This window comes from Corynebacterium lowii, assembly GCF_001412085.1.
GTDB classification, from domain to species: domain Bacteria; phylum Actinomycetota; class Actinomycetes; order Mycobacteriales; family Mycobacteriaceae; genus Corynebacterium; species Corynebacterium lowii.
This window is the reverse complement of sequence record NZ_LKEV01000007.1, coordinates 1-56,967: the sequence shown is the minus strand read 5'-3', so window position 1 is coordinate 56,967 and position 56,967 is coordinate 1. Positions and strand designations below refer to the sequence as shown.

Genomic DNA, 56,967 nt, shown 5'->3' with positions numbered 1-56,967 from the left:
AACTATGGCTGGTGGTCAAATCTTTCTCTGAATGTAGGAACTGCAGTAGCCCTTATTGCGCCAATTAATTTTTTCTCATCCCGAATTTCAGCCAGGATTAATATTATAGAAAGTGATGTTAGGGGCATTGGGGCGAAGGTTGATAAAATGATTGATGGTCTTGAAAGCGGGGTTGATAAGTTGGCGCAAGAATATATGGATGCAAATGAAGTGCTGGAGAGGATTGCCTCAATGGGGGAGGATGAATTGCCGGGAATCTCTGAGGCCATAGCGCTATTGAAAGGGGTCGCTAGGGGTGGTGGAATATCTGACGAGGGGGTGATGTTTAGAATTTCTGGCGATAGATATTTGTATGCCCGTTTGGTATATGCTGGTAATAGATGGAATGTTAATGTGATGAATTTCTCTGAAGAAGATAACGGTTTCCAAGATATAATTTTTATACCGTGGGGATGGGATGATACTTTTGAGGGATTTGCTGCCCGCCTTTCTAGGGATTTGGTGGAGGCTGGAGTTATTGCTGAAAGTTCAGAACTTGGATATGAAACAATTGAAGAGTACTTTATAATTGCATCTAGAGATATTTGTAGATTTTTTATGCTCTACCATGATAGTATTATAGGCGGAATTAGAGCCATTCCGTGGCCGAAGGCGCGGTGGGCTGTATTTGATAAACGTTTTTTGGCTGCGCGGAATGTTGATTTTTGGTTTAAATTGGGGGAAGATAGTATGAAAGAATGTATGAAGAAAGTGGATGGGAAAATTTGGAGTAAAGATAAAAGAGTTATAATCGATCTTGAGCGTGCGGCAGATATATCTACCCATATTGGATATGTTGATAGTAAATGGATGTCTTGATGCTTTTCTCTTAAATCTCATTCTGTACCGCAGGGGATTATTTTCCGTAAGTTAAGCGGGGATTGCCACTATTTGGCATCTGCCTAAATGTATGCATGGTTATACATGTGTCAAATAATCCTCGTCGTATGGGCTCCGCTGATCGTTCTGAGCAGATCGTTCGCGTTGCCGCCGAGCACTTTGCCCGCCACGGCATTGCCGGGGCGTCGCTCAGCGCTATCGCCAGGGACGCCGGGGTGACGAGGGCACTGGTGTACCACTACTTTGCCGGGAAGGAAGCCCTGCTAGAGGCGGTGCTGCGCCGGTAATCGGAGCGGCTACTCAAAGCAACCGAGCCGGACCCTGCGCTTTCTTTGCAGGAGAATCTGCGCCGGGCACTGGGTGCTTACCTTGATTTCTTTGCCGCGAGCAGTGGCGGGGTGCGGGAATTATATAGTCCGGCCTCGGCGATGACGGCGGTACAGGTGTGCGTTGGCTTTTGGAAGGTACGGAGCAGCCGGATACGCCCCGCAATCGCTTAGCGCTGAGTGGGTGGCTGGCCTTTGTGGAATCTGTTGCCCGGCAGTCTATTGATTCCGGGAATCTCAACCGCGATGAGGTTATTGCTCTATGTATCTCCACCCTGGAAGGTGCCTTGGGCGTTTCCCTGGCAGATTTTGACGCTTAACAAAAAGAAACTCAAAGAAGGAGAAAACCATGAAGATTGTTGTATTGGGAGCAACTGGAAACGTCGGCTCGCGCTTTGCCACGCAGGCGGCTCAAGCCGGACACGACGTCATTGCTTTTGCGCGCCGCCCAGAAGCGGTGCCGCAACAGAAAAATGTGTCCGTGGTGCAGGGTGCCGCCGAGGACACCGAGGCTCTGGCGGCTGCCGCCCGGGGTGCCGACGCCGTGGTGGTATCCATCACCGGCAAGACCAGCGATGCGACCTTCATGCAGGACCGTCTGCCCGGGATTATCGAGGCCACCAAGAAAGCAGGCGTGAAGAGACTCCTCTTGGTTTCTGTGTTCGGTGCCGGGGATACCGTGGAGAAGGCCTCGGGCTTTGCCACCCTCGTGTATAAAGTGGCCCTGGGGAAGTTCCTGGCGGACAAAGCCGCCGCTGATGAGATTTTGCAGGCTTCCGGCTTGGACTGGACCATCGCCTACCCGGTGAATCTGAAGGATAAGAAGGCCCTGGCAGAGACGGCAGCCGTCAAGCCTTTGAGGGCCGTGGCGAAGGTGCCGGGCCTGCCCACCTTGCCGATGGATAATGCCGCAGGCGCGCTGCTCAACATCGTGACGGACCCCAGTACCGTCCACGAGCGGTTGCTCATTACCACCCCGAATGGATGGAAGCCTGCTGCTAACTAGGGGAGTGCGTGCCGACGCCCCGGTGATAGCGGGGTGTCGAAAAGCTTGACGTTCTAGCTGCGTTCCCGAACAATGGCGCGCACTGTGGCGGATACTGCGCAACCGGCTATTAGAGACGTAGCCGATGGTAGTAACCCACTTCGGGCCATTTACCCAGGCGATGAAGGCGGCGCCGAGGGCGTAGCCTGCTAGTTCTTTAGCGTAGGTCATGGGGAGATCCCTTTCTGCTGAATACGATGTGTTTCGGCTGAGGGTATCGGGGTGATGGGACGGGGAGCGTCGAAGCCCGCTACGAGTTAGAAGATTTTTTCGATGAGGGGCGATTTGCGTGCCAGGTTTTTACTTCTTCGGCGTCCCAGAGGCGCAAGCCTTCAAATCTTCCTACCGGAACAGGGGCTTGTCCGTGAGAAACGTACGAGGTCCATGTATCTGGGGCTATGCAGATATAGTTTGCGCACTGCTTAGCTGTCCAATGAACACAGCCTTCGGCGTCGAGGATTGTGTAGGTCATGGCTGCTCCTCTTAGTTAGCAGGTGTGGAATACGTAATTCCGTAGTTCTCTATCCGGGTGTATCTGCGTTCCACGACATGCGCGGCGGCAATCCACCTTTTCTTGTCACACGTAAAAATGGGAAAACCTCAGCTAAAACGCTATTTTCTACTCAACTGGGGTGTGGTGAAAGCACCCCGGCAGGACAAGGCCCTGGTGAATGACATTCAGGAGTGGACCGAGACGAAGCTTGCGGAGTGGGACGCCCGGATAGAAGAACTTCGTGAGGAAACCGGAGTACTCCGGGCCGCCATTGAGCACATCGGAGTGCTGCGTGGCCTGATCCCCTCTCGGCGTCGCCTGCAGGTTCCCGAGGCGCTGTGCAAGGGCGTAGAGTAAGCCCTGGCCCCGCGTGGCTCCTGTTTTAGGAAGAAAGTGGTGCAAAAGTGTAGCGCTAGGCAGGGTGTCACCGATATGATCCACCCATGACGGATAACAAGAGCCTCCCGAATGCAGCTACCTTCTTAGGAGACGGAGATAGTATCCTCACCTTGCGTTTCGTAGGAAAGGAGGAGGATGGAAGCCCATTGCACGAGCTGCGCGCGATGGCAGTGGCAGAAGTCCTCCAGGGTGTTACTGAGCTAGAGGAAGATTTTGCCGATGCGGGTGTGTTCCACGATAGTGATACGGTGGGTGGTACTGAGGTCTTTGTGAGGCCCGCAAAAGAGGGATCGTTCATTATTGAGATTGCCCATTTCATAGAAGAGAATGAACAACTCATTGCTCTCGGCGGCGTTCCTACCATTGGTCAGATTCTATGGTGGGTCACCAAATAGATTAGGGCTACACCATCTGACTTTGACCATCTCGACAATGGAAATGTAAAAGTTAAGTGGTCTGACGGTACGGTAGATGAGATTCCCGCAAAGGCTTGGGAGAAATTAAATGGAAAAAGTAAACGACGGAAGAAGCACCTTCGAAAGATAATGGCGGGACTAGCAGACCCTCGCGTAGAGGAGTTACATGTCTACAATGGTCCTATAGAAGGCAATAATGAAGATTCCGAAGAGATAATCCTCACTGAAGAAGATTATGAATTGGTTCAACCCGAAGCGGAGATCGTAGCCACTCCCAAGTTTTTCATCAATAAGGCAACGTTGGACACAATTTCATTCTCTGAGAACAAGTGGAAGATATTGGTTAGTGGGCAATCTAAGTCCAGGACTGTAATTATTGAAGATGGGGACTTCCTTTCTAAAGTTTTTAGTGGAAAGAAGGTGGGAAAAGGTGACGTATTTACATTCCGAATCCGAGAAGATAAAACCACCAAAAATGGTAGAACAAAAACTACCTGGACGGCCGTTGAAATCAAAGAAGGTAGTACCCACACCGCAGACGGCTCAGCGTCGGAGGGTTGATGTTGCCAGCGCTTCCCTGCTGGTCGTGGGGATTGTTTGTGGCGTGTTGTCTTACTGGGCTATCAAGCACAACGGATTAGATCCGCTTGTTCTTGTTCCTTCTGTGGTGGCTGCCACCACCGGAGCTTGGAACTTGTTTAGGTATGAGGCTCCCCGCTCCTAGCCTGGGTAAATGTAGGTGCTGTGGACACGCTTCATGACGTATAGTCCCGAAAACCCCGGTTGAGTAGGCCATTTTCCCTACTCAACCGGGGTGTGATGAAAGCGCCCCCGGCAGGATTCGAACCCGCGACCAATGGGGTAGAAACCCACTGCTCTAATCCACTGAGCTACGGAGGCTGGGGCGGCGTCGCAAGCGGCACCGCCACGGAGATTTTAGCGTATCGCTGCGGAGGGGAACCAACGGCCCACAGGAGGGGCCGCAAGAAACAATAAAACGCCCCTAAAAGTCCCAATCCGATTCCTCCGTGGGCTCGGTGGCCCCGATGATGTAGCTAGAACCGGAACCGCTAAAGAAGTCGTGGGTCTCGGAGGCGTCGGGAGTAAGTGCGGCCAAGATCTCCGGTTCCACGGCCTCGGCCTCCTCTTCGTAGGCGGGGGCGTAACCCAGGTTCATCAGCGCTTTATTGGCGTTGTAGTGCACAAAGGCCATCACTCCCTCAATACCGGGATTACCCACCAGCCCGTAGAGTTCGGAGGAGTATTCGCGCTCTAGTTTCAGGAGGTCAGCCACGAGCGTGTGGGTGAACTCGTGCATTTCATTCCGGCGCTCGGGGTGGGCGTCCAGCCCGCGCTGATATTTATAGCCGGAGTAGTAGCCGTGCACGGCTTTATCGCGCAGGATAAGGCGGATCATGTCGGCGGTATTGAGCATGGCCGCGCGGGTGGAGAACCACAGGGGCAGGTAGAACCCAGCGTAGAGCAGCAGGGAGGAAAGGATGGTGGCGGATGCCTTGCGCTTGAGGAAGTCGGTGCCGTGGTAGTGGCGCAGCACGGCGGTGGCGCGGCGCTGGAGCAGGGGGTTGTCGATGGCCCAGGTGTAGGCCTCGGTGATTTCCCGGGTGGAACACAGGGTGGAGAACACCGAACTGTAGGAGCGCGCGTGCACGGATTGCATGAAGGCGATATTGGTGTACACGGCTTGTTCTTGCTCGGTGCGGGCGTCGGGAATCTGGGCGGGCTCGCCCACGGTGGCCTGCACGGTGTCGAGGAGTGTGAGCCCGGTGAACACGCGTACGGTGAGTAACCGGTGGGCGGGGTCGAGGGCCTGCCAGGAGGGGACGTCGTTGGAGAGCGGCACCTTTTCCGGCAGCCAGAAGTTGCTGGTCAGGCGCCGCCACACCTCGGTGTCCTTGGAATCTTCCAGTAGGTTCCAGTTGATCGGGCGGATGGGGGCGTCGGTAGCGGTGCGCCACTGGCTCGGCGGGGTGGAGCGGTCGATGTAGTGCATGTCAGAACGTCCTTTCGGTGAGGAGGTGTCGTACGCGGGCGACGTCGCGGGAGGTGCCCAGCAGCTCGAATCGGTAGAGCTCGGGCACATGGCATTTGAAGGAAATAAGGGGGCCTGCGCAGCAGTAGGCGCTGCCGAAGTTGGTGTTCCCACTGGTCACGACGCCGCGTAGCAGGCTGCGGTGGGCGGGATCGTTGAGGAAGGTAATCACCTGCTTGGGCACGGCCCGGGCGGGGTCACCTCCGCCGTAACTGGGGGTAATCAGAACGAAGGGGCGGGTGGGGTGGATGGGGGCGTCGTTGCGCCGCAGGGGAATACGCAGGGCGGGGAGGTGAAGTTTCTCCACGAAGCGCCGGGTGTTCTCCGAGGCCGAGGAGAAGTAGATGATGTCGGGCGGGCGAGATTTCATGCTAACGATATTAAAAGTTCAATCTGTTGAACTCCAACGGCCTGGTAGGGCCCGCCACGGTGGGGAAGTAGGGTGTAATCCATGAGCACCACCGCCTCACCCGAAGCCCCGCGCCGCACTCAGGCGCGCGGCTCCTGGCCGCTATACCTGCTCTTTTCCCTCGTCGCGGGAACCGTGGGCATGACGATCTCCTGGGGTTTCCTCAGCGATTCTCTGGTGGCCCTGGGTATTCCCGATCCCGGCCGATTCACCACGGCGGGCCTGCCCTTCTTCCGCGCGATGGGCTGGATTCTGGCCTCCCTGGGAGTCGGTTCTTTCCTCGCCTCCTCCTTTTACATAGCCCCGCGTCCCGAACCCCTCACCCGGGCGCGCCTGAGCGTGGACGGGCATATCGCCGCGCGCACCGGCTCGCTGAGCATTCTGTGCTTTGGCCTGGTGGCGCTGCTGATGATTCCGCTCACGCTTTCCGACGTCTCCGGCACCCCCTTTGCACAAACCTTGCAGCCGGAGGCCTGGGGCGTGGCAATTAGCCAGGTCTCCACGGCCCTGGCCTGGCTGTGGGTGGCGCTGATCTGCGGGGTCGTCGGCACGCTGGGGCTCTTTTCCCGCACGTGGGGCAGCCAACCCGCGCTGCTGTGCGGCGCGATTCTCACGGTGATTCCACTGGGCATGGAGGGGCATTCCGCGGCCGGTGGCGATCACGATTACGGCACGAACTCCTACCTCTGGCACCTCATTTTCCTGGTTCTGTGGGTGGGCGGACTCATGGCCCTGATCGCCCACGGGCGGCGCCTGGGACCACACCTGGACGTGGCCGTGCGGCGTTATTCCACCTTGGCCCTGGTTTCCGTGCTCTTCATGGCGGTATCCGGGATTGTTAACGCCGCGATTCGCATCGAGTTTTCCGAGTGGTTTACCACCACCTACGGGCTCATCATCGTGGCGAAAACGGCGGGCGTGGTGGTGCTGGCTTTCTTCGGTTTCATCCACCGCCAGATCACCATTCCACAGTTGCGTAACGACGCCACCCGCTCCGCCGCCTTCCTGCGCGTGGCGGTGGCAGAGGTGCTGGTCATGGCCGCGATTACCGGCATCGCCATCACGATGGGCCGCACCCCGCCGCCCGCCCCGCGCGACCCCAACCTCTCGCCTATGGCCATCGCCATCGGCTTTGACCTGCACGAAAGCCCTACCTTCTGGAATGTGTGGAGCATGTGGCGCTTTGACCTCATGTTCGGCACCATCGGTATTCTGCTGGCCGCCGCCTACCTCTGGGCGCTGCTGCGTCTGCGCCGCGCGGGCAAGACCTGGCCGTGGTGGCGCACGGCCTCCTTCCTCATCGGCTGCCTCACCCTGGTGGTGATGATGAGTTCCGGCATGGGCATGAACATGATGGCGCTCTTTTCCATGCACATGATCGTGCACATGGGACTCTCGATGGTGGTGCCGGTATTCCTGGTGCTGGGCGCGCCGCTGACCCTCCTCATGGAGGCCGTGCCCCCGGCAGGGGAGGGGCAACCACCGGGATTGCACGAATGGGTGTGGGCGCTGTGCAACAACCGCGTGATTGGGTTCATCACCGCGCCGGGCTTTAATACCGTGCAGTTCATCGTGATCTTCTACTTGCTCTACCTCACCCCGCTCTACGACGTCCTGGTCTCCGAACATGGCGGTCACGTGGGGATGAACGTGGTATTCCTCATCTCCGGGTACCTCTACTTCTGGGACATGATCGGCCCCGACCCCGTACCGCGCCGCGGTACCCCCGTGGCGCGAATCGGCTGGCTCATCTTCTCCATGCCCTTCCACCTGTACTTTGGCGTGTACCTCATGCAGCTCACCGAGATTCTGGCCGGCGATTTCTACTCCTCCCTGGGCCTGCCCTGGGAGCCGGACCTGCTGGCCGACCAGCGCGCGGGCGGCGGAATTGCCTGGGCCTCGGGGGCCTTCCCGCTGGTGATCGTGTTCAGCGTGCTCTTTGCCCAGTGGCGCCGCGAGGATGAAAAGAAGGCGCAGGACTACGATCACCGCGCCGAGGAGGAGGGGGACGTGGATATGGATAGCTATAACGCGATGCTCGCCCGAATGAACGCGGGTGAGCAGCCGGGAGATGAGGCCTATTACACCGAGGAGTTCGGGGAGGGGAAGCGCCGGTAGGTGTTTCTTCCCCGGTGAGGGGCTTCTTGGGGGCGTCCTCAGCGGGCACCCTCGGTAGGTTAGGCGGGGTTCGGGTGAGTCCCGCCGATGGGGGCACCCGCCAGAGGCAAGGCGATGGTGTCTACCAATTCCTCAATGGTGCTCAGCGGCACCGAGTGAGCCTGAGTGATGAGTTGCTCGCGCAGCACCGAGAGCGCCGCGGTGCGCATGATCCGCGTGGTGTTCTCTAGGGTGATCTCACCGCGCTGGGCCGCGCGCCGATAAATCTCATCAATCACCTCAAAGCGATCCTCCGGCAGCATGCTCATCAGGGGGTTGGAGTTGCTGGTGTCCTCCGCGCGTAGCCCCGAAAGATGCAGCCGCACCAGGGTGATGAGGTTCGGGTAGGTGTTATTGGCCTCAGAGAGCAGGGCGATAAGGTCCCCGCGCAGCGAGCGGGTATCGGGCAGGTGCAGGCGGTTTGTTTCAAAGTAGTGCCGCACGGCGTCGCGGGCGAGCTCCGACTTATCTGCCCAACGGCGGTAGAGCACGGCGCGGCTGGTCTGGGCGCGGGTAGCCACGCCGTCCATCGTCATGCCGGTGTATCCCGAGGCTTCCAATTCCTCCCACGCGGCTTGGAGCAACGCTGCTTGGAGGGTTTTCCCGTATCGTCTCACGGCCATAACCTTGAACATACCGCATGGCAAGTGCAGATAGTAGTGTTGTGAAAATAAAAAAGTTATCCACAGGCTAGGGCAGCCACCCTGGTGCTTTGCGACGATCGCGCCCACACTGTTCCTCACACCATCAATCGCCGCACCCGAAGGGGGAGCGGCCGGATACGGGGAGGAACACAACATGGCAAACACGCCTATTACGATCACGGGGAACCTCACGCAGGACCCCACACTCAAAAGAACGGAAAGCGGCGCGCTGGTGGGGCGTATCCGCTTGGGAGCGGATCGCCGGGTCCCGGCTGCCGACGGCACCGGCTGGAACAGCCTAGACAGCCTCTTCATCGACGTGGAGATGTGGGGTGACCTCGCCTATAACACCCGGTGCTCGGTGGCCAAGGGAATGCCGGTGATCGTCAGCGGCACGCTGGTAACAACGGAGTGGATCGACCCAACCACCGGGGATAAGCGCTCGCGGATTCTGCTGCGCGCCCGGCACGTGGGGGTGGACCTGAGCAAATACCAGGTGCGCTGGCGGCGCTGCCGGGTGACCGCTCAACGGGCGGATAACGGCGCGATGATGATGGCCGATGAGATTGACCCTGCCTACCTGGACGAGGATAAAAACCCGGAGGCACTGGGATTGGAAAGCGAGGCCGATGGTTTTGCCCAGGCACCCCAAGCGGTGCCCCTGCCGCCGGAGCCGGAGGAAGAAGAGGAGGATCACCCTATGGCCGCATAGGTAGGGTAGCCTTTCGAGTGGATTAAGAAACGAACCACGACAGAGGGGAAACATGGGCGAGTTCATCTACACGATGAAAAACGTGCGCAAGGCCATTGGGGACAAGGTCATTCTGGATAACGTCACGATGGCCTTCTACCCGGGCGCCAAGATCGGCGTCGTTGGTCCCAACGGCGCCGGTAAGTCCTCCATCTTGAAGATCATGGCGGGCCTGGATCAGCCCTCTAACGGCGAGGCCTTCCTTGACCCCGGTGCCACGGTGGGCATCCTGCTCCAGGAGCCGCCTCTGAACGAGGAAAAGACCGTCCGTGAGAACGTGGAGGAGGGCCTGGGCGAGATCTTTGAGATCAAGCAGCGCTACGAGGCCATCGCGGAGGAGATGGCCACCAATTACACAGATGAACTCATGGAGGAGATGACGGCCCTCCAGGACAAGATCGACGCCGCCGATGCTTGGGAGATGGATTCCAAGATCGAACAGGCGATGGAAGCCCTGCGCTGCCCGCCCGGTGATGAGCCCGTTACCCACCTCTCCGGTGGTGAGCGCCGCCGCGTGGCCCTGGCCAAGTTGCTACTCTCCGAGCCCGATCTGCTGCTTCTCGACGAGCCCACTAACCACCTGGACGCGGAAAGCGTGCAGTGGTTGGAAAAGCACCTTCAGGATTACAAGGGTGCCGTGCTCGCCGTGACCCACGACCGCTACTTCCTCGATCACGTGGCGGGCTGGATCTGCGAGGTGGATCGCGGAAAGCTCTACCCCTACGAGGGCAACTACTCCACGTACCTGGACACCAAGCAGCAGCGCCTTGAAGTGGCGGGCAAGAAGGACGCCAAGCTGCGCAAGCGCCTCAAGGATGAGCTGGAATGGGTGCGTTCCGGCGCCAAGGCTCGCCAGGCCAAGAACAAGGCCCGCTTGGAGCGCTACGAGGAGATGGCCGCCGAGGCCGAGCAGTACAAGAAGCTGGACTTTGAGGAGATCCAGATTCCCACCCCGCCGCGCCTGGGTAACAAGGTGGTGGAAGTGGAGAGCCTGGTGAAGGGCTTTGATGGCCGCACCCTGATTAAGGACCTCTCCTTTACCCTGCCGCGCAACGGCATCGTGGGCGTGATCGGCCCCAACGGCGTGGGTAAGACCACCCTGTTTAAGACCATTGTGGGCCTGGAATCTCCCGATGATGGTTCGGTGAACGTGGGCGAGACGGTGAAGCTGAGCTACGTGGACCAGAACCGCGAGAATATCGACCCCGAGCAGACCGTGTGGCAGGTTGTTTCCGATGGCCTGGATTACATTCAGGTGGGCCAGAACGAGATGCCCTCGCGCGCGTACCTCTCTGCCTTTGGTTTCAAGGGGCCGGATCAGCAAAAGCCCTCCAAGGTGCTCTCCGGCGGTGAGCGCAACCGCCTCAACCTGGCGCTCACGCTCAAGCAGGGCGGAAACCTGATTCTGCTCGATGAGCCCACCAACGACCTCGACGTGGAAACCCTGGGCTCCCTGGAAAACGCCCTGACCAAGTTCCCCGGCTGCGCCGTGGTGATCTCGCACGATCGCTGGTTCCTGGACCGTACCTGTACCCACATTCTCGCCTGGGAAGGCAATGTGGCCGAGGGGCAATGGTTCTGGTTTGAGGGTAACTTTGAGGACTACGAGAAGAACAAGGTCGAGCGCCTGGGCGCGGATGCCGCACGCCCCTCGCGGGTGACGCACCGCAAACTCAGCCGCTAAAGGCGCTCGGCGCGGTATAAGGAGGAAGCCCTCAATGACGGAAGAAAATACGGCTAAGCCCAAGGTGCACCAGGCTTATGTGGAACTGCGGTGGTCTGATTTTGACCGCTACGGCCACATGAACAACGCACAGTACGTGGAGATCGTGCAGGAATCGCGGCTGCAGTTCAGCCTGGATAACTTCGTGGCTCGCGGACTAGAAATGCCGATGTTCGTGGTGCGCCATTTGGAAGCCGATTACCGTATTCCGCTCATGCCGGGTACCACCAATAAGGCACTGGTGGAAAGCACCGTGCTCAAGGTGGGGCGCACTTCCTTCAACACCCGCCAGGAGGTCAAGGACGATAGGGGCCAAACCACCTGCGTGATTGATTGCACCCTGGTGGCCATTGATCCCAAGACCCTCAAGCCCCGCGAGATCACCGAGGAAGAAGCAAAGATCCTCACCATGAGGCAAGAGTGAGGGAATCGCTGCGGATTCACGCGGGCGCCCCTGGCCTAGAGGCGCTGCTTGCCCGTGCCGTGGGCCTGGATGCCTCGGCGCTGGCGCGGCTGCGCTCCACGGCAGATGGGCACCACGTGGACGTGTTCGTCACCACGCCCTTTGAGGTGGTGGCGGCGCGCCGGGTTGAGGGGGTGGCCTCCCGCGAGGGAGCGGTGGTGGGGGCCCACGATCTTTATAGCGCCGTGGCGGCCCAGAGCAGCGCCTATGACATCGGGGTGGCGCGCGATCCCAGTTGGCCGGGTGCCTTGCCCCCGGCCGAGGGTTTTCAGCTCCTCGATGAGGTTCCGGTTTCCGTGGTGCGGAGCCTGGCCGATCAGGGCCAAGCCCTGGCCCGCCAGTTTTCCGGGCCGCTGGGTCCACCGGCGAGCCTGCTCAACCAATCCGTACTAGAGGTCAGCGGCGAGGCGGGCAAGGTGAGCGTGCCCATGCGCATGATCTTCACCTGCACCTCCCTGGGGCTCATTCCCGGCTTTGCGGCGCCTTTAGAAGTACCCCGCCACCTGCGCGTTTCCGTGTTGGGGAGGTGGGTGCGTCTCGACGCCCCCTTCGGCACCGTCTACCACTCCACCCGGCTCTCGCTGTTCTGAGGGGCGCTGTTCTAATAGCAGGCTAGGGCGCGGTGTTAATGAGCATGTGGGCCACCCGCGTCATGTGGTCCCAGATGGCGTGCCGATAGGCAGGGGGGCAGGGTCTCCTCGTCGATCTCATCAAGGGAGGCCCCCATGAGGTCGAGCCAACGCTGGGCGGCGGTGGCGTCGATAGTAAAAGGCATGTGCCGCATGCGCAGGCGGGGGTGCCCGCGTTGAGCCTGGTAATCGCTCGGCCCGCCCCAGTACTGCACGAGGAACATGCGCAGGCGTTCCTCGGCACCCTCCCAGTCATCCTGGGGGTACATGGGTCCGAGGATGTCATCGGTGCGCACGCGGGCATAAAAACCGGCGACGAGGCGCTCAAAGACCTCGCCGCCGAGGGCATCGTGAAGGCTCGTGGGTGGGGTGACGGCCCTCAATTGTAATTTAGGATTCCTGCTGCTCCATCGTCGGATGGGTGATGCCGATGCCGTGGGGGTAGGGCACGGTGATGTTGTTTTCGCGCATGGCATCGAGGATACGGCCCTGCACCAGGCGTTGCACGTCCCACTGCATGCCCGGCATGGTCTTGATGGAGATGCGGTAGGAGAGGTGATCGACCTCGAAGTCGGATACGCCTTTCATCTCCGGCTCGTCAAGCACCCAATTGCGGGTGGTGGGATCGGCGCAGGCCTCTTCCGTGGCCTTTTGAATGACCTCCCAGGCCTTGGTGGAATCGTTGGAAAGACCCACCGGCACCTGGATACGGGCAATAGCGTACTCATCGGAGAAGTTACCCACGCGCAGAATCTCGCCATTGCGCACGTACCAGAGGGTGCCGTCAATATCGCGGATGGTGGTCAGACGCAGGGAGATGTCCTCCACGTCACCGATGATGCCCTCACCGACGTCGATGGTGTCACCCACTCCGTACTGATCTTCCAGGAGCATGAAGATACCAGAGAGGAAGTCCTTGACCAGGGATTGCGCACCAAAACCGAGGGCCACACCGATCACACCGGCCGAGGCGATGAGCGGGGCGATATTCACGCCCAGGGTGTCCAGAATAGAGAGGAAGGCAAAGACCCACACCAGGATCGCCACGGCGGATTTGCCCACCTGGGCCAGGGTTTTCACGCGAGACTGGCGGCGCTTTTCCTGCACCTTATTCATCGCGGCCACGCGCGGGGGCAGTTCCTCATCTTGTTCAGCGCGCGGCTTGCGCCCCAGCCTGTTCAGCGTGGCGGTGCTCTGCATGTTGTGCTGGGCGAACTTATCAATGAGGCGGCGCAGCACCCAATGAGCCACGATGGCCACCAGCAGGGTAATACCGATGGAAATGGGGGTATCAATGAGCCATTTCTGAGCCAGCTCACTATCCCACCAGTTGCTCACGGTTTCCACGGCCTGCTGGGCGGTTTCCGCACCGGGAGTGGATTCTTCTGTAGCGGCAAGAGTTAGTTCGTTGAGCATATGATCCCACCCTAGCGAGGTTCGCGGCGGGCGTCGATAAGCATTCCAGTATGCAGTAAGTGAACCGCTTGGTCTAGTATGTGCTCTAAGCTAAAACTCCACAGGAAGCCGGAGGGACCCACCATGAGCCAGCACACCAGCCGCGCGGACGCGGGCACCGCCGCCCGTCTCGCCCAGGCCGACGCCCCGCGCAACGCGAACCACGGCTTTGCCACCACCGCCATCCACGGCGGCTACCACCCCGATTCCCACACCGGGGCCATCAACGTACCCATCTACGCCTCCACCACCTTTGCCCAGGACGACGTGGCCACCCTGCGCGGCGGCTACGAGTACTCGCGCGTGGGCAACCCCACCGTGACCGCCCTGGAAAACGTGGTGGCGGCCCTCGAAGGCGGCAAGCACGGACGCGCCTTTGCCTCCGGCATGGCCGCCACCGACACCGTGATCCGCGCCCTGCTGCGCCCCGGCGACCACCTCATCCTGGGCAACGACGCCTACGGCGGCACCTTCCGGCTCATCGACACCTCACTCAAAGACTGGGGCGTGCAGCACAGCATCGTGGACACCACCGACCCCGAACAGGTGCGCGCCGCCCTGCGGGAGAACACCCGCCTGGTGTGGGTGGAAAGCCCCACCAACCCGCTGCTTGGCATCACCGACATCGCGGCCGTAGCCCAAGCTATCGACGCCCACCCCGCCCGCTTGGTGGTGGACAACACCTTCGCCAGCCCCTACCTGCAACGCCCCCTCGACCTCGGGGCCGACGTGGTGGTGCACTCCACCACCAAATACCTCGGCGGACACTCCGACGTGGTGGGCGGCGTGGTGGTGACCAACGACGACGCCCTCGACGCCGACCTCCTCTTCCTCCAAGGCGGGGTGGGGGCCGTGCCCAGTGCCTTCGACGCCTACCTCACCTACCGCGGCATTAAAACCCTGGGCCTGCGCATGGATCGGCACTGCTCCAACGCCGAGGCCGTGGCGCGCTACCTGCAAGAAAGCCCCAAGGTGAGTCAGGTGCTCTACCCAGGACTGGCCGAACACCCAGGGCACGAGGTGGCGAGCAAGCAAATGCGCGCGCCGGGCGGCATGGTCTCCGTGCGCTTTGCCGGGGGCAAGGAGGCGGCCCTGAACTTCTGTAGGGCCACGCGGCTTATCTGTTTGGCGGAATCACTGGGCGGGGTGGAATCCCTCTTGGAGCACCCGGCCACCATGACCCACCAGTCCGCGGCGGGCTCCCAGTTAGAGGTGCCGGAGGACTTGGTGCGCATCTCCCTGGGGATTGAGGATGAGGCGGACCTGCTGGCCGATGTGGAGCAGGCGTTGGGGGCTATTTAGTTCTCTGGAGTGGTGCTGCCTGTGCGGCTTCCAATGAGCAACACTTGGGTGTTGTACTCGTTGCGGGCCGCGATGATTGCTCCGACGGGGACACCGCGGCGGAAGATGAGGGTGCTGTGGTTCTCGCTGCTGCGGTTGCCGTCGTTTTGGCGCCGCAGCAGCGCCCCGGAAATGACCCGGTAGGCGGGCAGCGATCCCACCGCAAAGAGCACGAGGGGCACGATGGACCAGGAATCGGCGTTGTGGCTGAGTGCGCTGTAGGAGAGCATGAAGGCCACGAGGGCACTGTGCAGCCAGTGCAGGTGTGCGCTGGCCGCGCGGGAAATCACCGGATAGGCACCGGGAATACGCACGGAACGCGCCGTGGTGGGGAGGTGTTGGCGCTGCTGATAGAGCAGCACGTCCCCGTGGCGGGCACCCAGGGCGGCGTCGAGAAGAAAGGCCAAGCCCAGCCCCAGCACCCACAGCATGAGTCCAAGGCCGCATAAGGCAATGAGCAGGGGGATACTTTGCTGCCACACCTGATCTACGAGCCAGAAGAGCAACAGCGCGATGAGCCCCTGAGCGAGCGCGAGGGAGGCGATATAGCGCAGGGAAACGCGGGGTGCGGTGGACTCTTTCTCGGGGGCGTCGCTGGCGTCAAGGCCGTGGTGCCGGCGCAGAGCTTCGATGAGTTCGGCTCTTTCTCCTTTCCACCGAATCGTGCGCAGCGTATCGGATTGGTGCATGAGCGCGGCGGTGACGGAACCCATGAGCAGGAAGGCCCAAGAAACACCTAATCGGATATTGACCTCGGCGGGGGAGTAATCCGCGCTCATACTGGGTGCCCATGTCCACGCGATAGCCAAAACGGTGAGGGCCACGTGAGCGAGGGGGAGCACGACTCCCACCACATTGACCAATTGATGTCGCAGATCAATGGCATCAATATCGTCCACGTGGACGGCGCGGCCCTCGGTATCGGTGATGGTGGCACCTGCCGAGGCGCGTCTGAGACCGCGCGGATCGCGCAGTGAGACCGCCGAGGCGACGAGCAACGAGAGGGTGAAACTGAGCACGATGCCGGCCCAGGTGGGGGCGGAGGCGTTGTAGAAGGCCCTGCTATTGGTCAGAGCCGAGCGCTCAATGAAGGGATCATCGGCGGGTTGGAGGTCCACGATGAACGCGATGAGGAGAGCATAAAACGAGGGAATGACGGAAAGATTCGCCACGCGCCACCAGAGGTCACGCTTCTTTCTTTTGAGACGGCCGTAGGCGGTGGCCTCGGCCTCTGTCATGGTGGTGCTATGTGGCGTCATGGGTGGAGGTTATACCACAGGGGTGAGGCCGCATAGCGTCTACAGCGCTACCCCAACGCCCCCGCAATATCCTCAATCAGCCGCGCAGCGGTGCGCGCGGTGCGCGCGTCAAGGTCAAAGCGCGGGTTGAGCTCCACTACGTCCACCAGCCGCAGTTTCCCGGAGGCCGCAGCCGCCCTCACCGCCGCCCGATAGGCCGAAAGCGCAATCCCCACCGCGGCCGGGGCACTCACCCCAGGCGCCACGGCGGCGGGCAGTCCGTCGAGATCAATGCTCAGGTGCAGATGTTCGGCCTTGGCGGCCAGGGAGGAAACCAACTCAGCCACCCCCGCGGCCCCCATCTCTTCGATCTCGTTATCGGTCACGGTGCGCACGCTTAAGCGCTGGGCGGTATCAAAGAGCACGCGGGTGTTATTGGGCTCGGAGATGCCCAGCACGCAGTAGCGGAACTCCTCTTCGCCCACCAGCCCGGCTATCTGCAAGAAGGGGGTGCCGGAGGTGGGTTCGTCGGCCTCGCGGAGGTCAAAGTGGGCGTCCAGGTTCACGATCTGTACCGCGTTCGGGTGGGTGCGGCGTAGTCCCCGGTGGGTGGCCCAGGCGGTTTCGTGTCCGCCGCCCAGGGCGATCACGGTGTGCCCGGCGGCGGTGAGTTCGGCCACGGCGTCGGAAAGCCTCTCCTGGGCTGATTCCAGGTCGGTGCCCTGGGTGATAACGTCTCCGGCGTCGTAGCGGGGGCGGGAATCGTGCACGGCTAGTCCGCCCAGGGCCGCGCGCAGGGCGGCAGGCCCGGCCGCCGCGCCCACGCGCCCGCCGTTGCGGCGCACGCCCTCGTCGGAGGCAAAGCCGATGAGGGCTACGCCAGGATCGGCAGCGGCAACAGAGAGCGGAGAAACCACGCTGTGCCAGCGGGCGTGTTCGGGGCCGGGGCCGTCGTTACGCCCCTCCCAGTCAGTAGGGGTAGCGGGGCGGTCGATTCCTGCGATACTCACTTCAAAGCCTCCTATGCGGTCACGGCTGGGTCACGGTCACTTCATTAGCAAACGGGTCGATCTTGTGGCGGCCGGTGCCGTAGTAGGCGGCGGTCATGAGCACGAGGAAGCCCACGCCCACGCCCAGGGCCAGCCAGTATTCGGATTGCCACACCATGATGCCAAAGGCGAAGAGGATAAAGGCGATGGCGAAGTACTGCCCCCAGGGCCACAGCGGCACGGGGAAGGAGAGGGCCTTGGTCTCCTGGGCGTCGAGCAGGCGGCGCGAGGCCACCTGTGCGAGCAGGATCATCAGCCACACGTAGATGGTGGCAAAGGTGGCCAGGGCCGCGATGATGGTGAATACGCGGTCCGGCAGCACGGCGTTGAGAATCACGCCCACGGTGAGCACGGCCACGAGAATGGCGGTGGTGATAACCGGCACCCCCGCCGCGTTGCGCCGCGCCATGAGCGCGGGGGCCAGGCGGGTTTGGGCCATGCCGGTAATCACGCGGCCCGCGCCGAAGAGATCGGAGTTAATGGCCGAGAGCGCGGCGGTAATCACCACCACGTTGAGCAGGGCGGCGGCCCAATTGACGCCCAGGGTGGAGAAGATCTGCACGAAGGGGGATTCCTCCCCGGTTACCGTGGTCCAGGGGTTGAGCACCAGAATCACCGCGATGGCCAGCACGTAAAAGAGCAGGATACGCAGGGGCACGGTATTGACGGCCTTGGGGATGGCCTTGTGTGGTTCATCGGCCTCGGCTCCGGCCACGCCGATAATCTCCGTGCCGCCAAAGGCAAAGAGCACCAGGATAAAGGCGGAAACCATGCCGCCTATCCCATTGGGGAAGAAACCGCCGTGTTCCCAGAGATTAGAGATGCCGCTGGTCTCCGGGCTGGAACCCAAACCAAAGGTGAGGATCGCCGCGCCGCCGAGGATCATGGCGATCACCGCGCCCACCTTGATGAGGGTAAAGCCAAACTCCAGCTCGCCAAAGAGCCGCACGCTGGTGAGATTCGCCGCCCCCACCACGCACAAGGTCACGGCCACCCACACCCATTGGGGGGTATCGGGGAACCAAAAGCGCATGTAAATGGCTATGGCGGTGAGGTCCGCCAGGCAGACGATAATAATTTCAAAGGCGTACATCCAGCCGGTGATATAGCCCGCCCAGTTGCCCAGGTAGCGGCGGGTGTACTCGGCAAAGGAACCGCTGAGGGGATTGGCCACGGCCATCTCGCCCAGGGCGCGCAGCATGAAGTACACCACGGCCCCGGCGATGAGGTACACCAGCAGCACCGAGGGGCCAGCGGCCTGCATGGCGCCCGCGGAGCCGTAGAACAGGCCGGTGCCGATGGCCGAGCCCAGGGCGATGAAGTGGATGTGGCGGGCGCGCAGGCCGGCGGGGCGTCGAGCTGCCTGGGAAGAAGGGGGCGGATTCTGGGGCACGGCGGTACTCCCTTGTGGTCGTGGCATGAAGCGGGTCACTGATTATTCCTAGTGTGATACTAGAACTCCGAGGCGGAGGGTGGGTAGTCTTGCCCGCAGTGCTGTCTTGTACCCCAGACATGCTATCTGGCCGGGAGGATAAAAATATGGTTCAGGTGCCCGCCGCGCGTAACACCCTGCGTATCCTCACCTTGCTCTCTACTATCGACGTCCCCGTCTCCGCCGCGCGCATCCGCACCGAGCTAGACCTTCCGCGCTCCACCACCTATCACCTGTTGGGGGAGATGGAACAGGCGGGCTACGTGGTGCGCATCCCGGAAACACACACCTGGGGCCTGGGCATGGTGGCCTACTCGATGGCTAATGCCTACGTCACCCAGCAGCCCCTAGTTCGCCTGGCCCGACGCCCCCTGAGCGAACTCGCCGCAGAAGCGGGAGGCTCCGCGCACCTTTCCCGCCTGGCTGGTTCCGAGGTGCTCTACCTGCTAGAAGTGCGCGGCCCCGAGGCAGTTTCCCTGGTGACCCAGGAGGGGGTGCGCCTGGCGGCTCTGCGCACAGCCTCCGGGCGGGCCATGCTGGCGCACCTGCCCGCCGCCGAGGTCAAGGCGGCCTGTGCTGCGGGTATATCCGCTGCCGGGGCGTCAGATGGCCCGGCAGTCCTGGAGGAGCAACCAGAAGGCCCAACAGGAAACCACAGCCTGCGCCGCATCCAGGAGGATTTAGACCTGGTGCGTGAGCGCGGGTGGGCAGAAGAGATAGAAGAGGTCAGCCGGGGCCAGCACAGCCTGGCGGTGGCGGTGCTTGACCACCTGGGCCGCCCGGCCGCCGCCCTGGCGGTGACCTTTCCCGTGGGCAGCGTGGGGGAGGAGCGTCGGCGGCATTTGACTGAGCGGCTGCGGGAACAGGCGCGCCGGGTGGGTAGTCGCCTCTACGGGAACGTGCTAGATTCACCATAACTGCGCTTGGCTGTCGCGCAGACCACTTGCCGATGTATCGCTGCGGTTTCCGCAGGGTGCGTGGGCGCGGTCTGCTGCGCCTGCTCCCTGCTGGGTACCGCCCTAAGCCCAAAGGAGCAGTTTGATGGCATCTACCCTGAACCAAGCCCGCCGCCTCGCCACCGTAGGCAACGGAAGCGACGGAGGCGCCGTCACCCTCAACGTCGGCGCGCTCAGCATTGCCGAGGTCGTGGCCGTGGCTCGCTTCAACGCCCGCGTCGAGGTCTCGGAAGAGGCCCTAGAAGCGGTGACCCAGACCCGCGCCCGGGTGGAGGAACTAGCCGCCAACCCCACCCCCGTCTACGGCATTTCCACCGGCTTCGGCGCCCTGGCCCGCCGCCATATCCCGCAAGATCTGCGCGCCCAGTTGCAACGCAGCCTCGTGCGCTCGCATGCGGCGGGTTCCGGCCCGGAGGTAGAGCGCGAGGTGATCCGCGCTCTCATGCTGCTGCGCCTTTCTACCCTGTGTACCGGGCGCACGGGGGTGCGCCCGGAAGTGGTGCAGGCCTATGCCGGGCTGCTGAACTCCGGGATCACCCCCATCGTCCACGAGTACGGCTCCCTGGGTTGCTCGGGTGACCTCGCGCCGCTAGCGCACTGCGCGCTGGTGCTCATGGGGGAGGGACGCGCCCGTAATACCCAGGGCGAGGAGATCGAGGATATTCCCGCGGCCCTGCGCGAGGCCGGGGTAGCCCCGGTGGAACTGCGGGAAAAGGAAGGCCTGGCGCTCATCAACGGCACCGATGGCATGCTGGGGCAGCTCTGCTTGGCCATTGCCGACCTAGAGGAACTAGCCAAGGTCTCCGATGTGGCGGTGGCCATGACGGTGGAGGGCCTGCTGGGCACGCTGAGCGTTTTCGACGCCGACCTCCAAGAACTACGCCCGCACCCCGGCCAGGCGACCTCGGCGGCCAACGTGCGCGCCGTGGCGGCGGACTCCCCGCTGCTGGCCGAGGCCGCGGAAGAGTTCAGCCAGAACCAGGTGCAGGACGCCTACTCGGTGCGGTGCGCCCCGCAGGTATCCGGCGGCTTCCGCGATACCCTCGACCACGCCCGCACGGTGGCGGGCCGGGAATTGGCCGCCGCCGTGGATAACCCGGTGGTGGCCCTCGACGGCCGCGTGACCTCCAACGGCAACTTCCACGGCGCGCCCGTGGCCTACGTGCTGGACTTCCTGGCGGTGGTGGCCGCAGACCTCGCCAGCATCTCCGAGCGGCGCACCGATCGCTTCCTCGATACCGCGCGCAACCGCGGTCTCAATGCCTTTTTGGCCGATGATCCCGGCGTGGATTCCGGGCACATGATCGCCCAGTACACCCAGGCCGGTATCGTCTCGGAACTCAAGCGCCTGGCGGCCCCGGCGAGCGTGGATTCTATTCCCTCCTCGGCCATGCAGGAAGATCACGTCTCGATGGGTTGGGCGGCGGCCCGCAAGTTGCGCCGCGTGGTGGACGGCCTGGGCAGGGTGCTGGCCGTGGAGGTGCTCACGGCGGCCCGCGCCGTCGATATGCGCGGTGGTACCCCTGCGCCGGGTACGCGGGCGGCCATCGCGGCGGTGCGCCGTGGTGCGGAAGGGGTGGGCGTCGATCGCTTCTTGGCCCCGGAGATCGAGCATGCCGTGGAGATCGTGCGCTCCGGGGAGTTGCTGGAATCGGTACAGGCCGTCACGGGTGAGCTGGGATAAGCGGCGCATGACGAGGGAAAAGACGCCGGGGTTGTGGCGGCTCTATGTGTACAGCGCCATCGGTGTGGTGGTGTTCTTCCTGCCGGTGACCTTCCAGGGTAAGAGCACGATTCTGCTCGATCACCTGGTCACCCTCCTGCGCCAGGGCCTCGGCCCCGCTGTGGGCTGGGTGGTGGGTGCCCTGGTGCTCTACGGCACCTACCGTGGTCTGCGCTATACCTCCTGGGCTAACCCCACGCAGGCGATCTTCGCGGTGCTGAATGTCCTGGGTTTGGGCGTGGCGACGATGGTGCTCACGGATACCCTGCCGGGATTCCTCGCCCGCCCGGACATCGTGCCCTTCCTCTGGGAGAAGATCGCCATTCCCGTGGCGCTCATTATCCCCGTGGGCTCGGCTTTTCTGGCGCTCCTGGTGAGCTTTGGCCTCCTAGAGTTCGTGGGCGTGCTCATGCAGCCGGTCATGCGCCCAGTGTGGCGCACGCCGGGGCGTTCGGCTATCGACGCCGTGGCGAGCTTCGTGGGCAGCTACTCCCTGGGCCTGCTCATCACCGACCGCGTGTATCGCCAGGGCCTCTACACGGGGCGGGAGGCGGCAATCATCGCCACGGGCTTTTCCACGGTCTCGGCGGCTTTTATGGTGGTGGTGGCTAATACCCTGGGGCTGATGGATTACTGGGGGCAGTACTTCTTTGTCAGCCTGATTATCACCTTTGCCGTCACGGCTATCACCGTGCGGATTCCCCCGCTGAGCCGGATTCCCGATGATTATTACCCCGGCGCCACCCCGGACCCAGAACCGGAGATCACCACCGGGCGTTTCGCCGCGGCCTGGGCTGCCTCCAAGGAGGCGTTGGCTAAGGCGCCGAGCCTGGGGCGCGCGGTGGGGGAGAACTTTGCCGATGGCTTGCGCATGAGCGCGGCGGTGGTTCCCTCCATCTTGTCGGTGGGCGTGATTGGGCTCTTGCTCGCCACGTACACCAAGGTCTTTGACCTGCTGGGCTACCTTTTCTACCCCGTGGCCTGGCTGGTGCGCCTGCCGGAGCCGCTGTTGGCGGGCAAGGCCTCGGCCCTGGGAATCGCGGAGATGCTGCTGCCCGCCACGGTGGTGGCCGATCAGGAGTCCCTGGTGCTGCGCTTTGTCATCGGCGTGGTGTCCGTGAGCGCGATTATCTTCTTTTCTGCCCTGGTGCCCTGCATCATGGCTACTTCTATTCCGGTGAAGGTGCGGCACCTGGTGGTGATCTGGTGGCTGCGGGTGGCGCTGAGCATTCTCCTCGCCACGCCGATTGCTTACCTGCTGCTGTAGGGGCCGTCACTGTAGGGGGGGCGTAGCCGCCGTAGCGCGAAGCGAGGAGTCTCAGATACAAGACACCTCGTCACCTCGGAGCAGGGACGGGGCGCTGTGGGCTGAATTACCCTCGGGAACGTAATTCTTTGACACCACAGTTCCCCATCCTGGGTAGCGGGAATGACAGCCCCGGCTCCGCCGGATTCCCGCCGCCGCAAGGCAAGGGCACGCGCTGTTTTGAAGGAAGAATCATGGCACCATCACAGCCCCGCACCGTGCGCGCGCCCCGTGGCACGGACCTGAGTGCGAAGTCCTGGCAGACGGAAGCCCCGCTGCGCATGCTCATGAATAACCTCGACCCCGAGGTGGCCGAGCGCCCCGATGACCTCGTGGTCTACGGCGGCACCGGTCGAGCGGCGCGTAGCTGGGAGGCCTTTGACGCGATCGTCGATACGCTCAAAGACCTCGAGGACGATGAAACCCTGCTGGTGCAGTCCGGCAAGCCTGTTGCTGTACTTAAGACCAACGAGTGGGCGCCGCGCGTGCTCATCGCTAACTCCAACCTGGTGGGGGATTGGGCCACCTGGCCGGAGTTTCGCCGCCTCGAGGCCGAGGGCCTGATGATGTACGGCCAGATGACGGCGGGTTCCTGGATTTATATTGCCACCCAGGGCATTTTGCAGGGCACCTTTGAGACCTTCGCCGCCGTGGCCCGCAAGCGCTTTGGTGGTTCCCTCAAAGGCACGCTGACCTTGACCGGCGGCTGCGGTGGCATGGGCGGCGCACAGCCTTTGGCCGTGACCCTCAACGGCGGCGTGTGCCTTATTGCCGATGTGGACGTCACCCGCCTCAAGCGCCGCCAGGCCAAGCGCTACCTCGATGAGGTCTACACCGACCTTGATGAAGCCGTGGCCCGTGCCAAGCAGGCCAAGCAAGATCACGAGGCGGTGTCCATCGGCATCGTGGGTAACGCCGCCGAGGTATTCCCGGAGTTGCTGCGCCGCCACCGCGCCGGAGAGATCACCGTGGACGTGGTGACCGATCAAACCTCCGCCCACGACCCCCTGAGCTACCTGCCCACCGAGATCACCGTAGAGGATTGGCAGCGCGAGGCCGCCGACGACCCCGATACCTTCACTAAGAAGGCCCGCGAGGCGATGGCCGCCCAGGTGCAGGCGATGGTGGAGTTCCAGGATGCCGGCGCCGAGGTATTCGACTACGGCAACTCCATCCGCGACGAGGCCCGCCACGCCGGATACTCCCGCGCCTTCGAGTTCCCCGGCTTCGTACCCGCCTATATCCGCCCGCTCTTCTGCGAGGGCCTCGGCCCCTTCCGCTGGGTGGCCCTTTCCGGCGACCCGGAGGATATTCGCGTGACCGATGAGGCCCTGAAAGAACTCTTCCCCGAGAACGAGCACCTGCACCGCTGGCTCGACGCCGCGGGCGAGTACGTGGAGTTCGAGGGCCTGCCCGCGCGCATCTGCTGGCTGGGCTACGGCGAGCGCGAGAAGGCCGGGCTGCTCTTTAATCAGCTGGTGGCCGAGGGCAAGGTCAAGGCGCCGATCGTGATTGGCCGCGATCACCTGGATTCCGGCTCGGTGGCCAGCCCCTATCGCGAGACCGAGGCCATGCTCGATGGCTCCGACGCCATCGCGGACTGGCCGCTGCTCAACGCGCTCACCGCCACCTCCTCCGGTGCCACCTGGGTATCCCTGCACCACGGCGGCGGCGTGGGCATTGGCCGCTCCATCCACGCGGGCCAGGTCTCCGTGGCCGATGGCACCGAGCTGGCCGCCCGCAAACTGGCGCGGGTGCTCAGCAATGACCCCGCGATGGGCGTGGTCCGCCACTTCGACGCCGGCTACGAGCGCGCTCACGAGGTGGCCGAAACTCGCGGCGTGCGTATTCCCATGCCCTTCCACTCCCGCGAGAAGGAGGCCTAAACCCGTGGCCTCCACCCTCTTTCACGGAATATCCGAGCTGCGCACCGTCGCGGAGGCCGGAACGCTGCACGACGCCGCCCTGATAGCCGAGGGCGGAGCGATCACCTGGATTGGTGAGGCCGCCCAGGCCCCCGTCGCCGATGAGGCCGTGGACCTAGGCGGGCGCGCGGTGCTGCCGGGCTGGGTCGATTCCCACAGCCACATGATCTTTGACGGTAACCGCGCCGAGGAGTTCGAGGCCCGCATGGCGGGCCAGGACTACGCCGCCGGTGGCATCGCCGTGACGATGGAGGCCACCCGCGCGGCCAGCCCGGAGCGCCTGCGCGCACTGCTACGCGAACGCCTCGCGGCGGCGCGCGCGGGCGGCACCACCTGCATGGAAACCAAGACTGGCTACGGGCTCGACGTTGCTTCTGAGCAACTGGCCGCCCAGATCGCCGCCGAGGTGGTCGATGAGGTGACCTTCCTGGGTGCGCACGTGGTGCCCCCCGGAGCCGAGGCCGAGGAATACGTGGACCTGGTGTGCGGGGAGATGTTGCACGCCGTGGCCCCGCACGTGGGCTGGATTGACGTGTTCTGCGAGCGCGGGGCCTTCAACGCGGAACAATCGCGCCGGGTGCTCGAAGCCGGTAAGGCTGCGGGCTTGGGCCTGCGCGTGCACGGCAACCAATTAGGTGAGGGGCCGGGCGTGGCCCTGGCTGTGGAACTCGGTGCGGCCAGCGTGGACCACGCGAACTACCTCAGCGAGTCCGATGTGGAGGCACTAGCGGGCTCGGAGACCGTGGCCACGGTGCTGCCCGCCTGCGATCTCTCCACGCGCCAGCCGCTCGCCCCTGCGCGCAGGCTCATCGACGCCGGGGTTCGCGTGGCCATCGCCTCCAATCTCAACCCCGGTACCTCGTACACCTCCTCGATGAACTTCTGCGTGGGCACCGCCGTGTTGCAGCAGCACCTCAGCCTGGAAGAGGCCATTGAGGCCGCCACCGCGGGCGGGGCGCGTGCTTTGCGACGCCACGATATAGGCGGTGGGCGCGACGCACAGGGCCGCCCGGCCAAGGGCGCTCTGGTGGTGGGGGCGGCCGCGGACCTTCACGTGCTCTATACCGCGCACGCCATCGACCTCGCCTACCGGCCCGGCATGCCGCTGACCTGGCGCACCTACGTGGCGGGGGAGCGGGTGGCCTGAGCGGCCCCTAATGCGGCACGCCCCTTAGCGCAGCACGCCTTCTAGCGCCACGCTCAGCGCGTGGCGCGCCGCCTTATCCGTCTCCTGGAGCATGAGCGGATTGGAGCCGGGTATGGGGGAGATGGTGGTATCCGGCATCTGCCCGTAGGTGGGAATACCAATGAGCAGCAGGCGCGGGTCCGGGGTGCCATCCGGCCCGATGAGGGCGCGGGTTTCGGGGTCCGTCTCCGGGGAACCAGTGCCCGCAAAGGAACGCCAGCGCTCCTCAAGCGAACGTGCCAGGGGGTCGGCGGAGGCGCGCACATCGAACTTGTGCATCCAGGCGTCCACGAGTACCCGCGCGGAGCGTGCCTCGGTGCTGCTTACCGATCGCATGGTGAAACGCTCGCCCGCCTCCACCGTGGCCCCGGCGCCTACGAGGGTGACCAACCCGGCGTCGATAAGCGCTAGGAGTTGCTGGCTGCGGAAGAGCGGCGGGCCGGAACCAGCCATTTGTCCCAGCGCCATGAACTCACGCAGCAGCGGGCGGGAATCCTCGGTGTAGCGCCCGCCCGCGCCCAGGATGGAAACGGGTTTGCGCGCCGCGCTGATCTCCCACAGCGCGGCTTTCAGTGTGCTGGCGTGGCCCGCCTGGGAGTGCTCAATATCGCGGGCAAGACCGCTGGCGATGTGCGCGGTGACTTCCTGGGGGCCGCCGTGAACCTCGGTGAGGGGATTACGCCAGTAGTCGAGGTCCAGGCTGGGATCGGTGGCCAGGGCGTCGCTCTTGATGGCCTCCCAGACCTCGCGGAAGTCGATGGGTGTGGTGCCGGGCCGCAACCGGGCGGCCACCTCCTTGAAGTGGGCGAGCCGGGGCGCGGGCGGGAGCGTCTGGTAATCGGACTTGGGTAGGAAGGGGTAGCCGCGCCGGGACCCCACGGTGAGGTGCGGCTCGCGGCCTGAGGGGATATAACGCAGCCCTGAGCGAGTATCGGCGGGCTCGAAACGCCCGCCGCGGCCCAGGGTGAGCAGGGCCATGACGTCGAAGAAACCCATGCCTAGGCCGCGCACCAGCACCTCCTCGCCGGGTTCGATGCCGCTGAGGTCCTGCTCCACGGGGTTATTGGGGCGTACCCAGAGCAGGTTGTGTTCGGCGGCGGCGCGGGCGAGTTCTTCCTCCCCGGCGTCGAGCGCGGGTACCTGCCAGCCCAGGGCGAGCACGGTGGTATTTGCCTTGATGGTGGTGCCGTCCGCGAGACGGAGGGTATCGGTGCCGGGCGCGGCGTCGGAAGTAGCGGTGCCGGGCGCGGCGTCGGAAGTAGCGGTGTTGGAAGCAAGCGAGACCGCCCGGCTGCGGTGCTCATGCACCCGCACGGTGGCGGGCAGGCGGCGCAGCGCTACCTCGTAGCACCAGCGCAGATAGGCCCCGTAGAGGCCGCGGGAGGGGTGCGACCAGGGCTGTGTTTCCTCTGCCTCGGCGCCGAAGGCCTCGCGGGTGGCGGCGGGGGCGGGGTGCTCTTCCCAAAGGCGCAGCGCGGTAACGGGTAAAGCAGGCCGCTCCCCGCGCAGCAGTTGCACCCACTCGTACAGGTTCGGCCCCTCCACCACGGGCGCGCCCACGGTGGCCCCCGGCTCGGTGAAGAGCGTGACCTTGGCCGCCAGCGTGTTCATGCACAGCACCCGGGTTTGCTCCGTATCCCAGATGCGCCCGGCGCCGAGGGGGGCGTCGTCGATGAGGTGCAGATCTAGCGGGGTGGTGGGGCGCAGGGCGGTGAGGCGTTCGACGACCGAGATGCCGCGCGGCCCCATGCCCACGATGGCGATGGCGGGGGTGCTCATGGCCTCCATTGTGGCATAGGGGAGGCTGCGAGCCAGTGCTAGACTGAACTGTCTATATAAATATTGTGATTGCGGCTACCCTGTGATAAACATGCTGGTGCTTACCTCAGTTTAAAATAGACAGATCTGTATACGCTTTCCGGAAAGTACGGCATGAAGAAACTGCTGCGCGCCACGGCCGCGCTCCTGAGTGCCCTGGCCTTAACCCTTGGCCTGGCCTCCTGCGCCGCACCCCGCTCCACTACCAGCCTCACCTACGTGGAGGCGGGCATGTTCAATAGTCTCTACCCGCCGCTGGCGGGCTATTACCCCAACGGTGGGGTGCTCAATAACATTGCCGACCGCCTGCTCTGGCAGGACCCGCAGACCCTGGAACTCCACCCCTGGGTGGCCGCTGGCCTCCCCGAATCCAACGCGGAGGCCACCGAGTTCACCTTCCGTCTGCGCGAGGGCATCACCTACTCCGATGGTTCGCCGCTCGACGCCGCCAACGTGGCCAAGAACTACACCCTCTATGCCCAGGGCGACCCGGAGCGCAAACTCACTCCCTCCGAGCAACTAAGCGGCATGGAATCCGCCGAGGCCCTCGATGCGCTCACGGTGCGCTTCCGCTTTAGCAAGCCCGCCCCGGACTTCCCCCAGGCCACCTCCACGATGAACCAGGCGCTCCTTTCCAATACCACCCTGGACCTGGACGCCACGGGCTTTGCCCCCGGCAACGCCACCGCGATCTCCGGCTCCGGCCCCTTCACCATCGAGGGGGAGAAGCTGGGCACGGACCTGGAGTTGAGCGCCCGTGAGGATTATCAGTGGGCGCCCCCGGCCCGCGGCGATCACCAGGGGCCAGCCGAATTAGAGCGCCTGCACATTACGCTCGCGGCGGAGGATTCGGTGCGCACCGGCGCGCTGACCTCCGGCCAGGCCGAGGTGATCCGCCAGGTGGAGGCCCCCGATGAACAGCACATTCGTGGCCGGGGCCTGGAGATTTACTCCGCGGCCACCAATGGCGTGGACAACGCCTTTCACTTTCACTTCCGCCACCCGCTCTTGCAGGACATTCGGGTGCGCCAGGCGCTCATGTACGGCATTGACCGGGATTTGATTATCCGCACCCTCTTCTCCGATTCCTACGCGGAGGGTACCTCGCTGCTGGCTTCCACCGCGCTGGGATACAAGGATCAGGCCGAGTACTATCGCTTTGAGCCGCAGCGCGCCCGGGAGCTTCTCGACGCCGCGGGCTGGCTCCCCGGCCCCGATGGTATCCGCACCAAGGAGGGCCAGAGGTTGAGCCTTACTTTCAACGAGGCCGTGCCGCAGCCGCGCTCCAAACAGATGGTGACCAAGGTGCAAGAAATGCTCCGTGAGATCGGGGTGGAGGTGAACCTCCACCCCGGAGATCGCGCCGCCCAGCAGGCCGCCATGAAGAACCAAGAGGTGATTCAGGTGCGGCACTCGATGGTGGGGCGCGCCAGCCTGGACGTGCTACCCAATTGGGTGGACGGCCAAGGTCGTAATTCCCTGCTCAACGAGGCCACCGATGGCTCCCTGGGGGACCCGGCGCTGCAAGAAAAAGTAGATGCCTTTTATGCGCTCAGCGATGATGAGGCCCGCCGCCAGGCGGTAGGGGAGTTGCAGGATTACCTTTCCGAGCAGGCCTACGTGTTGCCCATCTTCGAGGAACCCCAGGTCTACGGCTTGCAGCCCCGCGTGGAGGGCTTTGCCACCGAGGCCATTGGGCGCCCCTCCTTTTACGCCGTGACCCTGAAGGAGGAAGGTTAATGTACTCGCTACCTGCTCTCGCGCGCCGGGTGGGCCAGGCGCTCGTGGTGCTATGGGCCGCCTTTAGCCTCGCCTTTATCCTGCTCAGCGCCCTGCCGGGCGACGCCGTGCAGGCCCGCTACGAGGACCCGTCCCTGGGCCTCAACGCCGAACAAATCTCCCAGATGAGGGAGGTCTTTGGGGAGGATGAGCCGGTGCTGCTGCGCTACGCGCGCAGCCTGGGCGGCTTTATTACCGGGGACTTCGGTTATTCCGTTTCCTCCGGCACCTCGGTGGCCGAACTCATCGGCCAGGCCCTGCCCTCCACCCTGGCCTTGGCGCTCACGGCCTTCGTACTCGGGGTGCTCCTGGCGGGCGCGGTGGCTATCACGGCCAGCTTCGGACCCTTTTCCTGGCTGCGCGCACTCTTCCGGGCCGCCCCGCCGCTGCTGGTCTCCCTGCCCAGTTTTTGGCTGGGTATCCTGCTCATTCAGGTATTTTCCTTCCGCCTGGGCTGGGTGCCGGTGATTGACGCCTCCTCGGTGCAGGCTTTGATATTGCCCGCGCTCACTCTGGCGGTGCCGGTGGCCGCGCCCTTGGCCCAGGTGTTGCTGCGCAGCATGGACGAGGTATTAGAACAGCCCTTCATCCATACGGTGCGGGCGCGCGGGGCCAGCCCGCGCTGGCTGCTGTGGCGTGTGGTGTTGCGCAATGCGCTGCTGCCCGCCGTGACGATGGCCGGTGTGCTCTTTGGGGAATTGGTGGGTGGTTCCGTGGTGACGGAGCAGGTCTTTGCCCGCAATGGCATCGGCGCGCTCACCCTATCCGCCGTGGCGGAGCGCGATACCGCCGTGCTCATGGCCGTGGTGGTGATCGCGGCGGCGGCCTTCGTGCTCATCAATCTGGTGGTGGACCTGCTCTATCCGGTACTCGATCCCCGCCTGCGCAGAGCTAAAAAAGGTACACCCACCCAACCCCAGGAGGCCCAAGCATGAGCACACAGACATGGCGCAACCCTGCCACTCTGCTTTCCGCTGGCATTCTCCTGCTGGTGCTGGCCTGGGCTCTCATTCCTGGTCTTTTCACCTCCCAGGACCCGATCTCGGGCGGGGATACCCAAGCCCTGCTGGCACCGAGTGCCCAGCACTGGTTTGGCACCGATGAGGTGGGCCGCGATCTCTACACCCGCGTGGTCTACGGGGCGCGGCAGTCGCTCCTCGGAGCGGTGATTGCGGTGCTCTTCGGCCTCGTGGTGGGCACGGCCCTGGGCGTGCTCGCCGGGGTGTGGCGCGGGGGCGTCGATACGCTGGTCATGCGCGCGATGGACGTGCTGCTGGCCATTCCCGGCCTGCTGCTGAGCCTGGCGGTGATTATCGCGGTGGGGCAGGGCACCTTCCACGCGGCCCTGGCGGTGGGCGTGACCTCCATTGCCACCTTTGCCCGCCTGGCCCGCGCGCAGGTGCTCTCCGTGGTGGAGCAGGATTACGTGGAGGCCGCCTATGGTTCCGGGGCCACGCGCACTCAGGTGGTGCTGCGCCACGTGCTGCCCAATTCGCTCACCCCCGTTGTGGCCCTGGCGGCGGTGCAGTTTGGTTCCGCGATGTTGCAGTTAGCCACCCTGGGGTTCCTCGGTTATGGCACCCCGCCGCCCACCCCGGAGTGGGGCCTGCTCATCGCGGAAAGCCGCAATTACATCGCCACGGCGGGCTGGCTCACCTTGCTGCCGGGCCTGGTGGTGGTGGCCGTGGTGCTGGCGGCCAATCACCTCGCCCACATCATCAGAAAGGCGGCCTAAATGTCTGCTCTGTTGAGTATCCGCGATCTCAGCGTCTCCTACGGTGGCAACCCCGCGGTGCGCGGGGTGAGCCTGGAGGTTCGTCGCGGGGCCATGACCTGCGTGGTGGGGCAATCGGGTTCGGGCAAGTCCACCACGGCGCTGGCCAGCCTGGGCTTGCTCCCGCCGAGCGCCCGCGTGGAGGCGGGCAGCATCGCCTTCGATGGTCAGGAGGTCACGGGTTTGAGCGAACGCCAGTGGCGGGGCCTGCGGGGCCGCCGCATGGGGTTGATTCCCCAAGACCCGCATAATTCTTTGAACCCGCTGAAAACCATCGGCGCGGCGGTGGCCGAGCCCCTGGCTATTCATGGCCGGGATACCTCCGGCGTGGTGGACCTGCTGGCGGCGGTGGGCATTGACGACCCCGCTCGTCGCGCCCGCCAGTACCCCCACGAACTTTCCGGGGGCTTGAAGCAGCGCGCGCTCATCGCCGCCGCCCTGGCCCTGGAACCAGACCTCATCATTGCCGATGAGCCCACCTCGGCGCTCGACGTCACGGTGCAAAAGGTGATCCTCGACCTCCTCGACGAGGTACGCCGCACGCGCAATATCGGCGTGCTGCTCATCACCCACGATCTCGCGGTGGCGGGTGATCGCGCCGATGAGATCGTGGTGATGGAGCGCGGTCAGGTGCGCGAATCGGGCCTGGCCGCCCGCGTGCTCACCGAACCGCAGGCCGCCTACACCAAACAGTTGCTTGCCGACGCCCCCTCGCTGATCACCGCGCGCCGGGAGCCGGTGCGCGCGGAGGGGGTGCAGGCGGCGTCGATAAGCGAAACGCCTTTGCTTGAGGTGCGCGGCGTGGAGCAGCGCTTTGGTGCGGTCAAGGCCGTGGACGACGTGAGTTTTCAGGTGGCGGCGGGCAGCACGCATGCGATCGTGGGGGAGTCCGGTTCCGGTAAGACCACCACCGGGCGCATGATCGCGGGCTTTGGGCGGCCGAGCGCGGGAGAGGTGCTTTTTGGTGGTGCCCCCGTGCCGCAGCGCGAGGGCAAGGCGCTGCGGGCTTTTCGACGCCGCGTGCAGTTGGTGTACCAGAACCCCTATTCCTCCCTGGACCCCCGCCGCAGCGTGGAGTATTCCGTGGCGGAGCCGCTGCGCAATATTGCCCCGCGTGCGGGGAGCGGCGAGATTCGCGGCGAGGTGAGGGAGCGCGTGGCGCATTATCTGGACTTGGTTTCCCTCGACCCCGCGCTCGCTCAGCGCAGGCCCGCGGAACTCTCCGGTGGCCAGCGCCAGCGCGTGGCCCTGGCCCGCGCGCTCATCGTGGAGCCGGAGTTGGTGGTGCTCGATGAGGCGGTCTCCGCCCTCGACGTGAGCGTGCAGGCGCAGATTATCCGCCTGCTACACCGCCTCCAGGAGGACCTGGGGCTGACCTACGTGTTCATCTCACACGACCTCGCGGTGGTGCGCCAGATGGCCGATACTGTCAGTGTGATGCACCGCGGCGAGCAGGTGGAATACGCCACGGCCGCCGAGGTTTTTGATAACCCGCAATCGGAATACACCAGGGCGCTCTTGCAGGCCGTTCCGGGGCAGCGCTACCGGGATGGCGGGCTGAACCTGGGATTATGAGAGGAAGAAACGCATGACGGACATCATCTCGCTGCTTATTGACGAGCCCGCGCTCGACGCCCTGCGCCAGGCCCGCCCCCAGGCAAAGGAGAACGCCCAGGAGGCTTTCGAGGCGTTGTTAGAGGGCGACCTGCTGACCGCGGGGCTGCGCTACCGGCTGGCCCTCATTGTGGCCGAGGCCTCCGGGGTGGAGCCCGCCGTGGCTTTTTACCGGGACCTGGTGGCAGATGAGCCCGAGGTGGCAGCGCCCGCCGCCCTGCACTGGGCGTACCAGTTGGCTACCCGGCCCGCCAGCGCCAATGCCGCCGATATTGAGGAGCTGGCGCGCGAGGGGTGGAGCCCCGATCAGGTGGTGGCGATGGGGCAGCTGATTGGGTTTGTGGCTTTTCAGGTGCGGGTGATTCATGGGCTTCGAGTGATGTTTTCTTATGAGCCCCTGCGCGATGCAGTGCCGCGCGGCTTCGAGGTGCGCACCTACCCCGGCATGGCGCGCCCCGCCCACTTCGTTTCGCATTCCCTGGGCTGGCGCCCCTGGGTGCCTCCGGCAGAAGAACTCACCGAGGAGCAGCGCGCCGCGCTCATCAAGCCGGAGCGGGAGAAGTCCGAGTACTTCCGCCTGCTCGCCCGCGACCCCCGCGCCCTGAAGGCCCGCACTTTGACTGACCTCGACATCTTCTACAACACCGAGGGCGGCTTGGGCCGCGCCGAGCGCGAACTCGCCGCCACCGTGGTCTCCCGGGTGAATGGCTGCGTGTACTGCGCCTCCGTGCACGCGGGCCGCGCAATCCAGGAATCGGGCCGCCGCGAGGACATCGAGCGCCTGCTATCCGAGGGCGTGGCCGCCGACCTCGGCTCCGCCCAGTGGAACGCGGTGCGCGACGCCGCCCGCGCGCTCACCGATACCCCCATTACCTTCAACATCTCTCACGTGCGCGCCCTGCGCGAGGCGGGCCTGAACGATACCGCCGTGGTGGACGTGATTAACTCCGCCGCCTTCTTCCAGTGGGCCAACCGCCTCATGCTCAGCCTGGGAGAACCGGAGCTACCCCGCAGGTTCCGTTAAAATCTTCCCCGTGCACACCAGCCGCCTCGCGCTTTTCGACGCCCTCGCCGCGCGCTCCGCAGCCCACATGCTAGGGGCGTATTCCTCTAGTTTCTCCCTGGCCACGAGCCTGCTGGGCGCGCAGGTGCGTGCGGATATTCGCGCCCTGTACGCCCTGGTGCGCGTGGCCGATGAGATCGTTGATGGGGTGGGTGCCGAGGCCGGCATTGATGTGGCCGCCTGCCTTGATGCCTACGAGGCCGCCGCCGTGAGTGTGCTGCGCGAACGTTTTTCCCCCGACCCCGTGGTGCACGCCTTTGGGCTCACCGCGCGGGCCTGTGGCTTCGAGGAAGCCTGGGTGCGGGCCTTCTTTGCCTCCATGCGGGCTGATATTGAACCGGACTCGATGGGGGAGGCGGAGTTGTGCCGCTACGTGTACGGCTCCGCCGAGGTCATTGGATTAATGTGCGTGGCGATCTTCCTACGGGGACGCTCCGTGCCGTTGCAAGAACGCGCGGTGATGGACGATTCCGCCCGCCGCCTGGGGGCCGCCTTTCAAAAGGTGAACTTCCTGCGTGACCTTGGCGACGATTCCGCAAGGTTGGGGCGGCGCTACTACGAGGTGCCCCTGACCGAGAACCGCAAGACCGAGATCGTGGAGGAGATTCGGGGAGACTTTACCGCCGCCTCGCCGGGGTTAGCACTGCTCCCGCGCCGCGCGCGGGGCACGGTGGCGGCGGCGCGGAATATCTACGCGGACCTCTTGGAGGAGATAGCGCGCACCCCGGCCGCGGAGTTGGAGCGGCGGCGGGTGCGGGTGTCGGGGTACCGCAAGGCGTGGTTGGCGGTGCGGGGCGCGGTTCCGGCGGGGAATAAAAGATGAATACTCAGAGAAACCCGTACACGCTACATGCAGCGATGAAGCCCGTGGCACTGGTGGGACGCGAACAAGAACTTGAGGACTGGGATGTCTCCCTAGACCGGGCCACGGACTACGGCTTTATTGATGCCCCACATATCTTGTGCGGGCATAGGGGAGTGGGTAAGACCGTGCTCCTCGCAGAGATGGCGAGAATCGCGAGGAACAAGGAATGGGTTGTTTGCCAGTTAGAAGCAAAACAGCAGGGTAAAGACCTGCAAACGGTGTTGGGCGGCGGCACTGATAGCGGCGCTCTAGAAATTGACGTGAAAAAACTGATCCGTGGTACAGCCACGGAGTTAAAAGAGCAAAGAAGAGGGCTAGCCGTGCTTATTGATGAGGCGCAAGATCTGGATAAGGAAGAATTAGCCGCCTTAGCCTCGTGTGCTCAGATGGCCTCGATAGAGAGTTTGCCCTTCTTGCTTGTCTTGATAGGCCTCCCTATTTTGAAGAAGAAACTCACGGAATCAAAGTCATACGCTGAGAGGTTTTCTTTCAAAGACATGGAGCGCCTCAATGAGGACGATGCCAGATAAGCGTGCAAACGGGGGAGCAGCAAGACATGCTATGCTTACTTACAAAATGGTCGGCTCTTCCCTTTATTGGGAATGAGCCGATTCTTTTGCTGTGGATCCTTCTTGCACTACGAGGACCACATCTCTATTCTCTAGTTAGCCCCAGTTGATGCTGGTGAGGAAGTGGCCCCGGACGCAGCCTGGAAGACTGTGCACCGGGGTTCGCGCTTAGATAAAGGGGTGCTGCTGTACCCCTTGAAAGCCCCAGGAACGCCTCTGCCGCTGCATGCGACCTGGGGTTCCTGCTTTCTATCCCCTAAACCTTCACCACCATCTTCCCCTTATTAGCCCCGCGCATCATCGCCAGAAAAGCCTCCACGGTGTTATCCAGCCCCTCCACCACGGTCTCCTCGTACACCAGGGAGCCATCTCTCAGCCACGGCACGGCCTTTTCCAGGAACTCGGGCGCCACATCCAGGTGGTCGCCCAGCGTGAATCCCTCAATGCGTAGCGATTTCTTCACGATCTCCGTCATGTTGCGCGGCCCGGCCTGGGGAGTTTCCAGGTTGTACTGGCTAATCATGCCGCATTCCACCAGGCGGCCAAAGCGGTTCATGGCGCCGATGGCGGCTTCCAGGTGGTCGCCACCCACATTGTCAAAGTAGAGGTCGATCCCGGTGGGCAGTTGTTCCGCAATGGGCGCGGCCTTGTAGTCCAGGGCCACGTCAAAGCCGTAGCGTTCGGTGAGCATGGCGGCCTTTTCCGGTCCGCCGGCTGAACCAATCACGCGCTCGGCTCCGAGCAGGCGTGCGATCTGTCCCACGGCGCTGCCCACGGCCCCGGCTGCTCCGGAAACAAAGACGGTATCGCCCGGCTTGAGGTTGCCAATGCGGGTGAGTCCGGCGTAGGCGGTCATGCCGGTGATTCCCAAGATGCCCAGGTACACCGAGGGGGAGTGTCCGGGAAAGTCGGTCACGGCGCGGAACTCCGCCGCCTGGCCCTGGGCGACGTCGCGCCAGCCTTGCTGGTGGGTGACCAGCGTGCCCTCGGGGAGGGCGTCGGCACGCGATTCGATGACGCGCCCCACGGCGGAGCCGGTCATGGGGGCGTCGAGCTCGAAGGGCGGGATGTAGCTGGGGGCGTCGCTCATGCGTCCGCGCATGTAGGGGTCCACGGAGATGTACTCGTTGCGCACGCGTACCTCGCCCTCGTTGAGGTCGGGGAGTTCGGCGCGCACGGTGCGGAAGTTCTCGGGCTGGGGCCAGCCGGTGGGGCGGGAGGCAAGATGAATCTGGTTACTGTGCATGGGGCACGATCTTAGGCTTCTAGGATGGAGGTATGGCAAGCAGGCATATTGTGGTGATCGGGGCGGGGATAGCGGGCCTGGCCACGGCGGCTTTATTGGGGCGCTATGGTCACCGGGTCACGCTGTGTGAGAAGAACGATGATCTGGGCGGGCGCGCGGGTTCCCTGGAGGTGGAGGGGTTTCGCTTTGATACCGGCCCCAGTTGGTATCTCATGCCGGAGGCCTACGAGCGCTTCTTTGAACACTTTGGCACCACCCCGGAGCGCGAGTACGGGCTGACCCGCCTCGATCCCGCCTACCGCGTGTTCCACGGGCAGCGCCGTGCCGACGTCCGCACGGATCAGGCGGAAGCCCTGTTCGAGTCGGTGGAGGCGGGCTCCGGGGCGCGGTTGCACGAGTATCTCGATAGCGCCTCTGATGCTTACCGCATTGCGCTCGATACCTTCCTTTACACCACCTTCCAAAACCTCCCGGAACTGCTCACCCCCGAGGTACGCACCCAGATACCGCGCCTGTTGCGCCTGCTCACCGAGCCCCTGGGGCGTAAAACCGCGCGGGTGGCGCGCGACCCTTTGTTGCGGCAGATTCTGGATTACCCGGCGGTATTTCTCTCCTCGCGCCCGGAGAAGATTCCCTCCCTGTATCACCTGATGAGCCACACCGATCTGCGCCAGGGGGTGTGGTATCCCACGGGTGGTTTTTATGCCATCGTGGAGGCCATCGCCCGCCTGGCGCGGGAAAACGGGGTGGACATCCGCACCGGCTGCGCCGTCACCGGCATTGAGGTGCGCGCCGGGCGCGCCTGCGGGGTGCACACTTCCCAGGGCTTTATTGCTGCCGACGCCGTGGTGAGCGCCGCGGACATGCACCACACGGAGGGCTCCCTGGTGCCGGTGCAGTATCGCACCTATCCGCCCCGGTGGTGGAGGAATCGCCAGCCGGGTCCCTCGGTGGTGCTGGCGCTGCTGGGGGTGCGCGGGGAATTGCCGGGCTTGTTGCACCACAATCTGATCTTCTCCCCGGATTGGCGGCCGGACTTTGATGCCGTATTTGGGGGCGGGGGAGCCTCGCGTTCTATTTACGTGTGTAAGCCGTCTGCCACGGATACCACGGTGGCTCCCAAGGGGCATGAAAATCTCTTTGCCCTTATTCCGGTACCCGCGCAGGAATCCCTGGGGCAGGGGAGCGCCTACGGGGAGCCGAGCGCGTGGGTGGAGTCCACGGCAGAGGGGGCTATTGCGCAGATTGCTCAGGCGGCCGGGGCTCCGGACTTGAGCGAGCGGATCGTGCTGCGCCGCACCGTGGGGCCGAAAGACTTTGCGCTGCGTTACCATGCGTGGCGCGCTGGTGCTATTGGTCCCTCTCACACGCTGAGGCAATCGGCTTTCCTCCGCGGTTCACAGGCATCACGCAAGGTGGATGGCCTTTTTTATGCGGGTGCCACCACGGCGCCGGGCGTGGGAGTGCCCATGTGTCTTATCTCGGCAGAGAACATCCTTACATGGATATAGGCACCCCTATATGGGGGTAATTTAAACGATCTCTGTGCAATGTACATGACATTTTCCGTTAGTACGGGCAAGTAACTTTCCGTGCGATACCCCGGCAAACCTGGGCTCATGTGGAAAGTTTAAGAAAACTATGAGGTTTGGGTGTGAATGGTGCTCAGACGTCATATGCAAAATCATTCATGTATTGGTAGCGTGAGACGGGTGCCTGAACGGATGCCGAGAAAGAGTCCTGCGTACGTCATCATCGCAGATGAAATGAGAACCTGGATCGAGCGCGGTGATTATGCCCCAGGCGATAAGTTGCCTAATGAGCGGCAGCTTGTTGAAGAGTTTGGGGTAGCGCGTATGACGGTTCGTCATGCGCTCGATATCCTCCAAATGGAAGCTCTCATCGACAGGCGGCGAGGCCGCACTGGCGGCACCTTCGTCAAGGGAGTGCCGCCCACGGTGGAACTCACCCGCCTGGAGGGCCTGATGATCCAGCTGCGCCAGCGTGGATTGTCCGTGTACTCCAAGGTGCTTGCGGCCACCATGATGGAGGCCACCGTGCGTATTTCGCAGTCCTTGCACCTGCCTCCCCACGCGCCGGTGCTCAACATTGTGCGTTTGCGCTCGGTGGATACCACCCCGCTGCTTATTGAGAACAGCTATTACCCGGCGGACTTGGTTCCGGGAATGTTAGAGGAGGACCTTACGGGTTCCCTTTATGAACTCATGGAGAAGCGCTGGGATATGGCTCCCACGCGGAAATGGGAGATCATTAGCCCCGGTATTCCCTCCCAATCCGAGCAGACGCAACTTAATATTCCCCGCAATGTTCCGATCATGCGTATTCAGCGCGTGGCGCAGTCTCGGGACGGCAGCTATGTGGAGTATTCCGATGACGCGGTGCGCTCGGACATCGCCAAGATCAAGGTTGTGACGGAGGAGTAGAAAACCCGCCATGCAATTCGCAGCTCCGCTCCATCACGGTGCGGGGCTGCGACGTATTCCGTAGAGTTCGAGGCCCGAGGCCTCCCAAACTAGCGGGCGTCCACGGCGCGCAGGCGCATGATGCGTGCCACGCGGTCCCGATTCTCCGTGATGAGGCGGCGCAATCCCGTAGAAGAGGTGGCCTCGATCAGGCGATCTGCGAGTTCTAGGCCTTGCTCGGTGGCGTTCCAGAAGGGGTATAGGCCCATCAGGGTGCGCTGAGCCATCTCGGAACTCAGTTTCTCCCACACCTGGGGAGCCACCTCAAAGTACTCTTCGTTGAACTGTTCCAGCAGGGGAGCGGAGTCCACCCAGGCCCAGCCCTCCATCTTGGAGCGCGAATCGAGGTTGGACATATCACCGGCCACTAGCTCATCGAATACCTCGCGCTTCACCGCAGCCTCCGGAATAGCGGCATAGGCGCGTAGGGCCGCCTGGGTTCCTGCGGAAGTACGATCGGCCGCGCTGAGTTCGGCGATCGCCTCCTTGGCCTCCTCGGCGCCGTTCAAGGAACCGTGGCCGATGAGAGCCGTGAGGGCCAGCCAGCGCAAATCCTTTTCCGCGGCGGTATCCGCGTAGCGCCCGCGCAGATAGTCCGCAGCTTCCTCGGTTAGCCCCACGTAGGTGAGCTGGTGGGCAAAGATGAGCGCGGCGGCCGGGTCGTCCTGCTGGGCGCCGCGCAGCAGCGCCGTGGCCAGGAGCTCTCGGCCCTCCGCCTTAGCCCAGGCGGGATCGGCATAGGTGTGTACCGCCGTGGCGGCCTGAGCGAGGATCTTCTCCAATACGGCCAGTTCCGTCTCGTGCTGGGCGCCGCGCGCTACCAGGGCGGCGAAGTCGCGGGGGCGCATCTGCCCATCGCGCACGGCCTCCCAGGCGGCGGACCAGCACAGGGTGCGGGCCATCGGGTCTGCGATGCGCTCGATGTTCTCTAGCAGGAAGGCCCGCGAGCCCTCATCCAGACCCATGAGGCAGTAGGTGAGGTCATCGTCATTGACGAGCACGAGGTCGGCGGTTTCCACCCCCACCAGGTCCGGCACGTCGGTGGTTTCCCCGTTCAGGTCGATCTCCACGCGCTGAGTGCGCACCACCGCGCCGTCGATAAGCGAATACAGCCCCACGGCCACGCGGTGAGTACGCGGAAGTTCCTCCTGCATCACCTGGAAGGCGGCGTAGCGCCCCTCGGATACCTCGAACTGCGGGCGCAGGCGGGAGATGCCGGTGGTTTTCAGCCACTCATCGGCCCAGCCGCTCAGGTCGCGGCCGGATGCCTCGGCCAGGGCAGAAAGGAGATCGTCAAAGGTGGCGTTGCCCCAGGCGTGGTTGGCAAAGTGGCGGCGCACTCCGGCAAAGAAGTTCTCCCGGCCCACGTAGGCCTGGAGCTGCTTGAGCACGGAGGCTCCCTTGGCGTAGGTGATGCCGTCAAAGTTCTGGTCCACCGTCTCAATATCGGAGGCATCCGTGGAGATGGGGTGCGTGGTGGGCAGTTGGTCCTGGCTATAGGCCCAGGCCTTTTCCACGGCGGCGAAGGTCACCCAGGCGGTGCTGTACTGGGTTTCCTCGGCCTGGGAGATGGCGGCGGCCCAGGTGGCAAAGGATTCGTTGAGCCACAGGTCGTCCCACCAGCGCATAGTCACCAGATCGCCAAACCACATGTGGGCGAGCTCGTGCAGGATGGTGTCTGCGCGGCGCTCGTAGCGGTAATGCGTGGCCTGAGAGGTAAATACGTATTCATCGCGCAGGGTCACGCAGCCGGCGTTTTCCATCGCTCCGGCGTTGAACTCCGGCACGAAGATCTGGTCATACTTGCCAAAGGGGTAGGCAAAGCCGAAGTTGCGGTGATAGAAGTCAAAGCCCTGCTTGGTCTCGCGGAAGAGACGGTCAGCATCCAGGTGCGGTGCCAGGGATTTGCGGCAGTACAGTCCCAGCGGCACGGTGATGGTTTCTCCCTCGGCGGGCTGATTGGCCGGGGTCTCGGGGTGCCGGGTGAGCGTGCCCGTCCAAGTGCTGCGCACCTCGGTATAAGGCCCCGCGCACACCGCTACCAGGTAAGTGGAAAGAGGATAGTCCACGGAGGAGGTATGGGTGAGGGTGCCCTCATCGCTGCGCACCGTGTTCTGCTCGGCGTTGCCGATCACTCGCCAATCATCGGGGGTATGCAAGGTGAAGGAATAAGTGGCTTTGAGGTCGGGCTGATCGAAGCAAGCGAACATGCGCTTGGCATCGGCCGTTTCAAACTGGGTGTAGAGATAGGTGCGGCCATCGGCGGGATCCACAAAGCGGTGCAGGCCCTCGCCGGTGCGCGAGTAGCGGCAGGTAGCCACCACACGCAGGGTGTGTTCCCCAGGTTCCAGGCCGCGCAGGGGGATGCCGTTTTCCTCCTGGTAGGCGCCGCCCCGGTTCGCGTTATCCAGGATGTCGGTGCCGTTGAGGCGCACTCCGTCCACGCGCGCGGCGCGCAGGTCAAGGAAAGTATCGCCGGGGTTCGTCACGGCAAACTTGATGGTGGTGATCGAGCTAAACTCCCCAGAGTCCGGGTCGGTGAGGTCCAGGCTGATGTCGTAGTGGTGCACCTTCAACATCCGTGCACGGGCCTGAGCTTCCTCGTGGGTGAGGTTGATGGAACTCATGGTTCATCCCTTTCCTTAATCGTTGCGGGGCTGGTCCCACGCGGTGTTCCGGCTAGGGGTGGCGCCGCAGTGGTGGGTTGTGCCCAAGCATGGGAGCCGCCCTATCACCTTTCGATTACCACCGTAGTACGGGGCCGTGTCCGCGTAGCTATTGTGGAGGGGGTCACGCGATATTCCCTGATAGAAGGAGTCATCATGGCCACTCCCGTTACTTTTTGGTTCGACGTTTCCTGCCCGTTCTGCTGGCAGACCTCCCGCTGGATCAAGGAGGTAGAAAAGGTGCGCGATATTGAGGTGGAGTGGGTGCCGATGTCCCTTTCCGTGCTCAACGACGGCCGCGATCTCGACCCCGATTACATGGAGAAGATGAAGGCCAACTGGGGCCCGGCCCGCGTTTTCGCCCTGGTCAAGGAGAAGGAGCCGGAGAAGATCGACGCCCTCTACACCGCGATGGGCACCATCATCCACCCCGGCCGCCAGGGCGCCAAGAAGGGCTACGGTGCCTACAACGAGGTGATCGCCCAGGCCCTAGAGCAAGTGGGGCTCGACGCCGCCTACGCCGAGGTGGCCGATGATGAGGCGGGCGACGAGCGCCTGCGCGCCTACCACCAGGGGGCAATGGACGCCGTGGGCGATGAGGTGGGCACGTCCGTCATCAAACTTGGCGACGCCGCCTTCTTCGGCCCCGTCATCACCCGCGTGCCCACCGGCGAGCAAGCAGGGGAGCTTTTCGACGCCTCCGTGGCCCTGGCTGACTACCCCTACTTCTTCGAACTCAAGCGCTCGCGCACGGAAAACCCGCAGATATAGGGAATTGCGAAGCTAGTTCTCGCTCTCCGCGATACTAAGGCGCTTTTCTATCCGCACTAAGCGCCTCTCCACATCGGCCAGGGCGAAGGCTACGGCCTGGCCGATTTTATCGGCATGGCGTGCTGAGGCGTCGGGGTTTCCGTGGTGGGAATCCAACGATGCTAAGTCGGAGCGGTGCTTATTGAGGTCCGACACAAACTTTGCGCAGGTATTGAGGCCCTGGCGCAACAATGCGAGCTCTACATCGGCATCGGAATAGCCATGCGGCTTGCTATCCATAGTTAGTAATCCTCTTTCCAGAGCTGTTTGCTCTGTGGGATGTATCGGACATAAGCGATGAGTCATTACACGGCAGGCGGCGGGGTGTTTGAGTCCTTCTTTCGGGTATCGCTCCGGCGCAAGATATGACTAAGGCCCCCTCCCGCACACCAGCGGAAGGGGGCCTTAAAACCTCGCGGTTTTTCTTAGCAGTCAGCCTCGTTGGAGGACTCATCGCTGCCACCAGCGGCGCCGCCACCGAAGAGGCCGTTGAGGCCACCCAGGGTGTCCACGATGCCCTTAGCGGTCTCCACGCCCTTCTTGGCGTTGTCCAGGCGCTTGCCGGTGAGCTCAGCCTTCTCGGTCTCGGAGGGCTTCTTGGCCTCCTGCTGAGCGGCGGCAGCCTCGGGGGAGAGGGTCTGGCCCGGCAGGATGGAGGGACGCTCATCGGCCATAGCCGGGGCGATGGTAGCGGAGGCGGCCACGGCCAGGGTGGCGGCGCTGACGGCGAACTTACGAGAAAGCTTCATCTCTTCGTTCCCTTTCGTAGTTATCTGACATGTCGTGTGGCGGTCGGTGTTTACGCCACGGGGTGCCAGCATAACGGGGTTGAGTTTAAAATGATAGGAAAAATGGTTACGAGACGATAAATGTTTAGTGTCAATTTAGATAAATGCACGCAGTTACGGCTTGACCAGTGTAAACATCGCTTTTTGGTGGTGTTGAAAGTGATTATCGCCTGCCATATGGTATAGTAACCAAGTTTCTTTTTGATCCTTTTATATGAATCTCTGCACGGAGTATGTGCCGTTATCGTCGTGGGATACACCGGCGCCAATCTGGGTGGCCTCGGGGTTGAGGAGGTTTTCTCGGTGTCCCTCGGAATTGAGCCAATCCTGCACCACATCCTGAGCGCTCGTCTGGGCGCCATAAAAGTGGATGTTCTCGGCAAAGTCCCCCTCGGCGTGCTCAAACACTCCCGTGGTGCTCATGGTCTTGGCCCACTGATCTGCTTCCTCGGAAAGCTCGGCATTGGCTTCTAGGGGGTTGAGTCCGTGCTCGGCGCGCACCTGGTTGCTGAGGTCAATGATCTCTTGGGCGGTGATGTCCTCGGCCACGGCCTCGCCGGCGTGATCGGAGGGTTCGGAAACGGTGGCCTCTTCTACCTCCGGGGCGGCCGCGCTTTCCTCGTGGAGGATGGTGACGTCCTCGGCGTGAGCGTCGGGGGCGTCGGCAATGGCCCCAGCGGCGGCGGCTGCGGGAGTGGCCGCGAGGGCGGCGGCCCCGGCGATCTTGGTGGCGTCGGTATTCTCTTCGGAGGTCATGGTTCCCCTTTCGATGTTAAGAAACGACTACGTACCTATTCGAGCCTAACGCGCAAGGAAAGGGCTCGCAGCGGCTCTTTCTCCGTTAGAATTGGCTCCATGCGCGTATATCTAGGGGCGGACCACGCCGGCTTTGAACTGAAAAACATCATCGCGGATCACCTTCGAGGTGCCGGGCATGAGGTGATTGACTGTGGTGCTCATAATTACGATCCCGAGGACGATTATCCGGCCTTCTGCATTGAGGCAGCTCAGCGGACGGTGAATGATCCCGGTTCCTTGGGCATCGTTTTGGGCGGTTCCGGCAATGGCGAGCAGATCGCCGCGAACAAGGTCAAGGGTGCGCGTTGCGCCCTGGCGTGGTCGGAGGAGACGGCGCGCCTGGCCCGCGAGCACAATAATGCTCAGCTCATCGGCATCGGTGGCCGCATGCACTCCCCGGAGGAGGCGTTGAAGATCGTCGATGCTTTCTTGGAGCAGGAGTGGTCGCAGGCGGAGCGTCACCAGCGGCGCATTGACATCCTGGCCGATTATGAGCGCACGGGGATTGCTCCCACGATTTAATCTGCCGCTGGCCGAGGTTTGGGTATCGCGTACCCGGTGCGATACACTGCCTATCACGCCAGGGGAACGTCGTATAGTGGCTAATACCTCAGCCTTCCAAGCTGAAGACGCGGGTTCGATTCCCGTCGTTCCCTCCAGGAATAAAGGCCCTGCCGCAATGCGGTGGGGCCTTTAACCTACCCCGGTGTAGCCGGGGCTTTGGCGGAGCCGGTAAAGTGGCGGCTCGTACGGGGCGTGGCGCAGCTTGGTAGCGCACCTGCTTTGGGAGCAGGGGGTCGCAGGTTCAAATCCTGTCGCCCCGACGTACATGTTTTATCGCCTAATCCAGGAGAGTGACTCGTGAAGAGTTCCGTCGAGAAGCTGAGCGACACCCGTGTCAAGCTCACTGTGAACGTCCCCTTCGATGAATTGAAGGGCGAGCTTGACCAGGCTTATGCCGCCATCGCGCAGCAGGTGTCTATCCCCGGCTTCCGCAAGGGTAAGGCTCCCCGCCAGCTTATCGACGCCCGCTTTGGCCGCGGTCCCATCCTGGAGCAGGTTGTCAACGATATGCTCCCCTCCCGCTACGAGGCCGCTCTGAGCGAGAACGAGCTCAACCCGCTGGGTCAGCCCGAGGTGGACGTCACGGAGATCAAGGATAAGGAGTTCGTGCAGTTCACCGCCGAGGTGGACGTGCGCCCCGAGATCGAAGTGCCCGACTTCTCCGGTATTGAGGTCACCGTACCCGCCTTGGAGGTCAATGACGAGGCCGTGGACGAGGCCATCGACCAGCTGCGCGGCCGCTTCGCGGAGTTGAAGGACACCAAGCGCAAGCTCAAGACCGGCGACTTCGCCATCATCGACCTCAAGGCCACCATCGACGGCGAGGTTGTGGACGAGGCCACCACCGAAGGCCTTTCCTACGAGATCGGCCAGGGCGACCTCATCGACGGCCTGGATACCGCCCTGCGCGGCATGAAGACCGGCGAGGATAACGAGTTCACCGCCAAGATTCGCAGCGGCGAGCACAAGGACGAGGAAGCCACCATCGCGGTGCACGTCCAGCAGACCAAGGAGCGCAAGCTGCCGGATCTGGACGAGGAGTTCGTGCAGATGGCCTCCGAGTTCGACACCGTGGAGGAACTGCGCGAGTCCACCAAGAACCAGGTGGAGGAGTCCAAGAAGGCCGAGCAGGCCACCGCCATCCGCGATGCCGTGCTGGAGAAGGCGCTTGCCGACGCCGCCTTCCCTCTGCCCGAGGGCGTGGTAAACGAGCAGGTACACAACCAGCTCCACCAATTGCTGGGCCAGCTTGCCCACGACGAGGCTGCCCTGAACTCCGCCCTGGAACAGCAGGGCACCAACCGCGAGGAGTTCGATAAGGAGCAGCGCACCAGCGCCGAGGAGGCTGTGCGCACGCAGCTCTTCCTCGACGCCCTGGCCGAGCAGGAGGCCCCGGAGGTCTCCCAGCAGGAGCTGACCGATCACATCATGTTCACGGCCCAGGCCTACGGAATGGACCCCAACCAGTTCGTGCAGCAGCTCTCCCAGTCCGGGCAGATCGCTAATCTCTTCTCCGATGTGCGCCGTGGCAAGGCCCTGGCCGCCGCCATCTGCCGCACCAAGGTGACGGATTCCGAGGGCAACTCCGTGGACCCCACCGAGTACTTCGGTGAAGAGGAGGAAGAGGGCGAGGATAAGGAGTAATCTCCCCTCTGCCTAGAAGGAGGCTCGGCCCTGGTGGCCGGGCCTTTTCTCGGTTTATGAGGTATCCGCGGCGGCCGCCCAACGCTGTGAGCGAACAGGGGCGCTTTTTGCTACCCGGCGCGGGTAGCCTGTGGGAAGTATCAGTTCAACGCAAGGAGAAAGAAAACCCATGAATGTACCTAGCACGATGGCCGCAGAGGCTTCGGGGCTGAATCTGAGCGATTCTGTGTACGAGCGCCTGCTGCGCGAGCGCATCATCTTCCTGGGCAGCCAGGTGGACGATGAGATCGCCAATAAGCTCTGCGCGCAGATTCTTCTGCTTTCTGCGGAGGACCCCACCCGGGACATTTCCCTGTACATCAATTCCCCCGGTGGTTCCGTCACGGCGGGCATGGCTATTTATGACACGATGAAGTATTCCCCCTGCGATGTGGCTACCTATGGCATGGGCCTGGCGGCCTCGATGGGGCAGTTCCTGCTCACCGCCGGTACCCCTGGCAAGCGCTTTGCTCTCCCGCACGCGCGGATCATGATGCACCAGCCTTCCGCAGGCGTGGGTGGCACGGCGGCGGACATCGCCATTCAGGCGGAGCAGTTTGCGGCCACCAAGAAGGAGATGGCGGAACTCATCGCGGAGCACTCCGGGCAGACCTTCGAGCAGATCACCAAGGATTCTGACCGCGACCGTTGGTTCACCGCCGCCCAGGCCAAGGAATACGGCCTGGTGGATCACGTGATTACCACGGCCCAGGGCTCGGTTAGCAACTAAGAGGATTACAGAGGAGATACCCCCATGAATAACGCTTTTCAGATGCCCTCATCGCGCTACGTGCTGCCCTCCTTCATCGAGCAGTCCGCTTATGGCACCAAGGAAACGAACCCTTATGCCAAGCTCTTTGAGGAGCGCATTATCTTCCTGGGTACCCAGGTAGATGACACCTCCGCTAATGACATCATGGCGCAGCTTCTGGTGCTCGAAGGCCTAGACCCGGACCGGGACATCACCATGTACATCAATTCCCCCGGTGGTTCCTTTACCGCGCTCATGGCTATTTACGACACCATGCAGTACGTGCGCCCCGATGTGCAGACGGTTTGCCTGGGCCAGGCGGCCTCCGCCGCCGCCGTGCTGCTGGCCGCCGGTGCCAAGGGCAAGCGCGCCGTGCTGCCGAACTCCCGCGTGTTGATTCACCAGCCCGCCACCCAGGGCACCCAGGGGCAGGTTTCTGACCTGGAGATTCAGGCCGCAGAAATCGAGCGCATGCGCACCCTTATGGAAAAGACGCTGGCGGCGCACACCGGCCGCAGCGCCGAGCAGATCCGCATTGATACGGACCGCGATAAGATTCTCACCGCCGAGGAGGCCGTGGAGTACGGTATCGCGGATCAGATATTCCAGTACCGCAAGCTGAACGATTAAACACGAAAAAGCGAGGGTCACCCCCTCGCTTTTCTTATGCCGCCGCCTCGATAAGGAGGCGGTGCAGGGTGCTATCCCCGGTGAGTTCGGGGTGGAAGGAACAAGCCAGGCGGTTGCCCTGGCGCACGCCCACGATTGCGCCCTCATAGCGGGAACACACGGTGGCCGCCGGTCCCACGGAGGTGACCTTGGGGCCGCGGATAAAGGCGACGTCGATAGCGGTGCCCTCCCAGTCCACCCGCGTGTGCAGGGAGTTCACCTGGGGGCCAAAGGCATTGCGCTCCACCTCGGCGTCGATAAGCCCCCAGCGGGCTAAGAGGATCAGCCCGGCACAGGTGCCCAGCACGGGTGCGCCCGCGCTTATCGACGCCACGAGGGGCTCGCACACCCCGAAGATTCCGGCGAGCTTATCAATGGGGCCGGATTCCCCTCCGGGGAGCACAAAGGCATCGCAGCCCGCCACGTTCTCGGCGCGGCGAATGAGCCGTACCTGCGCGCCGAGGTCCGCGAGCATCTCCGCGTGTTCGGCCACGCCGCCTTGCAGGGCGAGTACGCCTATGGTCGGTACCGCCACGGTTTACCAACCACGCTCGGCCAGGCGGTGCGGTGCGGGCAGATCGCCCACGTTAATTCCCACCATCGCCTCGCCCAGGCCGCGGGAGACCTCCGCGATCACGGCCGGGTCGTCGTACTGCGCGGTGGCCTTCACGATGGCGGCGGCGCGGGCGGCGGGGTCGCCGGACTTGAAGATGCCGGAGCCCACGAATACGCCGTCGGCCCCCAGCTGCATCATCATGGCGGCGTCGGCGGGCGTGGCCACGCCACCGGCGGTGAACATCACCACGGGGAGCTTTCCGGTGCGGGCCACCTCGGCCACGAGGTCGTAGGGGGCGGAGAGTTCCTTGGCGGCCACGTAGAGTTCATCCTCGCGCAGGTGGCGCAGCCCCGCGATCTCCTCGGTGATGGTGCGGATGTGGCGGGTGGCCTCGGAGACGTCGCCGGTACCGGCCTCGCCCTTGGAGCGGATCATGGCCGCGCCCTCGGCAATGCGGCGCAGGGCCTCGCCCAGGTTGGTGGCGCCGCACACGAAAGGCACGGTGAAGGGCTGCTTATTGATGTGGTGGGTGTAATCGGCGGGGGAGAGGACCTCGGACTCGTCGATGAAGTCCACCTTGAGGTGTTCGAGCACCTGTGCCTCCACGAAGTGCCCGATGCGAGCCTTAGCCATCACGGGGATGGAAACGGCCTCGATGATGCCGGAGATGAGGTCGGGATCGCTCATGCGGGCCACGCCGCCTTGGGCGCGGATGTCGGCGGGCACCCGCTCCAGGGCCATGACGGCCACGGCGCCGGCTTCCTCGGCAATCTTGGCCTGCTCGGGCGTCACCACGTCCATGATGACGCCGCCCTTGAGCATGTCGGCCAGGCCGCGTTTCACCAGCGGGGAGCCGGTGCGGGGGGAATCTACGTGAGTTTCAGTCATGCGGACCATTATGACCCGGGGTGGTGGTCTAAAGAAAGTGCCAAGTTAAGTGAGTTATTTTGTACCACTTGCTGTGCGGGGGCCGATGAATGGCGGATTTTGCTGCCAATAGGCTCCGATGGTGCCAGTGCTCATTGCTACTTCATGGTGACCACGATTACAGTGGTGGGGGTTGCTACGAATCATCATTCGTATGCCGCGTTGCACAAGCCATGTGATGGCACCAAACGTAAAGGAGCAAGAAGATGACGGACTCTATTTATATCGTCGAATCTGCACGATCTCCCATCGGAACCTTCCTGGGTTCCCTCTCCTCCTACAGCCCCATTGACCTGGGCACGCACGTGGCCAAGGCGGTCATCGAGCGCTCCGGCGCCCCCGCCGATGCCTTCGACGCCTCCGTATTCGCCAACGTCGTTACCACCCGCCCCCGCGATGCCTACACCCCCCGCGCGGTGGCGCTGGAATCGGGCCTCCCGCAGCACAGCCACGCCTATGCCGTCAATCGTCTCTGTGGCTCCGGTGTACAGGCCATCGTGAGCGCGGCGCAGCAGATGGTCACCGGCGATTCCGAGCTGGCCCTGGTGGGTGGCTCCGAGGTGATGAGCCAGGCCCCGTACTCCATCCCCGGCATGCGCAAGGGGATCAAGATGGGCGAGGGCAAGCTGGATGACTGGCTCACCGGCGCCCTGACCGACCCGATGGGCAACGGCATCATGGGCATCACCGCGGAGAATATCGCCGCGAAGTTCGGTATCAGCCGCGAGCGCCAGGACGAGTACGCCCTGGAGACCCAGCGCCGCGCCGCCGCCGCCATCGCCAACGGGCACTTTGACGATCAGATCGTTCCGGTGCCGATCCGCGGCGGCGAGTTCACCACCGACGAGCACCCGCGCGAGACCACCCTGGAAAAGCTGGCTGGCCTGCGTCCGACCTTCAAGAAGGACGGCACCGTGACCGCCGGTAACTCCTCCGGCATTAACGACGCCGCCGCCGTCACCGTCATGGCCACCCAAAAGGCCGTGGACGAGCACGGCCTGAACCCCCAGGCCCGCGTGGTGAGCTGGGGTATCGCAGGTTGTGATCCCAAGTACATGGGCCTGGGCCCCGTGGGGGCGGTGCCCAAGGCCCTCAAGAAGGCGGGCCTGAAGCTCGATGATATTGACCTCATCGAGTCCAACGAGGCCTTTGCCGCCCAGTGCATCGCGGTTTCCGACCAGCTGGGCTTTGATCCCGCCAAGACCAACGTGGACGGCGGCGCCATCGCCCTGGGCCACCCGATCGGCGCCACCGGCGTCATCCTCACCGTCAAGCTCATTTCCCGCCTGCGCGCCACCGGTGGCCGCTACGGCCTGGTCACCCTCTGCATCGGTGGCGGCCAGGGTATCGCTCTCGTATTGGAGGTTCAGTAAACAATGACTGCTGATATTCGCACCGCTGCTGTTTTCGGAGCCGGCTCGATGGGCGCGGGCATCGCCGCGCACCTCGCCAACGCCGGGGTGAAGGTTCACCTTCTGGATATTCCCGCCGAGGGGGAGGACCGCGACGCCCGCGCCAAGAAGGGCATCGAACTCCAGGTCAAGCGCCACGGATTCATGCGCCCGGAGTATGCGGAGAACGTGATTCCCGGCAACGTGGAGGATCACCTTGACCGCCTGTCCGAGGCCGAGTGGATCGTGGAGGCCGTGTTTGAGGACTTGAAGGTCAAGCAGGACACCTTCAAGAAGATCGACGCCCACCGCACCCCCGGTACCCCGGTGAGCTCCAATACCTCCACCATTCCGCTGGCGGAACTCCTCGGCGGCCTGGATGAGGGCTTCCGCCGCGATTTCGCCATCACGCACTTCTTCAACCCCCCGCGCGTGATGCGCCTGGTGGAGCTGGTGGAGGGGCCCGATACCCGCCCGGAGGTCACCGAAGCACTCACGTACGTGCTGGAACGCCAGATGGGCAAGGTCATCGTGGATTGCCGCGATACCCCCGGCTTCATCGCCAACCGCATCGGTAACTTCTGGATGGCCGCCGGAGCCTACCTCGCCTTCGAGCAGAACATCGCCCCCGAGCAGGCCGATACCGCCTTTGGGCGTGCCTTTGGTATCCCGCGCACGGGTATCTTCGGGCTCTTCGATTACGTGGGCCTGCAACTCGTCCCGGCTATCTGGGGTTCCTTGCTCTCCGCTCTGCCGGAGCAGGATGCCTACCACCGCTTTGACATCACCACCCGCCCGGAATTCACCACGCTGCTGGATAAGGGCTTTACCGGCCGCACGGCGGAGTCCGGCTTCTACCGTGGCCGCGATGAGGTCTTTGACTTCGCCGCCGGCGATTACCGCCCCCGCGAGTCCTACAGCGTGCCCAAGGACGCCCGCGAACTTCTCACCTCCGATACCCCGGAGGGGCGCTACGCCGAGGACGTGCTGCTGACCACCCTGACTTATTGCTGCGAGACCGCCCCGGAGGTCTGCGACTCCGTGGACGCCATCGACGCCGCGATGGCCCTGGGTTACGGCTGGAAGCAGGGCCCCTTCGCCCTGGCCGACCGCCTGGGCGTGGAGTGGTTGGCCTCCCTCTATGAGGGTCAGGCACCGGCGCTTCTCGACGCCGCCGTCAAGGCCGGTGGCTTCTACCCCGAGGGTGGGATGCTCGGCGCCGATGGCACCGTGCAGACCCCCAAGGAGCGCGAGGGCGTGGTGACCGTCGCGGCGCTCACCGAGGGCGCCGAGGTGATCGTGCGCAACGACGCCGCTACCGTGTACAAGCGCCAGGATGGCATCGGCGTGTTCACCTTCACCACCCCGATGAATGCCTGCACGAACCCGGCGCTTGACGTGCTTAACGAGGTGGCCGATCGCACCGATCTGCGCGCTCTGCTCATCGCCTCCGATAACCCCAGTTCCTTCTGCGCGGGTGCCGATCTCCCCATGATCGCGGGTCTGGCCGCCGAAGGCGATGCGGAGAAGGCCTACCCGGTTATTCGCCACGGCGCGGTGACCTTCCAAAAGCTGCGCGACGCCGCCTTCCCCGTGGTGGGCGCTGTGCGCGGCGTCGCCCTGGGTGGTGGCTCGGAGCTGGTGCTGCATACCGACGCCTCCGTGATCCACGCGGAAACCCGCATGGGCTTCCCGGAGCGTTCTGTGGGGCTCTACCCGGCCTGGGGTGGTTCCGTGCGCGTCTTGCAGCGTCTCGTGGAGTTGGGGGCTCCTAATCCGCATGAGGCTGCGTACGCGGCGTTGCTGAACACCCGCCCGGTGCCTGCGGTGAATCTGCCTATTCTGCGTGATGCGGATAAGGTGATTCTTTCTCCGGATCATGTGATCGCAGAGGCTTTTGCATTGGCCGAGAAGTTGGCGGACGGTTACACCCCGCCGGCCAACCCGGATTTGCCTCTTTATTCCGGCGAGCTGGCTTATACAGAGGGTTCGGAGACGGACGCCGCTATCGGCGCTGCTCTGGCTCGCGTATATGCGGGGGAGGGCACGATCACTGCTGCGGATCTCAGCCTGCGGGAAACCAAGGAGGCCTCCGAGGTTATCGTGAAGCCCAAGAGTGCCGAGCGTGCCGCGCACATGGCTAAGACGCGCAAGCCGCTGAAGAACTAGTCAAGAGTGGGGGTGCAGGTGCGCCATAGCAAACTGCTATGGCGCACCTGCTTCTTTCGTCTATGGGGGGTAAAAGTTCTTCATGATTCCTGGTCGATGAGCGTGCTCTGTGGGGTAGGCACACAGGTTGATCGGGTTCCTCTTCTGCTCGTTTAGCTTTCGCCCAGGGGCCATACCCGGCGCGGTGGAGTCTCACTTGGGGGAACCTGAGAAGCTGAAAATAGATACATTTGTGCACCTAACTCTATGATGGGGAAGGGCGTCCTTATGTTGGTGATTGTGGACTTTGTCACAAGAAGGTATAGGAACGTCTGCATGTGCTCTGACCTGCTGTTTTCTGTGGTCTTGGAGAAAGTTTTGACTTGGTATGGATTCTTTGGTTGTGCTAGAGTCCCACCGTCAGTGTTGTTGCTGTATCGAGGATAGATAGGTATGAGGTATTTGAAATATTCTATATTGTCAGGAAAGAGGGGTTGATATATCGTGTTATTAAAAAGTAATGCGCATAAATCCCCGGGGTTAAGTGGGTTGGTGAAGGCTGCCGTTTCCTTCCTTGCTGCCCTTTCCCTTATTGTAGGGATGGTCATTCCGGCTTCTGCGAATGATGGCACGGGTGCGCCAGTTAACTTCAGGCCTTTTGGGATCAATCCGGCAGCCTTGGAGAGTGGCGCTAATGTGGTTCCAGTGCCCACTCAGCATGGTGGAGGATATGGTATATGTAGCGATGCGGGACTTCCCACTCCGCAAGCCAATGACAAGCAGTATAATAGCGCTAGGAAATTGACGGCTCTGGCTCCGTTGTACGATCAGTCCTTTGGAAGTGGCTTTGAGTCTGCCACTAGGTTGGGTGGCAAGGCTAGGCAAAATGCCCTAGACAGTCTTTATGACCAGTACCTGGTTCCTTTTGACCAGGATCCTCGTCGTGATTCCGTTATTAATCTGATCCGGAAGTCTACGCAGGCCATTAAGAATGGTGACTATGCAGCTTCTAGGGAATATAACGTTGCTCTGCGTGTTCTAACGAGTTCTCATATGGGGGGGTATGAGAACTTTTATTGATTCCGTTCAAAAGGGTAGGCGTGATGTTTATAATGAGGATCCAATTACGGTTTCTCGGCTTGAAGAGCTGACTGGCTTTACAATTGAAAATGGATACTTAAAGCGAACTGGTCGTGAGATTCCCAAGGCTTCTCCTGGGGAATATGTCACGGTATTAACGCATAAGAAGTATACGATTAAGACCCCGGGCAGGGTTCCGCAGAGGATCATCCCGATCGATCAGCCAGGTATTCCGGATAAGCCTAAGCCGGAGCCGACCTCTTCCGTGGTAACTACGCCGGAAGAAACCCCCTCCGTAACTACTGAAGAGCGGGAGCCCTTGCATCCTGTGATTGGGACGCGGGCTGCGTTTGGTGAGGGTTCTGAGCGTGTGGTTGCGGGCGCTACGGTGGTTGACACTGTGACGTATGAGGATTTGGTTCCTGGTAAGGAATATTCTCTTTCTGCTGAGTTGAAGGATAAGGCTGACCCGTCGAGTGTGGTGGGTGTTGGTTCGAAGACGTTTACTGCTGATGAGTCTGGTAAGGGCTCTGTTGAGGTGGAGATCAAGGTCAAGGATGATCTTGAGGGTTCTGTTGCTTCGGCGGTGGCGTTTGAGACGTTGACGTCTTCTGATGAGGATGCTCAGGCGAATAAGGCTGAGGGTCTTCCGGCGGGTTCTGCTGATGATGTGATTGCTGTTCATCATGACATTGATGATGAGGCTCAGACGGTGACGTCGGGTGAGTTGCCTGAGGCGAAGTTGGAGCTGAAGAAGTACATCGGTACGCAGGAGTTTGCTGGTGAGGAGAAGCCGCAGGCTTCCCCGGGTGCTGAGGGTGTTATTGATGCTCAGACTGAGGGTGAGGCTTTTAAGGCTGGGGCTGCTGGTGATGAACTCACGGTGACGTTTGCTGTGACGAATACTGGCAAGTTGGATATGAAGGACGTGTCTGTTTCTGATGCGTTGCTTGATACGGATACTGCTGGTATCTAGCCTGGTACGGTTTCCCCGGAGAAGCAGGATATTCCGGTTGGTGAGACGAAGTACTTTACGGCGAAGATTGCGGCTCCTGATGCTGGGAAGTTGCATGCTGACCAGGCGAAGGCGGAGGGTACTCCGGTGGATAAGTCTGGTAAGGAGACGCCGTTTAAGGATAAGTCTGGTAAGGAGCAGAAGCCGGGTACGCGTGTTCCGTCGAATGAGGATCCTGCTCATGCGGTGACGCCGGAGGTTCCTTCTGCTGGTGTGGCTTTGAAGAAGTACATCGGTGCGAAGACGGATGTTGCTTCTGTGGAGGCTGCTGAGAAGTTGAATGATTCTCAGGAGGAGAAGGACGCTCATGTTGCTTCTGCTGCTGGTGATGATTTGACGGTGGCGTTTGTGGTGGAAAACGTTGGTGAGTTGGCTTTGAAGGATGTTCAGGTTCCTTCGGATGAGGCGATTCGCGAGGCGTTCACGAATGCTGTTGATGGCACTGTTTCTGGTGTGGATGCTGGTACGCCGCAGGTGACGAATATTCGTGTGGCGGAGTTTGCTGGTAATGCTGAGGCGCAGAAGTTGCTGAAGCCTGCGGGCAAGGTGGTTTTCGTTGCTGATTTGAAGGCTCCGGATGCGGCGAAGTTGCATGCGGATAAGGCGAAGACGTCTGGTGTTCCGGTGGGTGAGGATTCTGAGCCGGTTCGGTATGTGCCGTTGGATGAGAATGGCAAGCCGAAGCAGGGTGAGGATGGTAAGCCGCAGGTGGTGGAGCCGTCTACTCCTGTGGAGTCGAATGAGGATCAGGCTCATGCCACCACGCCTTCGGTTCCGAAGATTGAGTTGATTAAGAAGATCAACGGTGATGATGCGGAGACGGAGGATGCTGCTGTTGCTTTGAAGCCGGGTGAAGAGGCTGAGGTGACCTTTGAGGTTACGAATGTGGGTGACGTTAATGTCTTTGACATCACGATTGCTGATGAGACGCTTGACGGCACTGTTGGTGTGGTGACGGATATTAAGGCTGAGGGTTCGGATTCGGATGTGTTTGCCGGTCCGTTGAAGCCTGGTGAGTCGACTACGTTTACTGGCAAGTTGGTGCTAGAGGAAGGTGGTCAGTACCACGCTGACCGTGCGAAGGCTGAGGGTGTTCCGCCGAGCCCGGAGAATCCGGATAAGCCTGGTGAGGATCAGCCGAAGGTTCCTTCTGAGCCGAATGAGGGTCATGCTAAGACGCCTTCTAAGCCTGAGTTGGAGTTGAAGAAGTACATCAATGACAACGATGCTCAGGATTGGGATAGTGCTGAGGAGCTGAAGCCGGGTGAGAAGGCCACGGTGAAGTTCGTGGTGACCAATACCGGTAACGTTGATTTGTTCAATGTCACTCTCTCTGATGAGACGGTGGAGGGTGTTGGTGATGTTGAGAACATCACGCCTGAGCAGATTGATCGCTTGAATGTGGGTGAGTCTGCGGAGTTCACCGGTGAGTTGACGTTGCCGGAGGATAACCAGGAGCACAAGGATGTGGCGAAGGCTGAGGGTGTTCCGCCGAGCCCGGAGAATCCGGATAAGCCTGGTGAGGATCAGCCGAAGGTTCCGTCGAATGAGGATCCGGCCCACGCCAAGACACCGGGCAAGGAAGTCAAGCCCAAGCCTGTTCCTTCTGCTTCTGTCTCTGTGCCTCCTTCGGAGAATCCGGTGAATCCGGATGAGCCGACGCCGGTAGATGAGCCTTCCGATGAGCCGAAGCCGACCACGTCGCAGCCTATGCCTGAGCCGTCCTCGACGGTTCCGGAGGAGCCCGAGGAGCCGGGCGAGCCGGTGACCGAGGAACCTGCTGAGCCGGAGGAGCCGAAGCCTTCTGAGTCCACGCCTGTGGTGCCGGTGAAGCCGGAGCCGGGTAAGCCTGCTCCGAAGATCACCACGGATGCGGCCATTGAGGATAATGGTGCTCTGGTGGCTGGTGCCACGG

Annotated in this window: 51 protein-coding genes, 3 tRNA genes and 1 pseudogene (1 of these 55 only partly in view); 38 read left to right on the top strand and 17 right to left on the bottom strand. The window is 62.7% G+C overall.

The window, feature by feature from the left end; all coding sequences use genetic code 11:
• The 7 genes from Clow_RS11845 to Clow_RS11840 all read left to right on the top strand — a co-directional run.
• Positions 1-858, top strand: partial view of a hypothetical protein gene (locus Clow_RS11845; protein WP_156334876.1) — the 3' portion only. The gene continues 84 nt to the left of window position 1, outside the view; 858 of the gene's 942 nt are visible here — the last part of the coding sequence; its start codon lies off the left edge, out of view; it ends in the stop codon at positions 856-858.
• 107 nt (positions 859-965) lie between these two features.
• Positions 966-1,166, top strand: a complete 201-nt coding sequence (locus Clow_RS11525) for a helix-turn-helix domain-containing protein (RefSeq protein ID WP_211256957.1) — start codon at positions 966-968, stop codon at positions 1,164-1,166.
• 158 nt (positions 1,167-1,324) lie between these two features.
• On the top strand, positions 1,325-1,525 hold the full coding sequence (locus Clow_RS11520) for a hypothetical protein (RefSeq protein WP_156334873.1): 201 nt from the start codon (positions 1,325-1,327) through the stop codon (positions 1,523-1,525).
• A 29-nt stretch (positions 1,526-1,554) separates the two neighbouring features.
• On the top strand, positions 1,555-2,211 hold the full coding sequence (locus tag Clow_RS09900; RefSeq protein WP_055178761.1) for an NAD(P)-dependent oxidoreductase: 657 nt from the start codon (positions 1,555-1,557) through the stop codon (positions 2,209-2,211).
• Between the two features lie 673 nt (positions 2,212-2,884).
• Positions 2,885-3,100 (top strand): hypothetical protein, encoded by a 216-nt coding sequence (locus Clow_RS09895; protein WP_156334871.1) that lies wholly within the window; start codon positions 2,885-2,887, stop codon positions 3,098-3,100.
• 86 nt (positions 3,101-3,186) lie between these two features.
• On the top strand, positions 3,187-3,537 hold the full coding sequence (locus Clow_RS11510) for a hypothetical protein (protein ID WP_055178757.1): 351 nt from the start codon (positions 3,187-3,189) through the stop codon (positions 3,535-3,537).
• Positions 3,538-4,119, top strand: a complete 582-nt coding sequence (locus Clow_RS11840) for an LAPAL motif-containing putative phage structural protein (RefSeq protein ID WP_483772856.1) — start codon at positions 3,538-3,540, stop codon at positions 4,117-4,119.
• A 265-nt stretch (positions 4,120-4,384) separates the two neighbouring features.
• On the opposite strand, the gene Clow_RS09885 is transcribed toward Clow_RS11840, so the two are convergent.
• The 3 genes from Clow_RS09885 to nrdI form a co-directional block, all read right to left on the bottom strand.
• A tRNA-Arg gene (locus tag Clow_RS09885) sits at positions 4,385-4,458 on the bottom strand.
• 103 nt (positions 4,459-4,561) lie between these two features.
• Positions 4,562-5,569 carry a class 1b ribonucleoside-diphosphate reductase subunit beta gene (gene nrdF / locus Clow_RS09880; RefSeq protein ID WP_055178755.1) on the bottom strand — a complete coding sequence of 336 codons (1,008 nt, stop codon included), beginning with the start codon at positions 5,567-5,569 and terminating at the stop codon, positions 4,562-4,564.
• Between the two features lies 1 nt (position 5,570).
• A complete protein-coding gene (gene nrdI / locus Clow_RS09875) occupies positions 5,571-5,978 on the bottom strand; it encodes a class Ib ribonucleoside-diphosphate reductase assembly flavoprotein NrdI (RefSeq protein WP_055178753.1) in 408 nt (135 codons plus the stop codon).
• Between the two features lie 81 nt (positions 5,979-6,059).
• Here nrdI and Clow_RS09870 point away from each other — a divergent pair, with 81 nt between their 5' ends.
• The gene (locus Clow_RS09870; RefSeq protein WP_055178751.1) at positions 6,060-8,135 is read left to right on the top strand and encodes a bifunctional copper resistance protein CopD/cytochrome c oxidase assembly protein; all 2,076 of its coding nucleotides are present in this window, start codon (positions 6,060-6,062) and stop codon (positions 8,133-8,135) included.
• 59 nt (positions 8,136-8,194) lie between these two features.
• Here Clow_RS09870 and Clow_RS09865 read toward each other — a convergent pair whose 3' ends face one another.
• Positions 8,195-8,791: a TetR/AcrR family transcriptional regulator gene (locus Clow_RS09865; RefSeq protein ID WP_169786583.1), complete on the bottom strand. Its 597-nt coding sequence runs from the start codon at positions 8,789-8,791 to the stop codon at positions 8,195-8,197.
• Between the two features lie 181 nt (positions 8,792-8,972).
• Between Clow_RS09865 and Clow_RS09860 the strand changes: the two genes are divergently transcribed.
• The 4 genes from Clow_RS09860 to Clow_RS09845 are packed head-to-tail and all read left to right on the top strand — an operon-like array spanning position 8,973 to position 12,345.
• Positions 8,973-9,530, top strand: coding sequence for a single-stranded DNA-binding protein (locus Clow_RS09860; protein WP_055178747.1), 558 nt, complete (start codon positions 8,973-8,975; stop codon positions 9,528-9,530).
• Positions 9,531-9,582: 52 nt separating this feature from the next.
• Complete coding sequence (gene ettA / locus Clow_RS09855; RefSeq protein ID WP_055178745.1) at positions 9,583-11,253, top strand: energy-dependent translational throttle protein EttA; 1,671 nt, start codon at positions 9,583-9,585, stop codon at positions 11,251-11,253.
• Positions 11,254-11,287: 34 nt separating this feature from the next.
• Positions 11,288-11,716 carry an acyl-CoA thioesterase gene (locus Clow_RS09850; protein ID WP_055178743.1) on the top strand — a complete coding sequence of 143 codons (429 nt, stop codon included), beginning with the start codon at positions 11,288-11,290 and terminating at the stop codon, positions 11,714-11,716.
• Positions 11,713-12,345 (top strand): DUF8185 domain-containing protein, encoded by a 633-nt coding sequence (locus Clow_RS09845; RefSeq protein WP_055178741.1) that lies wholly within the window; start codon positions 11,713-11,715, stop codon positions 12,343-12,345. Before Clow_RS09850 ends, Clow_RS09845 begins: the two co-directional genes overlap by 4 nt.
• Before the next feature lie 22 nt (positions 12,346-12,367).
• Here the strand turns inward: Clow_RS09845 and Clow_RS09840 are convergent.
• Together Clow_RS09840 and Clow_RS09835 are read right to left on the bottom strand one after the other, a co-directional pair.
• Positions 12,368-12,860, bottom strand: a pseudogene (locus tag Clow_RS09840) (globin).
• A complete protein-coding gene (locus Clow_RS09835) occupies positions 12,775-13,800 on the bottom strand; it encodes a mechanosensitive ion channel family protein (protein ID WP_082418642.1) in 1,026 nt (341 codons plus the stop codon). The pseudogene Clow_RS09840 and the gene Clow_RS09835 overlap by 86 nt, the downstream one beginning before the upstream one ends.
• 123 nt (positions 13,801-13,923) lie before the next feature.
• Between Clow_RS09835 and Clow_RS09830 the strand changes: the two genes are divergently transcribed.
• Positions 13,924-15,141 (top strand): cystathionine gamma-synthase, encoded by a 1,218-nt coding sequence (locus tag Clow_RS09830; protein WP_055178740.1) that lies wholly within the window; start codon positions 13,924-13,926, stop codon positions 15,139-15,141.
• Here the strand turns inward: Clow_RS09830 and Clow_RS09825 are convergent.
• The 3 genes from Clow_RS09825 to Clow_RS09815 are packed head-to-tail and all read right to left on the bottom strand — an operon-like array spanning position 15,138 to position 18,887.
• Positions 15,138-16,439: a hypothetical protein gene (locus tag Clow_RS09825; protein WP_156334865.1), complete on the bottom strand. Its 1,302-nt coding sequence runs from the start codon at positions 16,437-16,439 to the stop codon at positions 15,138-15,140. The genes Clow_RS09830 and Clow_RS09825 overlap by 4 nt on opposite strands.
• Before the next feature lie 47 nt (positions 16,440-16,486).
• A complete protein-coding gene (gene hutG, locus Clow_RS09820) occupies positions 16,487-17,428 on the bottom strand; it encodes a formimidoylglutamase (RefSeq protein ID WP_082418641.1) in 942 nt (313 codons plus the stop codon).
• Positions 17,429-17,447: 19 nt separating this feature from the next.
• On the bottom strand, positions 17,448-18,887 hold the full coding sequence (locus tag Clow_RS09815; RefSeq protein ID WP_055178912.1) for an amino acid permease: 1,440 nt from the start codon (positions 18,885-18,887) through the stop codon (positions 17,448-17,450).
• A gap of 119 nt (positions 18,888-19,006) precedes the next feature.
• Between Clow_RS09815 and Clow_RS09810 the strand changes: the two genes are divergently transcribed.
• The 5 genes from Clow_RS09810 (at position 19,007) to hutI (ending at position 25,956) form a co-directional block, all read left to right on the top strand.
• Positions 19,007-19,816, top strand: coding sequence for an IclR family transcriptional regulator (locus Clow_RS09810; protein WP_055178736.1), 810 nt, complete (start codon positions 19,007-19,009; stop codon positions 19,814-19,816).
• A 124-nt stretch (positions 19,817-19,940) separates the two neighbouring features.
• Positions 19,941-21,539, top strand: coding sequence for a histidine ammonia-lyase (hutH, locus tag Clow_RS09805; protein WP_082418640.1), 1,599 nt, complete (start codon positions 19,941-19,943; stop codon positions 21,537-21,539).
• 7 nt (positions 21,540-21,546) lie between these two features.
• A complete protein-coding gene (locus Clow_RS09800; protein ID WP_055178908.1) occupies positions 21,547-22,845 on the top strand; it encodes a YjiH family protein in 1,299 nt (432 codons plus the stop codon).
• 233 nt (positions 22,846-23,078) lie between these two features.
• Complete coding sequence (gene hutU, locus Clow_RS09795; protein WP_055178734.1) at positions 23,079-24,770, top strand: urocanate hydratase; 1,692 nt, start codon at positions 23,079-23,081, stop codon at positions 24,768-24,770.
• 4 nt (positions 24,771-24,774) lie between these two features.
• Entirely contained in the window at positions 24,775-25,956 is a 1,182-nt protein-coding gene (gene hutI / locus Clow_RS09790; protein ID WP_055178732.1) for an imidazolonepropionase, read from the top strand.
• 24 nt (positions 25,957-25,980) lie between these two features.
• Here the strand turns inward: hutI and Clow_RS09785 are convergent, their stop codons facing one another.
• Positions 25,981-27,774: an FAD/NAD(P)-binding protein gene (locus tag Clow_RS09785; protein ID WP_055178730.1), complete on the bottom strand. Its 1,794-nt coding sequence runs from the start codon at positions 27,772-27,774 to the stop codon at positions 25,981-25,983.
• Positions 27,775-27,927: 153 nt separating this feature from the next.
• On the opposite strand from Clow_RS09785, the gene Clow_RS09780 reads away from it, so the two are divergent.
• From Clow_RS09780 to Clow_RS09750, 7 genes are read left to right on the top strand one after another with little or no spacing between them, the layout of a single operon-like run.
• Positions 27,928-29,553 (top strand): TIGR04028 family ABC transporter substrate-binding protein, encoded by a 1,626-nt coding sequence (locus Clow_RS09780; RefSeq protein WP_055178728.1) that lies wholly within the window; start codon positions 27,928-27,930, stop codon positions 29,551-29,553.
• Complete coding sequence (locus Clow_RS09775; protein ID WP_055178726.1) at positions 29,553-30,527, top strand: ABC transporter permease; 975 nt, start codon at positions 29,553-29,555, stop codon at positions 30,525-30,527. Before Clow_RS09780 ends, Clow_RS09775 begins: the two co-directional genes overlap by 1 nt.
• Positions 30,524-31,327, top strand: coding sequence for an ABC transporter permease (locus Clow_RS09770; protein WP_055178724.1), 804 nt, complete (start codon positions 30,524-30,526; stop codon positions 31,325-31,327). Before Clow_RS09775 ends, Clow_RS09770 begins: the two co-directional genes overlap by 4 nt.
• On the top strand, positions 31,328-32,941 hold the full coding sequence (locus tag Clow_RS09765) for a dipeptide ABC transporter ATP-binding protein (protein WP_055178722.1): 1,614 nt from the start codon (positions 31,328-31,330) through the stop codon (positions 32,939-32,941).
• A gap of 13 nt (positions 32,942-32,954) precedes the next feature.
• Positions 32,955-34,004 (top strand): alkylhydroperoxidase domain protein, encoded by a 1,050-nt coding sequence (locus Clow_RS09760; RefSeq protein ID WP_055178720.1) that lies wholly within the window; start codon positions 32,955-32,957, stop codon positions 34,002-34,004.
• A gap of 10 nt (positions 34,005-34,014) precedes the next feature.
• Positions 34,015-34,866: a phytoene/squalene synthase family protein gene (locus Clow_RS09755; RefSeq protein ID WP_245625752.1), complete on the top strand. Its 852-nt coding sequence runs from the start codon at positions 34,015-34,017 to the stop codon at positions 34,864-34,866.
• Positions 34,863-35,438: an ATP-binding protein gene (locus tag Clow_RS09750; protein ID WP_082418639.1), complete on the top strand. Its 576-nt coding sequence runs from the start codon at positions 34,863-34,865 to the stop codon at positions 35,436-35,438. Before Clow_RS09755 ends, Clow_RS09750 begins: the two co-directional genes overlap by 4 nt.
• Before the next feature lie 295 nt (positions 35,439-35,733).
• On the opposite strand, the gene Clow_RS09745 is transcribed toward Clow_RS09750, so the two are convergent.
• Positions 35,734-36,723: an NADP-dependent oxidoreductase gene (locus Clow_RS09745; RefSeq protein WP_055178717.1), complete on the bottom strand. Its 990-nt coding sequence runs from the start codon at positions 36,721-36,723 to the stop codon at positions 35,734-35,736.
• A gap of 32 nt (positions 36,724-36,755) precedes the next feature.
• Here Clow_RS09745 and crtI point away from each other — a divergent pair, with 32 nt between their 5' ends.
• Positions 36,756-38,234: a phytoene desaturase family protein gene (gene crtI, locus Clow_RS09740; protein ID WP_055178715.1), complete on the top strand. Its 1,479-nt coding sequence runs from the start codon at positions 36,756-36,758 to the stop codon at positions 38,232-38,234.
• A gap of 165 nt (positions 38,235-38,399) precedes the next feature.
• Positions 38,400-39,167 (top strand): GntR family transcriptional regulator, encoded by a 768-nt coding sequence (locus Clow_RS09735; RefSeq protein ID WP_370871879.1) that lies wholly within the window; start codon positions 38,400-38,402, stop codon positions 39,165-39,167.
• Positions 39,168-39,256: 89 nt separating this feature from the next.
• Here Clow_RS09735 and pepN read toward each other — a convergent pair whose 3' ends face one another.
• Complete coding sequence (gene pepN, locus Clow_RS09730) at positions 39,257-41,833, bottom strand: aminopeptidase N (protein WP_055178711.1); 2,577 nt, start codon at positions 41,831-41,833, stop codon at positions 39,257-39,259.
• Between the two features lie 195 nt (positions 41,834-42,028).
• On the opposite strand from pepN, the gene Clow_RS09725 reads away from it, so the two are divergent.
• On the top strand, positions 42,029-42,643 hold the full coding sequence (locus Clow_RS09725) for a mycothiol-dependent nitroreductase Rv2466c family protein (protein ID WP_055178709.1): 615 nt from the start codon (positions 42,029-42,031) through the stop codon (positions 42,641-42,643).
• Between the two features lie 12 nt (positions 42,644-42,655).
• Here the strand turns inward: Clow_RS09725 and Clow_RS09720 are convergent, their stop codons facing one another.
• From Clow_RS09720 to Clow_RS09710, 3 genes are all read right to left on the bottom strand, one after another.
• Positions 42,656-42,922 carry a hypothetical protein gene (locus Clow_RS09720; RefSeq protein ID WP_055178707.1) on the bottom strand — a complete coding sequence of 89 codons (267 nt, stop codon included), beginning with the start codon at positions 42,920-42,922 and terminating at the stop codon, positions 42,656-42,658.
• Positions 42,923-43,107: 185 nt separating this feature from the next.
• The gene (locus tag Clow_RS09715; RefSeq protein ID WP_055178705.1) at positions 43,108-43,431 is read right to left on the bottom strand and encodes a hypothetical protein; all 324 of its coding nucleotides are present in this window, start codon (positions 43,429-43,431) and stop codon (positions 43,108-43,110) included.
• Between the two features lie 249 nt (positions 43,432-43,680).
• The gene (locus tag Clow_RS09710) at positions 43,681-44,226 is read right to left on the bottom strand and encodes a CAP domain-containing protein (RefSeq protein ID WP_055178702.1); all 546 of its coding nucleotides are present in this window, start codon (positions 44,224-44,226) and stop codon (positions 43,681-43,683) included.
• Between the two features lie 99 nt (positions 44,227-44,325).
• Between Clow_RS09710 and Clow_RS09705 the strand changes: the two genes are divergently transcribed.
• The 6 genes from Clow_RS09705 (at position 44,326) to Clow_RS09680 (ending at position 47,896) form a co-directional block, all read left to right on the top strand.
• Positions 44,326-44,790: a ribose-5-phosphate isomerase gene (locus Clow_RS09705; RefSeq protein ID WP_055178700.1), complete on the top strand. Its 465-nt coding sequence runs from the start codon at positions 44,326-44,328 to the stop codon at positions 44,788-44,790.
• A 62-nt stretch (positions 44,791-44,852) separates the two neighbouring features.
• Positions 44,853-44,927, top strand: a tRNA-Gly gene (locus tag Clow_RS09700).
• A 91-nt stretch (positions 44,928-45,018) separates the two neighbouring features.
• Positions 45,019-45,092 (top strand) — tRNA-Pro (locus Clow_RS09695).
• Between the two features lie 37 nt (positions 45,093-45,129).
• On the top strand, positions 45,130-46,476 hold the full coding sequence (tig, locus tag Clow_RS09690; RefSeq protein ID WP_055178698.1) for a trigger factor: 1,347 nt from the start codon (positions 45,130-45,132) through the stop codon (positions 46,474-46,476).
• Positions 46,477-46,645: 169 nt separating this feature from the next.
• Positions 46,646-47,245 (top strand): ATP-dependent Clp protease proteolytic subunit, encoded by a 600-nt coding sequence (locus tag Clow_RS09685; protein WP_055178696.1) that lies wholly within the window; start codon positions 46,646-46,648, stop codon positions 47,243-47,245.
• A gap of 24 nt (positions 47,246-47,269) precedes the next feature.
• Positions 47,270-47,896 carry an ATP-dependent Clp protease proteolytic subunit gene (locus Clow_RS09680; RefSeq protein WP_055178694.1) on the top strand — a complete coding sequence of 209 codons (627 nt, stop codon included), beginning with the start codon at positions 47,270-47,272 and terminating at the stop codon, positions 47,894-47,896.
• Positions 47,897-47,930: 34 nt separating this feature from the next.
• Here Clow_RS09680 and pdxT read toward each other — a convergent pair whose 3' ends face one another.
• Both pdxT and pdxS read right to left on the bottom strand, forming a co-directional pair.
• Complete coding sequence (gene pdxT / locus Clow_RS09675; RefSeq protein WP_055178692.1) at positions 47,931-48,470, bottom strand: pyridoxal 5'-phosphate synthase glutaminase subunit PdxT; 540 nt, start codon at positions 48,468-48,470, stop codon at positions 47,931-47,933.
• A gap of 3 nt (positions 48,471-48,473) precedes the next feature.
• Positions 48,474-49,388 carry a pyridoxal 5'-phosphate synthase lyase subunit PdxS gene (gene pdxS / locus Clow_RS09670; RefSeq protein WP_370871878.1) on the bottom strand — a complete coding sequence of 305 codons (915 nt, stop codon included), beginning with the start codon at positions 49,386-49,388 and terminating at the stop codon, positions 48,474-48,476.
• 236 nt (positions 49,389-49,624) lie between these two features.
• Here pdxS and Clow_RS09665 point away from each other — a divergent pair, with 236 nt between their 5' ends.
• The 4 genes from Clow_RS09665 to Clow_RS09650 form a co-directional block, all read left to right on the top strand.
• Positions 49,625-50,791, top strand: coding sequence for an acetyl-CoA C-acyltransferase (locus tag Clow_RS09665; RefSeq protein ID WP_055178688.1), 1,167 nt, complete (start codon positions 49,625-49,627; stop codon positions 50,789-50,791).
• A 3-nt stretch (positions 50,792-50,794) separates the two neighbouring features.
• The gene (locus Clow_RS09660) at positions 50,795-52,978 is read left to right on the top strand and encodes a 3-hydroxyacyl-CoA dehydrogenase/enoyl-CoA hydratase family protein (protein WP_055178686.1); all 2,184 of its coding nucleotides are present in this window, start codon (positions 50,795-50,797) and stop codon (positions 52,976-52,978) included.
• A 1,042-nt stretch (positions 52,979-54,020) separates the two neighbouring features.
• Entirely contained in the window at positions 54,021-55,013 is a 993-nt protein-coding gene (locus Clow_RS09655) for a VaFE repeat-containing surface-anchored protein (protein ID WP_082418637.1), read from the top strand.
• 126 nt (positions 55,014-55,139) lie between these two features.
• On the top strand, positions 55,140-56,967 hold a 1,828-nt coding region (locus Clow_RS09650; protein WP_425388410.1), incomplete at its 3' end, for a DUF7507 domain-containing protein.

Bases quoted from the DNA above. Each gene is read 5' to 3' on its own strand.
- Clow_RS09900 (WP_055178761.1), top strand. From the start codon at position 1,555: ATGAAGATTGTTGTATTGGGAGCAACTGGAAACGTCGGCTCGCGCTTT.
- Clow_RS11510 (WP_055178757.1), top strand. From the start codon at position 3,187: ATGACGGATAACAAGAGCCTCCCGAATGCAGCTACCTTCTTAGGAGAC.
- nrdF (WP_055178755.1), bottom strand. From the start codon at position 5,569: ATGCACTACATCGACCGCTCCACCCCGCCGAGCCAGTGGCGCACCGCT.
- nrdI (WP_055178753.1), bottom strand. From the start codon at position 5,978: ATGAAATCTCGCCCGCCCGACATCATCTACTTCTCCTCGGCCTCGGAG.
- Clow_RS09870 (WP_055178751.1), top strand. From the start codon at position 6,060: ATGAGCACCACCGCCTCACCCGAAGCCCCGCGCCGCACTCAGGCGCGC.
- Clow_RS09860 (WP_055178747.1), top strand. From the start codon at position 8,973: ATGGCAAACACGCCTATTACGATCACGGGGAACCTCACGCAGGACCCC.
- ettA (WP_055178745.1), top strand. From the start codon at position 9,583: ATGGGCGAGTTCATCTACACGATGAAAAACGTGCGCAAGGCCATTGGG.
- Clow_RS09850 (WP_055178743.1), top strand. From the start codon at position 11,288: ATGACGGAAGAAAATACGGCTAAGCCCAAGGTGCACCAGGCTTATGTG.
- Clow_RS09835 (WP_082418642.1), bottom strand. From the start codon at position 13,800: ATGCTCAACGAACTAACTCTTGCCGCTACAGAAGAATCCACTCCCGGT.
- Clow_RS09830 (WP_055178740.1), top strand. From the start codon at position 13,924: ATGAGCCAGCACACCAGCCGCGCGGACGCGGGCACCGCCGCCCGTCTC.
- Clow_RS09825 (WP_156334865.1), bottom strand. From the start codon at position 16,439: ATGACGCCACATAGCACCACCATGACAGAGGCCGAGGCCACCGCCTAC.
- Clow_RS09815 (WP_055178912.1), bottom strand. From the start codon at position 18,887: ATGCCACGACCACAAGGGAGTACCGCCGTGCCCCAGAATCCGCCCCCT.
- Clow_RS09810 (WP_055178736.1), top strand. From the start codon at position 19,007: ATGGTTCAGGTGCCCGCCGCGCGTAACACCCTGCGTATCCTCACCTTG.
- hutH (WP_082418640.1), top strand. From the start codon at position 19,941: ATGGCATCTACCCTGAACCAAGCCCGCCGCCTCGCCACCGTAGGCAAC.
- Clow_RS09800 (WP_055178908.1), top strand. From the start codon at position 21,547: ATGACGAGGGAAAAGACGCCGGGGTTGTGGCGGCTCTATGTGTACAGC.
- hutU (WP_055178734.1), top strand. From the start codon at position 23,079: ATGGCACCATCACAGCCCCGCACCGTGCGCGCGCCCCGTGGCACGGAC.
- Clow_RS09785 (WP_055178730.1), bottom strand. From the start codon at position 27,774: ATGAGCACCCCCGCCATCGCCATCGTGGGCATGGGGCCGCGCGGCATC.
- Clow_RS09780 (WP_055178728.1), top strand. From the start codon at position 27,928: ATGAAGAAACTGCTGCGCGCCACGGCCGCGCTCCTGAGTGCCCTGGCC.
- Clow_RS09775 (WP_055178726.1), top strand. From the start codon at position 29,553: ATGTACTCGCTACCTGCTCTCGCGCGCCGGGTGGGCCAGGCGCTCGTG.
- Clow_RS09770 (WP_055178724.1), top strand. From the start codon at position 30,524: ATGAGCACACAGACATGGCGCAACCCTGCCACTCTGCTTTCCGCTGGC.
- Clow_RS09765 (WP_055178722.1), top strand. From the start codon at position 31,328: ATGTCTGCTCTGTTGAGTATCCGCGATCTCAGCGTCTCCTACGGTGGC.
- Clow_RS09760 (WP_055178720.1), top strand. From the start codon at position 32,955: ATGACGGACATCATCTCGCTGCTTATTGACGAGCCCGCGCTCGACGCC.
- Clow_RS09750 (WP_082418639.1), top strand. From the start codon at position 34,863: ATGAATACTCAGAGAAACCCGTACACGCTACATGCAGCGATGAAGCCC.
- Clow_RS09745 (WP_055178717.1), bottom strand. From the start codon at position 36,723: ATGCACAGTAACCAGATTCATCTTGCCTCCCGCCCCACCGGCTGGCCC.
- crtI (WP_055178715.1), top strand. From the start codon at position 36,756: ATGGCAAGCAGGCATATTGTGGTGATCGGGGCGGGGATAGCGGGCCTG.
- Clow_RS09735 (WP_370871879.1), top strand. From the start codon at position 38,400: ATGCAAAATCATTCATGTATTGGTAGCGTGAGACGGGTGCCTGAACGG.
- pepN (WP_055178711.1), bottom strand. From the start codon at position 41,833: ATGAGTTCCATCAACCTCACCCACGAGGAAGCTCAGGCCCGTGCACGG.
- Clow_RS09725 (WP_055178709.1), top strand. From the start codon at position 42,029: ATGGCCACTCCCGTTACTTTTTGGTTCGACGTTTCCTGCCCGTTCTGC.
- Clow_RS09720 (WP_055178707.1), bottom strand. From the start codon at position 42,922: ATGGATAGCAAGCCGCATGGCTATTCCGATGCCGATGTAGAGCTCGCA.
- Clow_RS09715 (WP_055178705.1), bottom strand. From the start codon at position 43,431: ATGAAGCTTTCTCGTAAGTTCGCCGTCAGCGCCGCCACCCTGGCCGTG.
- Clow_RS09710 (WP_055178702.1), bottom strand. From the start codon at position 44,226: ATGACCTCCGAAGAGAATACCGACGCCACCAAGATCGCCGGGGCCGCC.
- Clow_RS09705 (WP_055178700.1), top strand. From the start codon at position 44,326: ATGCGCGTATATCTAGGGGCGGACCACGCCGGCTTTGAACTGAAAAAC.
- Clow_RS09685 (WP_055178696.1), top strand. From the start codon at position 46,646: ATGAATGTACCTAGCACGATGGCCGCAGAGGCTTCGGGGCTGAATCTG.
- Clow_RS09680 (WP_055178694.1), top strand. From the start codon at position 47,270: ATGAATAACGCTTTTCAGATGCCCTCATCGCGCTACGTGCTGCCCTCC.
- pdxS (WP_370871878.1), bottom strand. From the start codon at position 49,388: ATGGTCCGCATGACTGAAACTCACGTAGATTCCCCCCGCACCGGCTCC.
- Clow_RS09665 (WP_055178688.1), top strand. From the start codon at position 49,625: ATGACGGACTCTATTTATATCGTCGAATCTGCACGATCTCCCATCGGA.
- Clow_RS09660 (WP_055178686.1), top strand. From the start codon at position 50,795: ATGACTGCTGATATTCGCACCGCTGCTGTTTTCGGAGCCGGCTCGATG.
- Clow_RS09655 (WP_082418637.1), top strand. From the start codon at position 54,021: ATGAGAACTTTTATTGATTCCGTTCAAAAGGGTAGGCGTGATGTTTAT.